The sequence below is a fragment of the Dietzia lutea genome (assembly GCF_003096075.1).
GTDB lineage: Bacteria > Actinomycetota > Actinomycetes > Mycobacteriales > Mycobacteriaceae > Dietzia > Dietzia lutea.
In genome coordinates this window covers 1,662,672-1,717,527 of the sequence record NZ_CP015449.1, presented here as the reverse complement: position 1 = coordinate 1,717,527, position 54,856 = coordinate 1,662,672, and the positions used below count along the sequence as shown (strand labels likewise).

Below are 54,856 nucleotides of genomic sequence, written 5' to 3'. Positions count from 1 at the left end.
GGCGTCTCGCCCCCGTGAATGCACGCTAGAACCGCAGCCGCCCCTCAACATGGCGTCTCGCCCCCGTCGCTGCCCTCGCAGCCGCTCCCGGACCTGGCGTCTCGCTCCCGTGAATGCACGCGAGAACCGCAGCCGCCCCTCAACATGGCGTCTCGCCCACCTCGCGGTGCGCGCGAGACGCCATGTTCGCGTGCGGCTGCGCTCGGAGGCCGCCTGCCGCCGCCCAGCATTGCCGCCCGCCCAGCATTGCCGCCCACCCAGCGCCCGCCCGGCGCACGACTGCCCGAGCGACCGCGCCCAAGCGACCGCGCCCAAGCGACCACGCCCGAGCGACCGAGGTCAGGCGCCGGTGAACATCTGCGCCGAACCCAGAACCCGGTCGACCTCGATGGCCACGACCACCCGCTCGGGATTCGGCTTCGGTTCGCGGTAGCGCAGGGCGTACCGGCGCTCTCCCTCACGCACGGCCTCGGGGTCATCGAGCAGCCGGGCGGTGCCTTCGAAGGTCAGCCACCGACCGCGGTCGACGTGTGAGACGGCGGCGCGTCCGCCCCGGGCGGCGTTGCGGGCCTTCTGGGAGCCGCGCCGGGTGATCACGCGAGCCAACCCGCCCTCGACGTCCACGGTGAAACCCACCGCCACGACGTGCGGGGACCCGTCGCGCCGGAGCGTCGTGAGCGATCCCAGGTGGTACTCGGACAGGAACCGGTGCGCCTCGTCGGAGAGCTCTGCCAGGGTGTGCGCCATGCCGCCGAGCCTGCCACAGCGACTCGGCGCAGGGCGCGGGGACGTGCGTGGGAGACTGGGCGCATGCCCACACCTGAAACCCCGTCGTCCCGGCCCGCGTCCGGCGGAGAGGTCGTGGTGGTCTTCGGTGGCCGCAGCGAGATCGGCCTCGCCGTCGCCCACCGCCTCGCACCCGGCCGGACGGTCGTGTTGGTCAGCCGCCCCGGGGGCGACGTGTCCGCGCTCGAGGCCCCGCTCGTCGAGGCCGGCGCGGCGGCCGTGGAGTTCGTGGACTTCGACGCCGACGACCTCGACGCACACACGACCGTCGTGGACGAGATCGAGTCCCGCGTCGGGCCGATCGACATCGCCGTCCTGGCGTTCGGGATCCTCGGCGACCAGGAGGCGGCCGAGCGCGACTCCCGCGCCGCGGCCCGGATCCTGCACACCGACTTCGTGGCGCAGGCCGCGTTGCTCACGGTGCTGGCCGAGCGGATGAAACCGCGCCGGACCGGTGTGCTGGTGGCGTTCTCGTCGGTGGCCGGGCAGCGGGTCAGACGCGCCAACTACGTCTATGGTTCCGCGAAGGCCGGGCTGGACGGTTTCGCCTCCGGGATGGCCGATGCGCTGCACGGCACGGGAGTCACCCTGGTGATCCCGCGCCCCGGGTTCGTCATCGGCCGGATGACGGAGGGCATGGATCCGGCGCCGTTCTCGTCGACACCGGACCAGGTGGCGGACGCGGTGGTCGAGCGGGTGCTCGAGCGGCGGGCCGGGGTCGTGTGGATCCCGTGGCAGCTGCGGGTCATGTTCGCCGTGGCACGGCTCGTACCGCAGCCCGTGTGGAGGCGGATGCCGCGGTGAGCGCTCCGCCACGGCCGGGTCCCGACCCGGCGGCCGTCCACCTCATCGGCACGGGCCCCGGTCCGGTCGACCTGCTCACGGTCCGCGCGTCCCGGCTGATCGCCCTGAGCGGCACCTGCCTGTGCGACTCCGACGTGGGCGCGGCGTTGTCGTTGTGCCCGCCGACGGCCCGGGTCGTCGACGCCACCGATCTCTCGCCGGAGGACGCCGCGGCGCGGATCCACGAGGCAGTCGAACGCGGAGACCGGGTCGTGCGGCTCTACCCCGGGGACCCGGCGCAGCACCCCGGGCTGGCCGCGCACACGCGCGCCCTCGACGCCGCGGAGATCGAGTGGGAGCTCGTGCCCGGGATCCCGGCGGCCGGCCGCGCGGTCCCCGCAGCGACAGCGCCGACGCCAGCAGCGCCCGCCGCCTCAGCAGCCGGCCACGCAGCACCCGCGGACCGGACGCCATCGGCCCCGACAGCGCCCTCGGCAGCACCCGCCCCAGCTGCACCCGCCGCCCACCCCACACCGACCGCCCCCACGACCGTCGACAGCCCGGTCACCGCGCAGGCGGCGCCCCCGTCCGGCGGGCCGAGCGGCGACCCGGGCCTCATCCTCGTCCTCGGCGGCACCGGCGAGGCGCGGCGGCTGGCCGATCTCATGGTGACCGCCGGGCTGGACGTGGTGACCGCGCTGGCCGGTAAGGTCACGCGCCCGCGGCTGCCCCGCGGTGAGGTCCGTATCGGCGGGTTCGGCGGTGCCGAGGGCCTGGCGCACTGGCTGCGGGAGAACGCGGTGAGCGCGGTGATCGACGCGACCGATCCGTTTGCCGACGAGATCTCGACCGACGCGGTCCACGCCGCCACGGAGACGAGCACTCCGCTGCTGCGGCTGCACCGCCCGCCATGGACCGAGCGCCCCGGCGACGAGTGGATCCGCGTCCCCGACACGCGGACCGCCGCGCAGGTGGTGGCCGAGCGGTTCCGCCGCCCGATGCTCACCGTCGGCAAGCAGGGCGCGTCCGCGTTCGCCGGCGACACCCGCGGCTCGTACCTCATCCGCTGCTCGGAGCCGCCACCCGGACCGTTGCCGCACCGCTACCTGCTCGTGCTCGACCGCGGGCCGTTCGGGGAGGACTCCGAGCGGACGTTGATGTCGCGGCACCGGATCGACGTCCTCGTCACGCGCAACAGTGGCGGCGAGAGTTCGGCGGCGAAGCTGGCGACCGCCCGCGACCTCCGTATCCCGGTGGTGATGGTCGACCGGCCGGAGGCGCCGCCCGCCCCCGAGACCGTGCACTCGGTCGACGAGGCCGCCCGCTGGCTGGTCGGGCGGTTCGGCTCACGCTGATCCGGTCACCCACGGCGAGGTCGCGTCGAAGATCATCCCCATCGGCGCCAGCACCCGCACGACCTGCTCGGCCATCCCCTCGGTGAGCCCGTGCAGTCCGATCACCCCGTCCGCCGAGACCGTGCCGGGCCGCTCCACGGCGCCGAGGAACTCTGCGAGCCGCGCGGGGATGGCGCCCTCCGCGACAACGGCGAGGAGGCTGACGAGCCCGTCGGAGGTGTCGACCCACCCGACCGTCGGGGGAGCGGCCGCGAGCCGCCGCTCTACCGGGGTAGAGGGGGACGTGACCCGCGCGCCGGCGTCCCGCGTGACCGTGGTGGTGAGGGGGTGGGAGTCCAGGGCGACGACGACGAGGTCGTGCAGCTCCCCGGACGCGGGCACGTCGGCCGGGCCCGCGGAGCGCGCGAGGTGGGCTGCCACGTCCGCGAGGACGACCGCCGCGTGGTCGACGGGGACCCGGACGGCGATCGCCCGGCCGGCGACGTGGATCCGCGCGGTGCCGCCTGGGCCGTCGACGACGGCGGCCAGGTCGGGGGTGTGCGCCAGGACGTCCCCCGAGCCGTCGTCGAGCCCCAGCAGGAGGCGGCCCGCGAGGGCGTCGATCCCGGTGTGGCCGGCCAGCGCCGCGGAGAGCCGATCGGGCAGGTCGGCGAGGTCGTGGTGGCCGTCGAGCAGGCCGGCCAGCGGCGAGGCGAGGACGACGGGCAGGCGGCGCGGACCGCCCGGGGGCAGGAGGCCGGTATCCGTGGCGCGCTCCCAGAGCCGGCGCGCGGTGGGATCATCGCCGTCCTGCTGGACGCCACCGGCCGGTTCGGGTTCGATCCCGCGGAGCTCGAGCCCGCCGCCGGCGACCGTGTGGACGGCGCCGCCGTGGTCGGCCGCGAGGGCCGCCAGTGCGGTCCAGTCGGAGGGGCGCAGGCGGCCGCCGGGGAAGTGCAGGCGGGCCCTGTCTCCGTCGGTGGTCGCGGAGACGTTCCGGGGGCCGGGGTGGTGGTCAGCGGCGGAGTCGTCCATGGCGGACCACAGTATCGGCCGGCCCGACCACAGGGGGGTGGGCGGGCCGGGCGCCCGGGCGTGCTCGGGGATAATCTGACGCATGACCGCATTCCTGGCCACCGGGGGCCGCGTCCTCACGCCCGCCTCCCGAGACGCCACCGCACTGGCGCACGAGAACGGACTCATCGTGTGGGCTGGCTCCGACGCCCCGGGGCCCGCCCTCTTCCCGGACGCCGAGCGGGTCGACCTGGCGGGGGACTGGGTCGCCCCGGCGTTCGTCGAGTGCCTCGCCGACGGGCTCGACCTCGCGGCCGCCGCCGCACGCGGGGTGGTCCCGGCCGCACTGACGGAGGGCCCCGTGCCCGACACCCTCGATGACCCCGCCGCGGTCGAGGAGAAGGTGCGCGCGGGGGAGCGGGTCGTCCTCGGCGCCGGGGCGGACCCGACGCGCGTCGCCGCGGGACTCACCCGCCTGGCCGACGAACTCGGCGGGCCCGCGGTCGCCCGGTGCGCCCCGGTCCTCATCGGTGCGGTGTCCGGCGGGACGGCGGCCCCGGATGACGAGACCCTCGCCGCCCTCGCCGCCGTCGGCGCGATCGTGCTGCTGCGTCCGCTCGTCGACGACCTGGCGGGCACCGACCTCGTGCGCATCGCCGCCTCCGGCGTCGCGCTGGCGGCGTCGACCCGGGTCGGCGACGAGGTCCGCCCGTGGGATGCCCTGCGCGCCCTGACCACCGTCGAGGGCGGCCGCGGGCTGTCCCCGCGGGCCGCGTTCACCGCCACCACCCGGGGCGCGCGCCGCGCCTCCGGGGCCCGCGACGGTGCGGCCGGCACCCTCACCCCGGGCGCGCCCGCCACCTTCGCGCGATGGGAGACGGGCGAGCTGGCCGTGGTCGCGGCCGACGACGCCGTGCAGCGCTGGTCGACCGATCCGCGGTCGGGGGTGCCGCCCATGCCCGACCTCACCGGCCCGGACCCCGTTCTCCGGGCGCTCGTCGTGGACGGCCTGCCCGCCGGCCCCGCGGTCTGATGCCCCTGATGACGAGGCTCGCCTTCGCGGCCGCCTCCGGCGCGCTGCTGGCCGCCTCGTTCCCCCCGGTCGGTCTGTGGTGGACCGCGGTTCTCGCGATCGCGCTCCTCGTCGTCGTCATGGCTCCCTCCGGCGACCACCCGCCCCGGGCGCGCACCGGCGCCCTCCTCGGCCTCGTCTCCGGACTGGTCTTCTTCCTCCTGCTGGTTCCGTGGGTCGGCATGTACGTCGGCGCCTACGCCTCCTGGGGCCTGTCGCTGGTCGAGGCCCTCTACCTGGCCGCGTTCGGCGCGGGAACCGTGGTCATCCTGCGCGCCGGACTCGACCCCGGCCCGCGGCCCGTCGCACGCGCGCTCGGCGCAGTGCTCGGCGTGGCCGGTTGGTGGTCGGTGTGGGAGTGGGTCCGGTCGTCGTGGCCGTGGGGAGGCTTCCCGTGGGGCCGGCTGGCGTTCGGGCAGGCCGACGGCCCCCTGCTGCCGCTGGCCTCGCTCGGCGGGACGCCGCTGCTCGGGTTCGTCGTCTCCGCGCTCGGCGCCGCCCTCGGCGTGGCCGTCGTCCTCCTGGTACGCCGCGACGCCGACAGCGGGCGACGGCCCGTCCGCGCGGCCGCCGGCCTCCTGGCGGTCCCGCTCGTCGCGGTGGGCCTGGTCGCCGGCGCCGCCCTCACCCCGACCGGCGAACACACCGAGACCGTGGAGGTCGCGGTGATCCAGGGCAATGTCCCGCGCCTCGGCCTGGACTTCAACGCGCAGCGCCGCGCGGTCCTCGACAACCACCTCGACGTCACGGCCGACTACGCCGACGACGTGGAGGCCGGCACCGTCGCGCGCCCCGACCTCGTGCTGTGGCCGGAGAACGCCTCCGACATCTCGCCGCTCGACGACCGCCTCGCCGGCGCGCAGATCAGCGCCCTGTCCCGGCGCCTCGACGCGCCGATCCTCGTGGGCACCGTCCTGCCCACGGGGCAGGGCCGCGAGGCCACCAACTCCACCCTCGTCTGGGACGCCCGTGCCGGCGAGGGCGCCGACGACTCCGAGGGTGCCGGTGCCGGTGCCGGCTCCGACCCGGTCGCCGACCGACACGACAAGAAGTACATCCAACCCTTCGGCGAGTGGCTGCCGATGCGCGGCCTGTTCGAGGCGCTCTTCCCGATCGCGCAGTCCGCCGGGCACTTCGTCCCCGGGGACGGCGACGGGCTCGTCACCGCGAACGGGGTCGAGCTGGGCGTGGCGATCTGCTTCGAGATCGCGTTCGACGCCGCCGCCCGCGAACCCCTCTCGCGCGGCGCCCAGATCCTCACCGTCCCCACCAACAACGCCACCTTCGGCCACTCGGCCATGACGTACCAGCAACTGGCCATGTCCCGGGTGCGCGCGGTCGAGCACGACGTGCCCGTCCTCATCGCCGCGACCAGCGGTGTGAGCGCCGTCATCGGCCCCGACGGGCACGTGCGGCAGGAGACCGGCATCTTCGAGCCCGCGGTGCTGGCGGCTCAGGTCGAGGTCGGCGGGGTCGGTACAGTGGCAACCCGACTGGGCGGTGTCCCGCAGGCGGTGAGCTGCCTCGTCGGGTTCGTCGCACTGGCCTGGGCGCTGGTCCACACCCGCCGACGGCCCGTGACCCGACACGAGGAGACGTAAGTGACCGAACCGACGACGCCGGGCGGCCGCGCGCCCTCCGCGCGCACGCTGGTGATCATCCCCACCTACGACGAGCGGGACAACCTGCCCGGCGTCGTGGAGCGACTGCTCGCCTCGGCCCCCGACGTGTCGGTCCTCATCGCCGACGACAACAGCCCCGACGGCACCGGGGAGGTCGCCGATCGGCTCGCCGCCGACGACCCGCGCGGCCGGATCTCGGTCCTGCACCGCGCCGGGAAGCAGGGCCTCGGCGCGGCCTACATCGCAGGGTTCCGCTGGGGACTCGAGCGCGGGTACACGGTGCTGGTGGAGATGGACGCCGACGGCAGCCACCCGCCCGAGCGCCTGCCCGCCATGCTCGAGGCCGTGGACGGCGGCGCCGACCTGGCGATCGGGTCCCGTTACGTCCCCGGCGGCTCCGTGGTCAACTGGCCGTGGCAGCGCCACGTCATCTCCCGCGGCGGCAACATCTACTCCCGCGTCATGCTGGGCGTCGGCATCAAGGACATCACCGCCGGCTACCGCGCCTACCGCGCCGACGCGCTGGCCGAACTCGACTTGGACTCCATCGAGTCCAAGGGCTACTGCTTCCAGATCGACATGAGCTGGCGGCTGCTGGACAACGGGCGGCGTGTGGTGGAAGTGCCCATCACCTTCACCGAGCGCACCGTGGGGCACTCCAAGATGAGCGAGTCGATCTTCCGCGAGGCCGCGGTCAACGTCGCCCGCTGGGGCTGGGAGAAGCGCCGCGCGCAGCTGCGAGCACTCATCGGGCGCTGAGTCCTCCGTCAGCCGGGCGGTGAGCCCCGCCGACGCAGAACGCCCCGGCCCCCTCGGAAGGGGACCGGGGCGTCATGCCGTCCGGTGGCTCAGCGCGCGCCGGCGCGGCGCCGCTTCTTGAGCAGGTCCATCCGCTCCTTGAGGAGCTCCTCGAGCTCCTCCAGGGAACGCCGCTCGAGCAGCATGTCCCAGTGGGTGCGCGGCGGCTTGCCCTTCTTCACCTCGGCCGCGGGGCCGTCGATGAGCTGGCCCTCCTGGCCGTTCTTGCACATCCAGGTGCCGGGGATCTCGGCGTCATCGGCGAACGGCACCTCGTAGACCTCGCCGTTCGGGGTCTGGTACCGGGCCATGCGGCGGGGCGCGAGGTCGTGGTCCCGGTCGGTCTCGTAGCTCACCGCTCCGAGGCGGCTGCCCCTGAGGACTCGATCTGCCATGCGAACTCCTTCTGCCGTGTTCGTCTGCGTCAAAGCACTGCGGTCACGTCACCGCGCTGCGGTCAATTCTGCGGATCGACACGACGCTGCGTGGTTCCTGCTCGTATCAACGCCAGAGGAACCCCCAAATGTTCCCACGTCCCGACGCCGCGGGCCACCTCGGGGGCGACCTGGGTACCCTTTCATCCGTGGATTCCGACGTCCGGGCAGAGCCCCCCGCCCCGCGGCGGGGCGAGGCGTCCTGCGCGTGGTGCGGTCGGCCCGTCGACGAGGGCGGCACCGGACGGCGGCGCCGATACTGCCGTCGCTCGTGCCGCCAGCGTGCGTACGAGCAGCGCCGATCGCTGCGGATGCAGGATCTGCCCGAGGGGACGGTCGTGCTGTCCGAGGCCGAGTCCACCGATCTCATGGATCGTATGTTCCAGCTGCGCTGCGCGTGCGAGGACCTGCGGACCGCGATCGCCGAGGGCGAGGACCCGGCCGAGCTGGCGCGCATGTCGGAGGACCTCGTGGCGGCCGCGCGCCGGGCCGAGCGGCTGCGGTGACCCGAGTAGCTACGGTGAACGCTGTCGGCGAGGTCCTGCGGACGTGGTGGGACCGGTGGCGCCCCTCCGTCACGGGTCTCATCGTCGCCGCGCTCGCGGCGTGGGTCTCGCTCATGCCGTCGCTGCTGCCGCGGGCGTGGCACTACCAGGGCATCGTCACGGGCGTGTCGATGCTGGTCGGCTACGGTGTCGGCGTGGCGCTCCGGACGCTGTGGCGGCGCGTCGTCGCGCCCCGCATCAGCCTGCATCCCGACGTCATCGCGCTGGGGGACCGTCTCCTGGCGTTCGCGCGACTGTCCGCGCCGTACGTGCTGGTCGTCTACCTCATCACGGCCACCGCCACGGCGATCCGCTGGCAGGACCAGGTCTCCGATCTCGTCGAGTCGCCGCGCCCGCCGTGGGCGGACTACATGCGCATCCCGTGGGTCGCGCTGGGACTCTTCGTCGCGCTGCTGATCGCCGCCCGGGGTCTACGGGTGGCGTACCGGGCGTTCGTCCGCGCAGTGCGCCGCCGGTTCGGGATCGGGGAGTACACCGCCCGGCTCGCGGGGGTCGTGGTGGCGGCCGCGCTGCTGCTGGGCATGGTCCAGGGCCTGGTGCCGCGCCTGTTCTTCGACGCCGCCAACCAGATCTTCAGCGCCCAGAACAACGAGGACCTGCCCGACGCCCGCCCGCCGCGCGAGCCCGAGAAGTCAGGCGGCCCGGGTTCACTCGTGGATTTCGAGGACCTGGGCCTGCAGGGCCGGCGATTCGTCAGCGGCGGCGTCGACCGGGAGACGCTGAGCGACCTGCTCGGCGAGGAGGCGAAGGAGCCGATCCGGGCCTACGCGGGCCTGGAGTCCGCGCCCACGGACGACGAGCGCTCCGACCTCGTGGTGGCCGAGCTCGACCGGACGCGGGCCTGGGAGCGGGAGTCCGTCGTGATCGTGCCGACCACCGGCACCGGGTGGATCAACTCGCACGCGGCCCAGGCGATCGAGCTGCTCTCCGGCGGCGACGTCGCGACGGTGGGCACGCAGTACTCGTTCCTGCCCAGCTGGATCTCGTTCCTCGCCGACCGCGAGAAAGCGGAGGCCGCCGGGCGCTCGCTCGTCGAGTCGGTGGTGGAGTGGCGCGACTCGCTGCCCCCTGGCCTGCCGCGGCCGGAGCTCTATGTCTATGGCGAGAGCCTCGGCACCCAGGCCGGGGAGGCGGCGTTCTCGGGGATCCGGGACATCCGCGCCACCGTGGACGGCGTGCTGTGGATGGGCCCGCCCAACTCCAACCGCATCTGGCACTCGCTGGTCGAGCGCCGCGACCCGGGCACCCCGGTCACCGAGCCCGTGTACGCCGACGGCCTGCTGGTGCGCTTCTCCGAGGACCCGGCCGAGTCGCGCGGCGACGACAGTCCGTGGATCCCGCCGCACGTGCTGTACGTTCAGCACGCGACGGACCCGGTGGTGTGGTGGACTCCGGATCTGCTGTTCGACCGCCCCGCGTGGCTGGCCGAACCCCCGGGTAAAGGCCGCCACCCCGGCATGTTCTACATGCCGGTGCTCACGTTCTTCCAGGTCACTGCCGACCTCGGCAACGCGGTCGGCGGGTCGCAGGGCTACGGCCACCTCTACGATCACCAGATCCTCGACGGGTGGGCGGCCGCGACGGGCCGCGAGGAGTGGGACGACGACGAGTTCCAGCGGTTCGCCGAACTGCACGCCGTCGCCATGCTGAATCAGGACCGCGGCTGACTTCTTTCTCGCCACGGGCCCGCGGTCTAACGTTGCCCCTGGAGAGCACCGGCCGAGGAGAACCGCGATGAGCACCCACACCGCAGACACGCACGACATCATCCGCGTCCTCGGCGCGCGGGAGAACAACCTCCGCTCGGTCGACGTGGAGCTGCCGAAGCGGCGGTTGACCGTCTTCACCGGGGTCTCCGGGTCAGGGAAGAGTTCGCTGGTCTTCGCGACGATCGCCGCGGAGTCGCAGCGGATGATCAACGAGACGTACAGCGCGTTCGTCCAGGGGTTCATGCCGACGCTGGCCCGGCCGGACGTCGACGTGCTGGAGGGGCTGACCACCGCGATCGTCGTGGACCAGGAGCGGATGGGCTCGGACCCGCGGTCGACGGTGGGGACGGCGACCGACACCGGGGCGATGCTGCGGATCCTGTTCAGCCGGCTCGCCCGGCCCGCCATCGGCGGACCCAAGGCGTACTCGTTCAATGTCGCGTCGGCCTCCGGGGTGGGCACACTGAAGAAGGCCGACGGCACCCGGCAGAAGGCCGAGTTCACCATCACCGGCGGTATGTGCGTGCGGTGCGAGGGCCGCGGGGCGGTCTCTGACTTCGACATCGACGCGCTCGTGGACCGCTCGAAATCCTTGGCCGAGGGAGCCATCACGGTGCCCGGCTACTCGATGGACGGGTGGTACGGCCGCATCTACTCCGGGTCCGGGTTCTTCGACATGGACAAGCCGGTGGGGGAGTTCACCGAGCGCGAGATGGACGACCTCCTGCGCAAGGAACCGGTGAAGATCAAGGCCGACGGCATTAACGTGACCTTCGAGGGACTGATCCCCCGGATCCAGAAGTCGATGTTGTCCAAGGACGTCGAGGCCATGCAGCCGCACATCCGGGCGTTCGTCGAGCGGGCCGTGGTCTTCACGACGTGTCCGGAGTGCGACGGCACGCGACTCAACGAAGGCGCCCGGTCCTCGCGGATCGGCGAGCACAACATCGCCGACGTCTCGGCCATGCAGATCACCGACCTCGCCGAGTGGCTGCGCGGGCTCGACGAGCCGTCCGTGGCCCCGCTGCTGGGGTCGTTGCAGCACACGCTCGACTCGTTCGTGGAGATCGGGCTCGGGTACCTCTCGCTCGACCGGCCGGCGGGCACGCTGTCGGGTGGCGAATCCCAGCGGGTCAAGATGATCCGCCACCTCGGGTCCGCGCTGACGGACGTGACCTACGTGTTCGACGAGCCGTCGATCGGCCTGCACCCGCACGACATCGACCGGATGAACGGGCTGCTGCTGCGCCTGCGGGACAAGGGCAACACCGTCCTCGTGGTCGAGCACAAACCCGAGACCATCGCGATCGCCGACCACGTCGTGGACCTCGGCCCCGGCGCCGGGTCCGAGGGCGGCGAGATCTGCTTCGAGGGCACGGTGGACGGGCTGCGGGCGAGCGGCACCGTCACCGGCCGCCACCTGGACGACCGCGCCTCTCTCAAGGACTCGGTTCGCGCGCCGGCGGGGTGGATCGAGGTACGCGGGGCGAGCGCGCACAACGTGCGTGACGTGGACGTGAACATCCCTCTCGGGGTGCTGTGCGTGGTGACGGGTGTGGCGGGCTCGGGCAAGAGCTCGCTCATCCACGGCTCCGTGTCCCCGCGGGAGGGCGTCGTCGCGATCGACCAGTCGGCGATCCGGGGGTCGCGTCGCAGCAATCCCGCTACCTACACCGGCCTGCTCGAGCCCATCCGCAAGGCGTTCGCGAAGGCGAACGGCGTCAAGCCTGCGCTGTTCAGCCCGAACTCGGAGGGCGCGTGCCCCACGTGCAAGGGCGCGGGAGTCGTCTACACCGACCTCGGCATGATGGCGGGTGTCGCCACGACGTGTGACGACTGTGAGGGCCGTCGTTTCCAGGCCGAGGTGCTCGAGTACCGCCTGGGGGAGCGCAACATCGGCGAGGTGCTGGCGATGTCCGTGACCGAGGCGGAGGACTTCTTCTCGGCGGGCGAGGCGCGCATCCCTGCGGCCCACAAGATCCTGGTACGCCTGCGCGACGTCGGGCTGGGATACGTGCGGCTCGGCCAGCCGCTCACCACGTTGTCCGGGGGCGAGCGCCAACGCCTCAAGCTGGCGGCCCAGATGGCGGACAAGGCCGATATCTACGTGCTCGACGAGCCGACGACCGGCCTGCACCTCGCGGACGTGCAGAACCTGCTGGGCATGCTCGACCGGCTCGTCGACGCGGGCAAGTCGGTCATCGTGATCGAGCACCACCAGGCGGTGATGGCCCGCGCGGACTGGATCATCGATCTGGGCCCCGGCGCGGGCCACGACGGCGGCCGCGTCGTGTTCGAGGGCACCCCGGCCGACCTCGTCGCCGATGCATCGACGCTGACCGGGGAGTACCTGGCCCGCTACGTCGGCGGGTGACGGCCGCCCCGGGGCCGGGGGCCGGGCGCCGCCCACCGCGCCGCCCGGGGGTAGAAAGACATCATGTCCGACTCCCGCGCTGTCCCTGATTCCTCGTCCGCCGCCGCGAGCACGTTCGTCCGCGTCTCCGGCCTCGTCGTGGACGAGGTGAGCGCCACGTCACTGCGCGGACACGCGGACCTCGGCGCAGACCACCTCACCGACTGGGGAACCGTGCACGGTGGCGTGTACGCGAGCATCGTCGAGTCCGCGGGCGGCGCGGGTGCCGGGTTCGCCGTCGCCGACCGCGGTCAGGTCGCGGTCGGCGTCCACAACGGGACCGACTTCCTGCGCGCCTCCACCGGCGGGCGGGTCGAGGTGACCGCCGAGGCGCTGTTCCAGGGGCGTAGCCAGCAACTCTGGGACGTGGTCATCACACAGTCCGAGACCGGGAAGGTGCTGGCCCGCGGTCAGCTGCGGCTCCAGAACGTCGACCGCCCGGACGATGCCCGGGGTGCCGCCGCCACCGACTCCGCCGCGGGCTGAGGCACGCCGGCCGGGGAGCGGCGTGCCGTAGGGGGTGGCGGGCCGGCTCAGTCGAGTCCGGCGCCCACCCGTCGGCACTGCTCGCGGATCCGCGCGTCGGCGGAGTCGTCCGACGCGGCGGGCCGCCACCCGGAGGGCAGCTCCAGGTCGGCGAGGTCCGACCACTCCTCGGCCGTGCCCGTAACGGCGTCGCGGTCGCGTGCGCCCAGCATGAGGTACCCGGCGTAGGTGACCGCTTCCGCGGTCCGCGACTCCGGGGAGTCACCGTGCCCGTCCGCGATCAGCAGCGAGTTGCTGCTGTTGAGGTCGCGCAGCGCTGACGCCAGCGTCGGTTCGTCCTGGGTCTGCTCGTCGCCACGCGTGTACTCGGCGATCTCGCGGAGTACACGTCGGGTGTCGGCACGGACTGCTCCGTGGTGCGCCCGGCGACCCAGCCCCCACAGGACGACCAGGGCGACGAGCACGCCCACGACCGTGTCGAGCAGTCTCTCGCCGACCAGGGGCAGCGGCTGGTCCGGGACGTCGCCGCCGGAGGCGATGAGCAGGGCGAGCGGGGTGATGAGCGTGACCGCCAGTCCGTAGTTCCGGGTGACCAGCAGTTCGATCGTGAACTGCAGAGCCACGATCAGCCCGATGAGCCACCACCCCGACGGTTGCAGCAGGGCGACCAGCAGGAACACGCCGAGCCCCGCGACGGTGCCGGTCAGCCGGTGCAGTGCGCGGTAGGTCCGTGCCGCGCGGGGCCCGCCCTGGTGCAGGACGAGGGCGGAGAAGGCGATCACCCAGTACAGGTGCGGCTGATCGGATCCGGCCAACAGGGTGAGCAGGACGATCGACACCGCGGTGGCGATCCCCACCGACGCCGCCACCGCCCACGGCTCCCCGGGCCACCGAAGCCCGCTCCGCAGCCGCCGTCGCAGCGACCCGATGTGTCTGCGCTCGTCGCGGACGAACTCCCGCTCGGCCCGCTCGGCCGCGGCGGCGGACGGCATCTCCACATCTGCGGACTCGGGGTCCCCCTCGAGCCACCGGCCGGCGTCGGGGTTGCGCGGATCCCAGGCGGGGTCGTCGCCGGGCACGATGTGTCGGCTCGCCCGCGCCGCGCGGGCGTCGTACTCGCGGTGGGCGGCGGCGAGCTCGGCGCTGATCGACTCGGAGGGAGTCCACATCCCCTCGGCGACGGCCTCCTCGGCGTCGGCGAGCGCGTGGGCCGCGGCGCGGTGCTGCGGTCGGCTGTCGGGCCCCGGTTCGGTGGCCGCGTAGGCCGCGACCGCGTCCCGCGCGCGGCGCACCGCTCGACGTTCCGGCCGGCGGGGATCGGGGAGGAGGTCCACCATGGTCACCAGCCACGCCACGGCGGCACCGACCGCGGTCATGGCCGGGACGAGGAGGGGTTCGGTGCCGTGTTCGCCGACCAGCAGGTACGCGATTCCGGCGGTCAGCACGAGGAAGTAGGACCCGGGCGGCCCGACGCGGAACGCCAGGCACACCCCGGCGGTGACGGTCGCCAGCAGCACCGCGGTCACGGCGAAGGCGAGGTGGGAGCCGGCGGTGAAGGCGCCGAGGGAGGTGGCGACGACCAGGCCCAGTCCGATGCCGGCGACGGTCGCGGCGCGACGACGCAGCGGCGCGGCCGGGGCGTAGAGGACCGCGAAGGTCCCGGTGACGGTGAGTAGCCCCAGGTCGAAGCGCCCCAGCAGCATGGAGACCGCCAGGCAGAGCAGGACGGTGAGTCCCGCCTTGGTCGCATTGGGCAGTCGCGGGGGACTCGGGGCCAACGTGACGAGTGGTCGCAGTAGTTCTCCGGTTCGCGTCCTCGCCATGCGCTCCTCAGGCCGTCCTTCCGAATCGCTTGTGCAGTGCCTGTCTGCTCACCCCCAGAACCGTGCCGATCTCCGCCCAACTCAGACCGTGTACCCGGGCGAACCGCACCGCGGCGGCCTCCTCGCGGGCGATCTCGGCTTTGGCCCGCGCGATGGCGGCCAATCTGTCGACGGGGGAGTCCTCCGCGCTGAAGTCGAACGTCGTCTCCACTGTCACCACCTCACCCGTCAACCTACGTTGACACAGCCGCCGATGTCAACCGGGGTTGACGCCGAGGGGTGCGTCGCGGGGCGGGCCCGGATACACTTCCGGGCATGTATCCCGGTGCCATCACCATGAAGCCCTGGTCCCGCCGCTGACGGCGGCGGAGACCACCTTCGACACACTCTCTGCACGCCGTCCACGGGCACACGCCGGGCGGCCATCTCGTGCTTCCCGGCTCCACGACGAGCCGAAGAGGGCACCGTGCACCAGCACCAGCACCACACTCACCGACTCCCCGCGGGCGACCGCGCACACATCCGCCTGACCGATGTGGCGGCGACGCTCGGCGACCGCACCGTCCTGACCGGCGTCGACCTCACCGTCTCCGCGACATCGCGGCTCGCCGTGGTGGGGGAGAACGGTCGGGGCAAGACGACGCTCCTGCGCGTCCTGGCCGGGCGCCACCGCCCGGACTCCGGCAGCATCTCGCGGGTCGGGCGGATAGGGACCGTGGACCAACACCTGGACGCCCCGGCGGCTCGCACGGTCGGCGACCTCGTCGCCGAGGAGATCGCCGACAGCCTCGCCGCACTGCGCGCGTTGGACGCCGCCGCCGACGCGCTGGGGGCCGGGGAGCCCGGCGCCGAGGACGAGTACGCGGCCGCGCTCGAGCTGGCCACCGCACTGGACGCGTGGGACGCCGACCGCCGGGTCGACGTCGCGCTCGCCGGGCTCGGCGCGTGCGATGACCGCGCGCGCCCACTGGCGTCGCTGTCCGTGGGGCAGCGCTACCGTGTCCGCCTGGCCTGCGTCCTCGGCGCGCACCACGACCTGTTGCTGCTCGACGAGCCGACCAACCATCTCGACGCGTCCGGGCTGGAGTTCCTCACCGACCGGCTGCGAGCGCACCCCGGCGGGGTCGCCGTCGTCTCGCACGATCGGGCGCTCCTACGCGACGTGGCGACACATTTCTGCGACCTCGACCCGAGCCCGGACGGGAGGCCTCTGGTGTTCGGTGGCGGCTACGAGGGCTGGCTCGAGGGTCGCCGCCGTGTGCGATCCGCGTGGGAGCAGGCCCACACCGAGCAGCTCGACGAGCAGGTCAGACTCGCCCGCGCCGCGGACGAGGCGCGGGACCGGCTCCGCGACGGGTGGCGCCCCGAGAAGGGCCACGGCAAACATCAGAGGTCTACGCGCGCGGCCGGCACCGTCCGGGCGTTCGTCCGCCGCCGCGAGGATCTCGAGCGTCACCGCGTGACCGTTCCGCCACCTCCGCCGCGGTTCCGGTGGCCGGCGTGGGACGTCCCCGCCGGGCAGCGGGTGCTGACCTGCCGGGAGGTCGCCGTCTCGGGACGGCTGCGCGCGCCGGTCTCGATGTCGTTCGACACCGGCGACCGACTGCTGGTCACCGGCCCGAACGGGGCGGGCAAGTCGACGCTGCTCGCCCTGCTCGCGGGGGAGCTCGATCCGGACAGGGGCACTGTTGATCGTCGTCCCGCCGCGCGGGTCGCGTACCTGTCCCAGGAGGTGCCGCAGTGGGATCCTCGACGGACCGCGACGCAGATCTACACCGAGCACGTCGGTCGGCTGGGCCGCGACGACGCGCCGGGACTGACGTCGACCGGGCTGCTGGACCCGCGCGCCGCCGCCACCGCGGTGAGCCGGATGTCGCAGGGCCAGCAGCGCCGCCTCCACCTCGCGCTGTGCCTGGCCGCGCGGCCCGCGATGCTGATCCTGGACGAGCCGACCAACCACCTGGCGTCAACCCTGGTGGACGGGCTCACCGAGGCACTGACAACCGCATCCTGCGCGGTGGTCGTCGCCACCCACGACCGTCAGCTCCTGCGGGACCTGTCGTCGTGGCCGCCCCTCGCCCTGGCGCCGTCGGGAGTAGATTCTGCGCATGTCCGGTAGCGCGAACCCCGGGAGCGTCGACATCAAGACGCTGCGACGCGACCTGTACTCAGGCCGCGTCGGGCGCGTCGACACGGTGGAGGTCCCGCCCATGTGGTTCCTCCGGGTCGACGGCCGCGGCGACCCCAACACCGCGCTGGCCTACCGCACGGCCGTCGAGTCGCTGTACGTCCTGTCGTACGCGATCCGGGCGATCGCGAAGTCGGAGCTCGGGCGGGTCCACACCGTGGGCCCGCTCGAGGGGCTCTGGTACGCCGACGATCCGCGGGTGTTCACCGCCCGGGACAAGGACGCGTGGAACTGGACGATGATGATCTGGCAGCCGGAGTGGATCACGCCGGAGGTCGTAGCCGCCGCAGGGGAGAGGGTGACGACGACGAGGGGTTCGGACGCCGGTGAGCGTGTGCGGTTCGCCCGGTTCGCGGAGGGTACGGCAGTGCAGACGCTGCACGTGGGGCCCTATGACGAGGAGGGTCCGGTGATCGCGCGGATGCACGCGGAGGCCATCGCGGGCCGGGGCGCCGTGCTGTCCGGCCACCATCACGAGATCTATCTCTCGGATCCGCGCAGGGTCGAGCCCGCGAGGTTGAGGACGATCCTCCGCCAGCCCGTCGCGTCCGGCTGAGCCGGCGCCGCCGCGCCGGGTTTGTTACGCGCTGGCCTCGAGAGAGTCGACGAGGCGCTGGGCGAGGGTGCGCAGTTGCAGCAGGTCCTCCTCCGACATGTCCAGCCTTCCGAGCAGGGAGCACTGGATGGCCTCGGCCTCCGCGCGCAGCTTCTCGCCGGACTCGGTGAGGTGGACGTGGACGCTCCGGCCGTCGTCGGCGGACCGCGAGCGGGCGACGAGCCCGGCGTTCTCGAGGCGCGCCAGGAGCGGGGACAGGGTGCCAGAGTCCAGGTGGAGGCGGTCGCCCAGTTGGCGGACCGTGAGGCCGTCCTCCTCCCACAGGGCGAGCAGGGCGAGGTACTGCGGGTAGGTGAGTCCGACCGAGGCGAGGGCGTGCCGGTAGGCCGAGGTCGAGGCGCGCGAGGCCGCGTAGAGGGAGAAGCAGACCTGGTGGTCGAGGCGGAGATCGGCGGGCATGGGTCCCAGTATCCCGAAATCACCGGTTGCACTCAACTCAGTTGTGCGCAACACTTTCGGCATGGACGATCTCCCTCAGTCACACCGGACCGCACCCGCGCAGTCGTCGCCCCGCAAGGGTCGGCGCATCGGGGAGGCGGCGCGCCACGTCGGCCGCTGGGCGCTCGGCGCCGCTCTGCTCGGCGCGGGCACCGGCCACCTCACGACCATGCGGCAGGAGTTCCGGGCCCAGGTCCCGACGTGGGTGCCACTCGACCCGGACTTCGTCGTCGTCGCGTCCGGCGTGGTCGAACTGGGCCTCGGTGCCACGCTCATCCTCGCTCCGACCCGCTTCCGTCCCGCTGTGGGCGGGGTGGCCGCCGCGTTCTTCGTCGCGATCTTCCCGGGCAACATCTCGCAGTACGTGACCGGCACCGACGCCTTCGGCCTCGACACCGACCGCGACCGGTTCATCCGGCTGTTCGTCCAGCCGGTCCTCGTGGCGTGGGCCCTGTGGTCCACCGGTGCGTGGCGCGCATGGCGGGCCCGGGCCCGCCGCTGACGGGTCCCTCCGCCGACCGCATCCGTCGTCGACCGGCCGTCTCCGGTGGCCTCCATGCGTAGACTCGACACCCATGCGCTTCGACGAGTACCGGAATCACGACGCCCTCGGTCTCGCCGCCCTCGTCCGCGGCGGTGAGGTGACACCGGGGGAGCTGCTCGACGCCGCGACGCAGCGGGCCGACCTCGTGGCGCCGCAGCTCAACGCCATCGTCCGACGCATGGACGACCAGGCACGCGCGCGGGCCGCCGAGGAGCTGACGGGACCGTTCGCCGGTGTGCCGTTCCTGCTCAAGGACCTCGGACAGGACCACCGTGGCGTCCCCACCAGCGGCGGGTCCCGGTCCCTCGCCGAGGTACCGGCGACCGAGCACGCGACCGTCGTGCAGCGGTGGCTCGACGCGGGCGTGGTCGTCTTCGGCAAGACCAACACCCCGGAGTTCGGCGCGAAGGCCGTCACCGAACCGGCGCTGTTCGGCCCCTCCCGGAACCCCTGGGATACGCGCCGCAGCCCCGGCGGGTCCTCCGGGGGGTCGGCGGCCGCCGTCGCGGCGGGTATCGTGCCCGTCGCGGGCGCGAGCGACGGTGGCGGATCGATCAGGATCCCGGCCGCCTGCTGCGGACTGGTCGGCCTCAAGCCCGGCCGCGGCCTGGTGCCGATGGGCCCGGTACGCGGGGAGGCGATGCACGGCGCGGCGACCAACGGCGTCGTCTCGCGCACCGTGCGCGACACCGCGGCGATGCTGGACGTCCTCGCCGGGGGAGAGCCGGGCGGCCCCTATGTGCCGTCGGTGCCGCCCGAGACGTTCCACTCCCAGGTCGGCGCGGATCCGGGTCGCCTGCGGATAGGGCTGTGTACAGCGTCCTCCATCAACGCCTCGCCCCACCCGGAGGCCCTCGCGTCGGTCGACTCCGCGGGCCGTGCGCTCGAGGAGCTCGGCCATCACGTCGAGATCCTCGAGGCGCAACCCGTCGACGATCTCGCGCTGGCCCGCGACTTCCTCACCAGCTGGTTCGCGTATCTCGCGTGGACGGTGGAGAGCACGCGGCGGCGAACGGGGTGCCGCGACCGGGACTTCGAGACGGACACCCGGATCGTCGCCGCGCTGGGCAGGTCGCAGAGCAGCGTGGATTACCTCGCCGCGGTGATGCGTCGCGACGACTACGCGCGCGAGCTGACCGCCTTCTTCTCGGACTACGACCTGCTCATGACGCCCGGCCTCGCGGATCTGCCACCGCTCGTCGGCGCCCTCGACACCCCGCCTTGGGCCGCCCGGAGCGCGGAGGCGCTGCTGGCGACCCGGACCGCGCCGCTACTGCGCCATTCCGGGTTCGCGGAGTCGATCATCAACGACAACCTGAGCTGGGTTCCGTACACGCAGCTGGCCAACCTCACCGGGCGGCCGGCGATGTCGCTTCCACTGCACTGGACGCCGGAGGGCCTGCCGATGGGGGTCCAGTTCGTCGCGCCCCTCGGCGGGGAGAGCCGGCTTCTGCGGATCGCCGGGCAGCTCGAGCAGGTCCTGCCGTGGGCCGATCGCCAGCCGGGTGCGATCGACGGGGTCGGCAACGCCGCATCAAGGATGTGACGTCTCGAACCGGAGCGGCGCGACCGGCGCCCGGACGGGGCCGCCGAGCATCGTATCGAGCGCGACCTCGGACCTACCCGCGTTTCGTCACCCGTGACGTTTCGGCGACATCGGCTGGCACGCCCGCGGGTCGTGCACCGGGGCCGAGGATGGCGATGCCGACCCGGACCGGGCACGGCGCCCAGTCGCCGCCGGGCGGGCGACGCGAGACGCCGACGGCGCACAAGCCGGGAGACACGACGACGCGGAGCGCGAGCGCGCCGTGGCGGAGCCCGGAGCCGACGGGCCGGCGGCACAGGCGGCATCGGCAGGTCCGGCGATATCGACAGTGTCGCCGGCGACAGGTTCGCGACCCGAGAGGGCGGACGACATCGCGGTCTAGTCCGCCACTCGAGGACGGCGGGTCATCGCGAGCCCGCAGGGTCCAGACCTGCGGCCACGTCACGTCGCGCGTCGCCGGCCCCTTCTGGCCCGACCGCCGGATCCCTCAAGTGCCGATAATCTACATTATGTAAAGTAGGCGCTGCCCCGGAATTCCCTCTACGTCCCCTTGAGGTTCATCACCTGCCGCAGGGTGTGCACGATCTCGACGAGGTCGTCGGCATCCTCCATCACCCGGTCGATGTCCTTGTAGGCGGCGGGGATCTCGTCGACCCACGCATCGCCGGGCCGGTAGACGATTCCCTGCATCGCCGCGTCGAGGTCGGCTGCGCTGAACCGCCTCTTGGCCTGTGTGCGCGACATCCGACGACCGGCACCGTGCGGCGCGGAGAACAACCCGTCTGCGTTCCCCTTGCCGCGGACGATGTACGAGCGGGTGCCCATCGATCCCGGGATGCACCCCATGCGGCCCTCGCTCGCGTCGATGGCGCCCTTGCGGGTGAGCCACACTTCCCTGCCGTCGAGTGCGATCTTCTCGGTGTAGTTGTGGTGGCAGTTGACGCGTTGCGATTCGCCGGCGTCGTCGTCGCGGAAGATGCGGGCCAACTCCGCGAGGAAGCGATCCATCATCTCGTCTCGGTTGAGTCGCGCGAAACGCTGCGCCCATCTCAGTTCGGCGAGGTACTCGGTGAACTCGGTGGTGCTCTGCTCCAGGTACGCATGATCGCGATCCTCGAGCTGGATGCCTCGCTCCGCGCAGTGCGCCTGGGCGATCCTGATGTGCTTCTGGGCGATCTTGTTGCCCACCCCGCGGCTCCCGGAGTGCAGGAAGCACCAGACCGCTCCGGACTCGTCGAGACACAGCTCGATGAAGTGGTTCCCCCCGCCGAGGCTCCCGAGCTGCTCGCGCCACTTCGGCGAGTGGGACAGGTCGACGCCGCCGGAGTCGGCGAGCATCTCGAGCTCGCGGACCCGCTCCCGTGTGTGGTCGTGCCGGACGGCCTTGTTGTAGTTGCCCGGCGACAGCGGGATCGCGCGCTCGAGCCGGTCGCGCAACGTGCTCAGGTCGATGCGGTCCAGGTCGGACTCCGTGTACCGGGTACGCGCGGCCACCATCCCGCATCCGATGTCGACCCCGACCGCGGCCGGGATGACCGCCTCGACTGTCGGGATGACCGTGCCCACCGCGGACCCCTTGCCGGCGTGCGCGTCCGGCATGAGTGCGATGTGTGGGTGGATGATCGGCAGCCGCGCGAGGGCCACCGCCTGGTCTACTGTCGTCTCGTCGATCGCCGACGCCCAGGACAGCACATTCGGGGCGAGAGTGACTGGCATGCCTCCATTGTCCCGGTTCCGGGCCGCCACGTGGTGGCACTCGGGCGACACCGGGTGGGACCATGGCGCCATGTCCACCCCTCCCCGTTCGGATCGTGACCGCGATGAGGAAGGTCGCGCGCGCAACGCCCGCCCACGCGACGAGCTCGGGCGCCCGCTACCGCCGGGCAGCGTGGGGGTCGAGCGCATTCCCGAGGACCTCGACCTGCCGCCCGCCGAGTCCCTGGCGTGGGCGCAGGACCTGCTGGACCGGGGCCGCGCGTTCCACGCCCACGAGGTCCTGGAGGGCGCGTGGAAGAGCGGTCCCGCCGACGAGAGACTCCTGTGGCAGGGTCTCGCCCAGTTGGCGGTCGGCATCACCCACATCCAGCGCGGCAACCCCAAGGGAGCCATGGCGTTGCTCGAGCGCGCGGCCGAGCGCCTCGCGCACGGTGACGGCCCGGCACCGCACGGGGTAGATGCAACGGGGCTGGTCGCCTACGCCCACGACCTCATCGCCGGCCTCCGAGAGGGCGTCTCCCCTGCTCCAGAACGGTTGAGGCCGCGACTCGTCGTACGTCGCGATCCCGACGGCGGGACATCGGCGCAGGGGTGAGCGTCACTCCCCTCCCAGGAGGTCCGGGGCACTGGGCGGAGAGAGTGGTCGCGGAGCCGGCTCTACAGCTCGACGGTGCCGCTGTCGCCCATATCGGGAGTCCGGTCGTCGCGGGACACCACCGCGCGGACGAACGAGGCGATGTGGGCGATGCTCGAGCCGCTCGAGTCCCAGTACTCGGCCGAGTCGGCGTGGACGAGGATCGAGGTGGCCTGCTCGGGACCGTCGGGGAACCAGGCGTCGACCGCAGGGCTCCAGTTCTCGGCCACCGCGTTCCGGTCGTCGTCGACGACCGCTCGTCCCGCCACCGAGACGAAACCGTCCGAGGACTGCACCGAGACGTTGACGTGCGAGTTACTCGCGATCTCCGACACGAGGTCGCCGTCCCTGGGAGCGAGCAACCGCAGCGTGCCGTCGAAGTCGGAGTTCTGGCGCGTCATCGGGCGGCTCAGCAGGCGACCGTCGGGACCGATGGTGGTGATCATGCAGATCGGCGACTTCTCGATCAGGTCCGCGACGATCTGCTCGGGCGATCTTGTGTCATCTGACATGAAACGTGCCTTTCCACGGTGGAACATCGGTCCCCATCCAACGTACGCGCCGGCGATCCTCTCGGGTCGTCACAGAGAGCCGTCTTCCAGTGCCCGCCTGTGGATGTCACCAACCGTCCGACCGAACTCGGCGCACCGGACGTGGCGGTCCGAGCGAGGTGCGGACCACCTGCGCGGCATGCACCACCGCCGGTTCCGCCGGTTCGGGTAGGCCCGACCACCGCAGCGGTGGGGTGAGGTCGCCGTCGGCGGTCGCGGAGCGCAGCGGCCACGGTTCGTGCGCGATCGGCGTCCGCAGAAGGATGCCGCCGCGCCGGTGGAAGCCTGACCACCTGCCGGTGATGCTATCCACCAACGGCGTGCGCCCGTGCTCGGAGAGCTCGTCCCCCACGTCCACCACCGCCGCAAAGGGGTCGCCGCCGAGCCGCCGCATCCGGCGCGGCGGTTCGAAGCGGTAGGACCACCGCGAGTCGACGATCGAGACCTCTGAGCGCGATCGCTCGTACGGCAGTCCCGCAGCGCGCATAGGCGCGAGGAACGACACGCGCGGCACCGCCATGCCCAGGAACCAGATCCCGTCCCGCCCATCCGGACCCCGCACATAGGCGCGGACGTTCAGCTCGGGGAACTCACGCCATGGTGGCGGGGGCGGGAGGCTCGGCAACCGTACGTCGACCATGCGGAACGGCGTGATCCCCACCCAGGTCGAGCCGTCCCAACACTGCACCCGCAGACTCGGCGGAATCAACGCCTGCACCGTCTCCGGGTCGTAACGCCAGTGGAGGAAGGTGAGGTGCTCCCAGCGCTGGAGGTTCGCCGGCACGCGAATCGGCTGGTCGGGGAGTCTGCCACTCACCAGCCTCAGCGTAATGAGTGGCAGCGCGGGGCGGCCACCATTGGCGCAGCCGATGTCCACTCCGATCGCAGCCCGGATCACCGCGCCGGCGGTCGTCTGATCGCTGGCGGGCGCCCGTGACAGGACGTTCTCGGCGAGGCGGTTCAGATGACGCGAGCCTCCCCGGTCGGCGTGTGGTGGACGTCCTGTTCGCCCCGGTTTACGGTGGCGCCACCACCCCACCGAACCAACGGGAGGCACCGCATGCAGTCAGAGACCAGGACCCGCGCCCTCCTGCGCGCCGCCGGTACGGGCGCCCTCGCCGGACTCGCCGGAGCCGGCGTGATGACGGCCGGAGAAAAGGCAGAGCAGGCGGTCACCGGCCGCCCGAACTCGTTCGTGCCCGCGCGGACGCTCCTGACCCTCCTGGGTCGCTCGCCGGGGGACGATGCCAAGCCCACCACCTGGAACCACGCGATGCACTACGGTACGGCGGCCTCGCTCGGCGCACTCCGCGGCGTCTGGGCGGTCACCGGCATCCGCGGCGCCCACGCCACCGCGTGGCACACCATCATCCGCCTCGGCGTCGACCAGACCCTCGAGAACGCCACCGGGGTCGGTGCTCCCCCGGCCACCTGGCCGCGCCGGGAGTTGGCGGTCGACGTGCTGCACAAGGCGGTGTTCTCCGCCGCCACCGGGCTCATCGCCGAGCGGGCGCTCCGCCCGACGCTGGTGTCACGACGGGGGCGCCACAGCCACTAGCGGCGGCGCCCCTCAGTCCTTCAGCGCGCGGAGCGCGGCGATCCCGCCCGCCGCCGCGCCCGCCGCGAGCACCCACGGTCCGCCGACCAGGATCGGGTCGATCCAGTGGTGCCGCACGTCGTAGCGCTTCTTCCCCACCCGTGAGGAGAGCCCGCCCGCAGTGAACTCGGTGACCACGCCGGTCTCGGTGACGGGGTTGTCGGGCCGCAGCGTGACGAGCGACCGGACGTGGCTCCCCACCGCGTCCACCCGGTCGGCGCCGAGCAGCATCAGCCACCGGTACGTCTTGTCCTCCCCGTACTGGTAGGCCCTGCGCCGGATCATCCCGGACACCCCGTGCAGCGGCTGGGCCGTCCCGAACACCGGGGTCAGGTGGCGATGCTCGATCGAGCGCTCCCGGGGAGTGCGCTCGGGCTGACGCTCGGGGAAGTCCCAGTGCGCGCCGGTCTCCAGGTCCCGGCGCAGTTTGGGGTACGAGGGGCGGTCGGCGGGGTCCAGGTCCGCCCCCCAGCCGGGGATCCGGGCGCGCAGCTCCTCGCTCGACCTGTGCGGGGGTCGATCGTCGGCGGTGTACGGCATGTCGGCCTCCTGTGGTCTCTGCGGCGTTCGGTTCAGCCGGCGTTCGATCTACCTGGCATTCGATTCAGCTGGCACCGGGCAGCACGATCGGCTTGATGCAGCCGTCGAGCTTGCCGGAGAAGGTGTGGTACCCCTCCGCGATGTGCTCGAGCGGGATGCGATGGGTGATGATCTCGCTGGGCGTGAGGTACCCGTTTCGGACGTGCTCGAAGAGCCTGGGCCACTGCCGCTTCACCGGGCACTGGTTGCCCCGGATCGTCAGGCCCTTGTTCAGCGCGTCGCCGAACTTGATCGAGGTCTGCACCGGGCCGTAGGCGCCCATCACCGAGATGGTCCCGCCCTTGCGCACGGAGTCGATCGCCCAGTTGAGCGCGATCGGCGAGCCGCCCTGGAGCTTGAACTTCGCCGAGGTCACGTGCTGGATGAAGTGCCCGTCGGCCTCGGCGCCCACGGCGTCGATCGCCACGTCCGCACCGAGGTGGTCGGTGGTGCGCTTCATCTCCACCACGATGTCGCGGTACTCGGTGAAGTTGTACGTCTCCGCGTGGGCGAGGGTCCGCGCCTTCTCCAGGCGGTACTCGAGGTGATCGACCACGATCACCCGGCCCGCGCCCATCAGCCAGGCCGACTGGGCGGCGAACAACCCCACTGCCCCTGCCCCGAACACGATCACCGTGTCGCCCTCGACGATGCTGCCGAGCTGCGCGCCGAAGTACCCGGTGGCCACGGCGTCGGTGAGCAGGAGCGCGTCCTCCTCGTCCATCCACTCGGGAATGATCGAGGGGCCCACGTCCGCGAACGGCACGCGGACGAACTCTGCCTGTCCCCCGTCGTAACCGCCACAGGTGTGGGAGTAGCCGTAGATCGCCCCGGCCGCGGTCGCGCCGGCGTTGACGTTGTGACAGTTGGAGTACAGCCCGCGGGCGCAGTAATAGCAGGAGCCGCAGAAGATGTTGAACGGCACCATCACCCGGTCCCCGGGCCGGAGGTTCTGCACGGACGGCCCGACCTCGTGGACCGTGCCCACGAACTCGTGACCGAAGGTGTGACCGACGCGGGTGTCGGGCATCATCCCGTGGTAGAGGTGCAGGTCGGAGCCGCAGATGGCGGCGAGCGAGACCTTGATGATCGCGTCGTTGGGGTGCTCGATCGCGGGGATCGGCTTGTTCTCCACGCGGACCTTGTACGGACCGCGGTACGTGGTGGCTCGCATGTGCGTCCTCTCGGTCTGCGTGCGGTGGTCAGTGCTCCCCGACTCTGCGGGCATGCGCCACCGCGGAGTCGGCCCCGTCGGTCCAGGGCTCGCCGTGACCGGTCAGGACGGTCGAGGCGCCGGTGTCGGCGACGGGCTGCAGCGACTCCATCGCCCGCGCGGTGTCGGCCGTGGCCGCGGACGCCACGATCTGCGGGCCCGTGGCGCCGGTGTAGGGATCGAGCGTGACGAGGGCGTCGCCGCTGATCACGGTGTCCCGCTCCGGCAGGTGCAGGATGCAGTGACCGCCGGTGTGTCCCGGCGCGTACATCGGCACCGGCCGGCCGGGGACGTCCAGCGCGCCACCCACCACCAGTTCGGCGGTGTCCTCGATCCCCCGCACGCTGAGCGCGCCAGCGGCGGCCATCCGCCCGAGCACCGGGAGCGACCGGGGGTGCCGCAACGGGTACAGCAGGCGGTTGCGCTGTGGCTTGTAGCTGTAGGGGTGCGCGGCCAGCTGGCCGTCCTCCGGATGCACCAGCACCGGGATGTCCAGTTCGACGCGCGCGCGGCGGGCGAAGCCGACGTGATCGAAGTGACCGTGGGTGAGCACCAGCGCGCGGACGTCGCCGGGCCCGCGTCCCAGGCGGCGGAGGGTGTCGGTCATCAGGTCCCACATGCTCGGTAGGCCGGCGTCGACGAGAGTCACCCCGTCGTCGTCGTCGATGAGATAGCAGTTGACGTGGGCGTGGGCCAGGCGGTGGACGCGGTCGGCGACCTCGGTGGCGTGCATTCATGTTCCTTTCGACGTACTGGGATCCTCGCCGCGCCGCATGATCGGCAGGTGCTCGATCGCACCGGCGGCTCGCGCCAGCACCCCACTGGCCGCGGTCAGCGCGGGGCCGAGCGCGTCCGGTCCGCGGAGGGCCGCCGACTCGAGCGCGTCGCGCAGGCGGTCGGTCACGGTCAGCGGGAGCGCCGCGGCCACGTTGCCCGGGGGCCGGCGGGCGACCACCGGATGGGGCCGGGTGGGCGCGGTGCGCCGGACGGTCTCCCACGCCGCACCGAGGGCCCGGAGCCGCGCGGGGCTCAGCTTCTCCTGTAGCCGCGGGAGCAACTCGTCCTCCTCGTCCCGCACGTCGTCGCGCAGCACGGTGATGAGGCGACGCAGCACCTCGTCGCGTTCCGGATGCGCCTCGCCGAGGTTCTCCAACAGGGTGACCAGCTCGTTGACCTCCTGGTGTTCCTGCTCCACGCGCAGCGTCAGCTCGTGGCCGTCGGACAGTTCCGCCCGCAGGACGGGCCACAGCACGGATTCCTCGGCGAAGGCGTGGGGGAATACGAGTCGATAGGTCTTGATCAGCGCCAGCTTCTGCTCCGCGCCGCCCGTCCGCTCCACCTCCCCGAGGAGCCGGTCCAGCTCGATGTGGTCGAGCTTCTGCCGGGCGAGAACGCTCCACCGGCCGCCCAGCTCATCGAGGTTCTGCTCTGACAGAGATCGCATGTGGTGTCCTCCCTACCGCGTAGGGTGCGCGCGGGCGGATCGGCCCGCAACCGGTCCACCGCGGGGCCCGGCGACCCCGGCCACGCGCGCGGGTAGGTTGAGAGCGATGAGCGAGCTCGTGTCGACCGGCGTCGCCGTCGCCCCGGTCGTCGTGGTCCTGGCCCTGTTGGCTCTCCGGGTCCCCTCGCTGGTGGCGGGAACCGCGGGGCTGGTCGCCGCCCTGGTGGGGGCGGTCACCGTCTTCCGGCCCGACGACGACGAGGTCGCCACCGCGGCAGCGCAGCTGGGGCCGACGGTGCTCGAGGTCGCACTGATCCTCCTCGGCGGCGTCCTGTTGGCCACGGCCCTGTCGGCCACCGGGAGCAGGGACCACATCGCCAGGTGGCTGGAGCGGATCGGCTCGGGCGACGACCGGGTGCCCGCGATCCTGCTGCTGGTGTTCGGCCTCACGCCGTTCATGGAGTCGGTCACCGGCTTCGGACTGGGTGTCGTCATCACCGCGCCGCTGCTCGTGCGGATGGGCCTGCCGCCGGTGAAGGCGGTCGTCGTGGGGCTGCTCGGGCTGGTCCTGGTCCCGTGGGGCTCACTCGGGCCCGGGACCCTCGTCGCCGCCGAGCTCGGGGGCCGGGACGTCGACGCGCTCGGATACTGGTCCGCCCTGCTCAGCCTTCCGGTGCTCGTCGTGAGCATGGTGACCGTCCTCGTCGTCGTCACCCCCCGGTCCCCCGCGACCGCCGGGTCGCCGGACGCCCGACGGCGTCCCGCCCTCACCCGACCCGCCGTGCGCCACATCGCGCTGGGCGCGGCGGTCGTGGCCACCCAGTGGGCCGTCCTCGTCGCGTCCAACGCGTTGGTCGGCGTGGCACCGTCGGGCATCATCGCCTCGGCGGCCGTGATCGCCTTCCTGCTGGCGGTGGCGCGCGTGCGTCACGGCGCGCTGCCCGCGGTGACCGGCGGACTCGTGCGCGCGCTCGTGCCGTTCGCCGTCCTGCTCGCGGGCATCCTCGGCACCACCGCCGCCCTGGCGCTCGCCGGCGCCCCGGCCGGGACGGGCTGGCTCACCTCCCCCGCCCTGTGGGTCCTCGTCGCCGCCCTCGTCGCGGTGCGCGTGTACACCACACCCGGTTCGGGCATCGCCGGCCTGCTCCGGACAGCGCTGGCGACGTGGGTTCCCGTGGCCGGCAACGCCATCGTGTTCATGGCCATCGGCATCGTCATGGCCACCGCCGGCACGGCCGCCCACCTCGCCGAGCCCGCCACCGGCCTCGGCGCGGCCGCCGTGGCGCTGACCCCCGCGGTCGGCGCGCTCGGCGGTTACCTCACCGGCACCAACACCGGCGCCGCCGCCATGTTCTCCGCGGCCACCACCGCGACAGCCACCGGCCTCGGCGCCGACGGGCTCGTGGCGCTCGCCGGCCAGAACGTCGGCGGCTCCTTCGCGATCATCGTCTCTCCCCCGCGCGTCGCCCTGGCCGTGGGCGTGGTCCTGGCCGGCCGGACCCGGCTGCCCGGCCGCGCCACCCGGGCGCCGGCGACCGCCGTGGTCTCGGCGACGATCATGCTGTGCGCGGTGGTCGCCGTCCTGACGTAATGTTCGTGTGACCCGGAAGGCAGCGACCAGAGAGGCAGTGAGTTCCCCCATGAACCATGTGACCGAGACCGCCGACCGCATCCTCGGCGAGGCGAAGGAGTCCGCGCACGGACGCCACGCCGAGCTCCTCGTCCACGAGGGCCCGCTGCGTCAGGCGCTCCTCGCCCTCACCGAGGGCACCGAGCTCGAGGAGCACAACTCTCCGCCGGCCGCGAGCCTGTACCTCCTGCAGGGCGCCGTCCGCGTCACCGGCGACGGCACCACCGACATCGCCGCCGGCGAGTTGCACACGCTCACCCACCACCGGCACTCCGTCACCGCGCTCGCCGACTCGGTGTTCCTGCTGACGACGGTCACCAGCATCCCCGGCCAGGGAAGTTACGACACCGAACCCGTCGACTGACGGGCGCGCGCGGCGGATACTCGTGGCATGCGTTCCCGGCACGTGTCCACGGTCATCCGCCGCCCGCCCGAGCAGGTGTACGACTACGCCCGCGACCCCGCCAACCTGGGCGCCTGGGCCGCCGGGCTGGCGTCGGGCCGTATCGAGCCCGGCGACGGGAACGGCGGGGGCGGCGGCGGCGGGAACGGCGGCGGCGACACGTTCGTGGTGGACTCCCCCATGGGACGCGTGAGCGTGCGCTTCCTGCCCCGCAACGAGCTGGGCGTACTGGACCACGAGGTCGCCCTCCCCGACGGGAACGTCACGTACAACCCGCTGCGGGTCGTCCCGCACCCCGAGGGTGCGGAGGTGATCTTCACGCTGCGCGGGGTCGACGACGACGAGTTCGAGCGGGACGCCGCGATGGTGGCCGAGGATCTGGCGCGCCTCCGGGCCGTCTTCGAGGGCCCGCTCCCCGCCGGGGCGCCGCCCTCGAGTGCCTCGGCCATCGCCGACCCGGGTATACGCCTGGCCTCGCCGGCGGACGCCGGGACGCTCGGGCGGATGCTGTACGAGTTCAACACCGAGTTCGAGTCCGCGACGCCCACCGCCGACTACGCCGCCCGGCGATTCGGGGACCTCCTCGCGCGCGACGATGTCCTCGCCGTCGTCGCCGCCGCCGGGATCCCGGGCGGCCCGGACGTTCCCACCGACGCTGGTTTCGCGCTGCTCACACTGCGCCCCACCCCCTACTCCGACCACCCTCTCGCGCAGCTCGAGGAGCTCTACGTCCGCCCGGACCTCCGTGGGCGCGGCCTCGGGACGGCGATCCTCACCCGTGCGCTATCCGAGGTGGCCGCCCGGCGATGCGAGGAGATGCTGATCAACGTCGACTCCGACGACCTGGGCGCGCGGCGCTTCTACGAACGTCACGGGTTCACCGACCGCGATCCGGACAGCGGATCGGGGATGCGCTGCTACCTGCGGCAGTTGTAGAGGGCCGTCCGCGTGCAGGGCTCGTCCCGCGCCGGCCCTCTACGGCCGTACGGTCAGCGACTGGGACACGGTGCCGACGGGGCCGCTCTCGTCGTGGATCACGCTCGCGGTCAGCCCCAGGCCGCCGGGCCCGAAGGTCACGCGGGTGTCGAAGCCCAGCCACTCTCCCGCGGGCGAGCGCACGAGGTGGGCGGTGAGGTCGATGTTGGGGAAGGTCACGACGGCCGGGTCCGCGCGGATCGCCATCCCGTTGGCGATGTCGACGAGGGCCGTCATCCGCGCGAGCGGGCTGACCTCCTCCGCCGCGAGCAGAGGGACGTCGGTGCGCACCCAGTACCGGGCCCGGCCCGGCCCTCTCGAGTCCCGCCGGACACGGGCGGAGGCGAGGTACCCGCCGCCCCACACAGAGGTGGGATCCCACGGCTCCATCTCCTCCGGCGGCGGCAGGGGGTCGAAGGCGTCGCCGGCGATCGCCCCGGTGTCGCGCGGCTGCTGCAGCCACGCGCGCAGCCGGATGCCCGTCCGGTCGCCGTGGGAATAGGTCGCCTCCACCAGTTCGATCGTGCGCCCGGGTCGGATCACCTCCACCTCGACCTCCACCGCGTCCATGGGCACCACGCCCAGCAGCTCGTACGTCAGGCGGGAGATCACCATCGGATCGTCGCGCCGTCCGGCCAGTTCGAGCTCCACGGCGTGGACGAGCAGACCCAGCGCGGGACCGATGTGCTGAGTGGACTCGTCCCAGGCGCCGCTCACGTGATCGGTGGGCCGGAAGCTCCCCGGACCGAGCCTCTCGAAGTACGCCATCCCCGTCCTCCAGTCGGTGAGTGGTGATTAACTGGGGAGCGTACACACAGCAGCGGGAGGCAGCATGACGGACGAGAACTTCGACGAGTTCACCACGCCGATCGACGACCGGTACCTCGAGGACTACACCGAAGGCCACCGATACCGCTTCGGTGAGGAGTCGGTCGACGCCGGGGAGATCATGGAGTTCGCCCGGCGCTACGACCCGCAGAGCATCCACACCGACCCGGACGCCGCGGCCTCCGGCCCGTTCGGTGGCCTCATCGCGAGCGGCTGGCAGACCGCCGCGCTCATGATGCGCCTGTTCGCGGACAACTACCTCACCAGCGTGGCGAGCCTCGCCTCCCCGGGGATCGACGAGCTGCGGTGGGTGCGGCCCCTGCGCCCCGGCGACCGGCTGACCCTGCTGTGCGAGACGACGGGTGTCCGCCCGTCACGCACCAAGCCGGACCGCGGGGTGCTGACGACCGACGTGACCCTGATCAACCAGGACGGCGACCCGGTCCTCACCGCGACCGCGATGAACATGGTGGCCCGCCGGCCCTGACCCGCCCGGCCCGCCGGCGCCGACCCACGCGGCCCGCCGGCGTCGCCCCGAGCGCCGACGCGCCGCCCCGGTCGCCGCCGGCGGGACCCGCTAGAGCCTCGGGGTGAGGTGAAAGATCGGCAGCGTCCGCGTGGTGCGGCGGGCGTAGATCTCGTAGTTCGGCCACACCCGCACCGCCGCGGCCCACGCCGACGCCCGCTCGTCGTCGGGCAACTCGCGCACGTCCACGACGAGCCGCGCGCCGTAGACCGAGATCTCGACCTCCCCCTCGCCGGCCGCGCGCAGATTGTGGACCCAGGCCGGGGTCGTCTGACCGCCCCAGTTGGAGCCGACCACCACGAGGCCGTTGTTCCAGGAGGCACACAGCAGGGGCGTGCTGCGCGGCTCCCCGCTCCTGCGCCCGGGCACGTGGAGGGTGAGGGTGGGCAGCGCGGCCAGCCGGAGCAGCGGGACGCGACCGTGCGAGACCCGGCTCATCCACCGGTCCAGCGTGACGACGAGGTGGGAGTTCTCGCGCGTCGCGTCCTGCCGACCGAACCAGATCGCGAGCGGGGTGAGGAGGTTTCCCATGGGATGACCTTAGGTCGTGACCCGTCCGTCGCGGTGCGACACCGCGCCCTCCGCGGTCGCCAGCACCTGCACCGACTCGGCCCATCCCGCGCGCAGCCCCGCCTCCAGCACCGCGAGGTGGAACGCCCACATCCGTCGGTAGACGGCGTCGAAGCCGAGGGCGGCGGCGTCGCGGCCGCGCTGGGCGAAGGTCTCGGACCAGAGCCGGACCGTCTCCGCGTGGTGGGCGGTCGTCTCGACCCGCCCCCGCAGTGTCAGCCTCGGCGCGCGCCCGATCGCGTCGACCAGCTCCGACCAGGCGACCGGGGGCCCCGCCTCGGAGACGTACCTCGACTCCCACGCCGCGAGCTCCACCACCGCGGGGGTGGGACGGCCCGGCGCGACGGTCGTGTGGACCACGAGCCGCCCGCCCGGACCGAGGAGCCGGTCGGCCGCGCCGATCACCTCGTCGTGCCCGGCGCGGCCGGCGGTCGTGCCCGGCTCCGCGGCGACGACGGCGTCGACCACCCCAGCGGCATCGGACGGAGCGCCGAGGAACAGGGAGATCTCCTCGTCGAGACCCGCCGCGGCGAACCTCGACCCCAGCGCCGACAACCTCTCGGTGGACGCCGTCATGGTGCGCACGTGTGCCCCGCGCTCCGCGGCGCGCATGGGCAACTCACCCCACCCGGGCGTCGCCACGAGCACCTGGGAGCCGTCCTCCACCCCCGCCAGCGTCAGCATCGTGTCGGCCGAACGCCGCTGGGCGTCCCCCAGATCGCCCCGCCGGGGGGCCGGCGACGGCGCCTCCAGGTGGACCACGTCGGTCCCGTCCTCCAGGCGGGTCCGGGTCCGGCCACCGGACGCGAAGACGGCGCCCGAGGTCGACATCGTCTCGTCCGTGTACAGCGAGGTCAGCGCGCCGGGTACGGAGTCCTCCAGTTCCACCGTGACGGGGCCACCCCGCCGCCGCCCACCGCCGACGGGGCCGCGGCCGTCACGCCCGTACGCCCGCTCCCCCGGGTGGGCGCAGTCGGCGTTCGCGGCGATCCACGGGGCCAGCGTCGAGATGGCGGTACACAGGTCGGGAGTGGTCCAGTCCCCAGCCATGAACGACTCGCCGAGCCCGACCACCCCGCCCTCCGCCAGGCGCGCCCAGAAGTGCTCCGGCTCGCGCAGCACCACCCGGACCGGGGCGTCGTACTCCCCCGCCGCCGACGCGTCGGGGTAGTCGATCCGCAGGCCGAGCTCGCGCGCCGACCGACGCAGCGCCTGGGCGATGAGGACCGGCGGCTGGCCCGGCGCCCCGGACGGCGGGGCGAGCGCGGGCCAGCGCTCGAGGTCGACGGCCTGGGGTTCGACTCTGACCACCGGTGTCCCTCCTTGTGGGGCTCGCGTCACAGGGACGCTACCGCCGCCCGGCCGCCCTCCGGCTCAGGCGCGGCGGGGACCCTCCGGCTCAGCCGCGGCGGGGGCCCGCGCACCCGCGCGCCGCGGCTCTACGTGTGCACGGTGTCGGACGGAGCACTATCCTGGGGACTCGTGCCCGGCGGTAGTTGCGCGGGCCCCAGACCGACGAGGCCAACGAGCCCCTCACCCCAGACCAGCCTCATCAGGAGCCGCCATGACCGAGCCCGCAACCGACCAGGTCACCGCCACCGCACCGGCCGGCCGCCGGCACCGCGTCGTCATCGTCGGCTCCGGCTTCGGCGGTCTGTTCGCCGCCCAGCAGCTCGAGAAGGCCGACGTCGACGTGACGTTGGTCGCCAGGACCGGCCATCACCTGTTCCAGCCGCTGCTCTACCAGGTGGCCACCGGCATCCTCTCGGTGGGCGAGATCGCCCCGCCGACCCGCCTCATCCTCCGGGACCAGAAGAACGCCACGGTCGTCCTCGGTGACGTCGACACGATCGACGTGGCGGCCAAGAAGCTCCACGCCTCGGCCGGCCACATCGACTTCGATCTCGAGTACGACAGCCTCATCGTCGCCGCGGGCGCCAATCAGTCCTACTTCGGTAACGACCACTTCGAGCGGTGGGCGCCCGGCATGAAGACGGTCGACGACGCGCTCGAACTGCGCAGCCGCATCCTCGGCTGCTTCGAGCAGGCTGAGGTGATCGACGACGAGGAGGAACGCCGTCGCCTGCTCACCTTCGTCATCGTCGGCGCCGGTCCCACCGGTGTCGAGATGGCCGGCCAGGTCGCCGAGCTCGCCCAGCACACCCTCCGCAACAGCTTCCGCCGTATCGACCCGGCCTCCGCCCGCGTCATCCTCCTCGACGCCGCGCCCGCGGTGCTGCCGCCGTTCGGCAACAACCTCGGCAACGCCGCGCGCGCCCGCCTGGAGGAGATGGGCGTCGAGATCCAGCTCAACGCGATGGTCACCAACGTCGACTACCAGGGCATCGAGGTCAAGGACCCGGACGGCTCCGTCCGTCGCATCGACGCCTCGTGCAAGATCTGGTCCGCCGGCGTCAAGGCCAGCCCCCTGGGCAAGCAGCTCGCCGACCAGACGGACGCCGAGATCGATCGCGCCGGACGCGTGCTGGTCAACAAGGACCTCTCCCTGCCGGGCCACCCGGAGATCTTCGTGGTGGGCGACATGATGAGTCTCGACAACCTGCCCGGTGTCGCGCAGGTCGCCATCCAGGGCGGGAAGTACGCGGCCAAGCAGATCATCGCCGAGGTCGAGAAGGGTCGGACCCCGGCCGAGCGGAAGCCGTTCAAGTACTTCGACAAGGGCTCCATGGCCACGGTGTCGCGCTACAGCGCGGTGGTGAAGATGGGCCCGATCGAGATCTCGGGGTTCATCGCCTGGGTCATGTGGCTGATCGTGCACCTCGCCTACCTGATCGGTTTCAAGAACCGGATCACGACGATGTTCTCGTGGGGCATGCACATGGGCGGCGACCACCGCTCGCAGTTGACCTCCACCAAGCAGTGGGTCTACGCGCGCCAGGCGCTCGAGCGGGTGGCCGCCGACGACGCCGCCCAGCGGTCGGCGGATCGGTCGCGGGAGGAGCAGTCCGCCTCCGCCTCGGTCGACTGAGGGCCGGTCGGCCGGGGGTCGACGACGAGGAACGCGCCCGGCGGGCAGGTCTCCGCCGGGCGCGTCGCCGTCTCGGGGCCGGTTCCGACCCGGCCGGTTACTGCAGGTTCGCCAGCCGCACCTGACCCACCGCGGCCGTGCGCCCCCGGTCGTCGGTGATCTCGACCCGCCAGAGCTGCTGGGAACGGCCCCGGTGCACGGGCGTCCCGGTCGCCGTGAGGGTGCCCTCGGTGACGGCGCGGAGGAAGTCGGTCGAGTTGTTGACCCCGACGACCTTGCCCTCTCCGCCGAGCCACACCGCGCCCGCCACGCTGGCGACCTCTTCGACGATCGCGCAGTAGACGCCGCCGTGGACGATGCCGTACGGCTGGTGCAGGTGCGGCTTCACGGCCACCGTCACGACCACCTTGTCGGGAGTGACCTCGGCGTATTCGATCCCGATGTTGCTGCCGAAGCCGATGCCGGAATGGGCGCGGATCCGGTCCATCACATCACTGTCAGCCGTGTCGGACATCTGACCTCTTTCCCCGGCCCGGCCGGTCCGGACCACCGGGATCGAACGTTACCCGGCGGTGCACGGACCCGACCTCGGGTCGCGACGACCCGCGGTCACCCGCCTGCCGGATCAGTCACGCGCCTGCGGATCAGTCACGCGCCTGCCGGATCAGCGGACTGAGCGCCACCCGCGGTCCCGCACGGGGATCGGCCCCGCACCCGGGGTGCGAGGGAGTCGGCTGCGCCGGCGGACGGCCAGCCCGGAGTCGTGGAGGGCCTGGAGCACCATCTGCCCGCGGCGGTACCCGGTCTCCGGGCTGGTGTCGGCGAACGTCGGCACGATGGTCGCGGCACCCAGGACACATTCACCGGCCATCGACCACAGCGTGTCGACACTGCAGTTGCTCACCTCGGCGAGGCCCTCGAACACCGCCGTCAGCGTCGAGCGGGACCGGCAGGCGAGCCACTGCGCGAGCGCCTGCTCGCACGGCAGGACGACGGTGCCGGGCGATCCCGCGGCAGAGTCGTCGGGCAGCACCCGAAGGGTGGTGTCGCGGACGCCGGCCCAGTCGAGGCCACCCTCGATGTCTGTGCGTACGGCCATGTTCTCGGCGCCGGTGTCCCAGACGCGGCCGATGGTGACGAAGCTGGCGACCGCGCGACCGAGGACGCCGTGGGTGAAGGCCTCCGCGACGAGGTACGTCGAGAAGCGGATATCACCGGACTCGGTGAAGTGGTCGCGGAACATCTGCTCCACGCGGCCGCTGTCGACCGCCCGCTCGAGCGGCACCCACCGGCGCCGCGACTGTGTGCCCAGGTCCGCGATCGAGTAGAACTTCGGATAGCCGGCACGGAAGCCGCCGAGCACCTCGACCGTGTCGTCGAACACCGTGCGTGTCCCCGTCAACTGCGTGGGCAGCAATGAGCCGGTCATGTCTGGTCTTTCCCCCTTGTAGATTCCCCGAAGCGGGTCCGGCCCGCCTCCGCGGAGACGTCTCGACCACGGCGATCCATCCCCCGGATCGCTGTGGCCCAGGTCATCCGGCCCGGTCTTAAGTGTTACAACACATCCTCGGTTGTTACCAAGGGTTTTTTAGCCGTTCGACGAATCGGTGCACTCAGTGCACGACTGACCTGTCAACCACTTCGTTCCCGCCGACCCTGCCGCCGACCCTGCCGCCGTCCCGACCCCGGCTCGGCCGATAACACCCATTGATGCAGGTCCTTTCGCTCCGCGGGCGTCGACTACGCTGAGTCGCATGAGTACTGAACGCGAGGACGCGCAGCCCGCCGCCGGCACTGTCGGCACCGCCGACATCGGAGTGACCGGCCTCGCCGTCATGGGCTCGAACATCGCCCGCAACTTCGCCCGGCACGGCTACACGGTGGCGGTCCACAACCGCTCTGCGGGCAAGACCGACACCCTGCTCTCGGAGCACGGCGCGGACGGTGACTTCGTCCGCACCGAGACGATCGCCCAGTTCGCCGCCGCGCTGCGCTCGCCGCGGCGCGCACTCGTGATGGTGCAGGCCGGCGCGCCCACCGACGCGGTGATCGACGCGCTCGCCGACGCCTTCGACGAGGGCGACATCATCATCGACGGCGGCAACTCCCTTTACACGGACACCATCCGTCGCGAAAAGGCCATGGCCGAGCGCGGTATCCGGTTCATCGGTGCGGGCATCTCGGGCGGCGAGGAGGGCGCCCTGGAGGGGCCGTCCATCATGCCGGGCGGACCCGCGTCCAGCTACGAGGTCGTCGGCCCCATGCTCGAGGACATCTCCGCCAAGGTCGACGGCACGCCGTGCTGCACCCACGTCGGCGAGGACGGCTCGGGCCACTTCGTGAAGATGGTGCACAACGGCATCGAGTACTCGGACATGCAGCTGATCGGCGAGGCCTACCACCTCCTCCGCGGCGTGGCGGGGATCGAGCCGGCGGCCATGGCGGACGTCTTCCGCGAGTGGAACACCGGTGAGCTCGACTCGTACCTCATCGAGATCACGGCAGAAGTGCTCGCGCAGGTCGACGCCGAAACCGGCGGCCCGCTCGTCGACGTCATCGTCGACCGCGCCGGCCAGAAGGGCACCGGTCGGTGGACGGTGAAGTCCGCCCTCGATCTGGGCGTCCCGGTCACCGGTATCGCCGAGGCCGTCTTCGCCCGCGCGTTGTCGAGCTCCGTCCCCCAGCGGGAGGCCGGGCGCGCCCTGCCCGCCGGCTCGGTGTCGACCCCGACGCAGACCGGTCCCGAGTTCGTCGAGGACGTCCGTCGGGCACTCTACGCGTCCAAGGTCATCGCCTACGCGCAGGGATTCGACCAGATCACGGCGGCGAGCGCGGAGTACGGGTGGGACGTCGCCCGCGGCGATCTCGCCACCATCTGGCGCGGCGGCTGCATCATCCGCGCCACGTTCCTCGACCGCATCCGTGAGGCGTACGCCGCCGACCCGTCGCTGCCCTCCCTGCTCGCGGCGCCGTACTTCGCCGAGGCACTGGCGGACTGCGTGGACAGCTGGCGCCGCGTCGTCGCGACCGCCGTCACCGCGGGCATCCCCGCGCCGGGCTTCTCGGCCGCGCTCGCGTACTACGACGGCCTGCGCACCGAGCGTCTGCCCGCCGCGTTGATCCAGGGTCAGCGCGACTTCTTCGGCGCGCACACCTATCAGCGCACCGACCGTGAGGGCAGCTTCCACACCCTGTGGAGCGGCGATCGTTCGGAGGTCCGGGCCTGAGCGGTTCGCGGCCCGGTGGTCTGGGCCGGCTCCTCGAGGATCTCGGGGTGTCGGTCCCGATCAGGCATGCCGTGTCCGCGCTCGTCGCGGGTGAGCCGACGCCGGTACAGGCTGCCGCGCTCGCCGACGCCGTCGGCGGCGAGAGCCTGCTCGCGGTGGCGCCGACCGGCTCAGGCAAGACGCTGGTGTTCGCGATCGGGGTGGTCCACCGCCTCGCGGGGGCGCCGAGCCTGCCGGGCCGGCCCCGGGCGGTCGTCGTGGCACCCACCCGCGAACTCGCCGAGCAGAGTGCCGAGGTCCTCGCGGAGGTGGGGGCGGGCGCCGGGCTGAGGGTGGCCACGTTCGTCGGTGGCCAGCCGATCAAGCGGGATCGTCGCGCTTTCATCGCGCCGGTCGACGTGGCCGTGGGCACGCCGGGTCGCCTCGCCGACCTGGTCCGGTCCCGGGCCGTGTCACTCGCGGACGCGCGGGTGATGGTGCTGGACGAGGCCGACCAGCTCCTGGGGCCCTCGTTCGTCGATCAGACCGAGTCGCTCCTCGCTTCCTGCGCCGGCGCGGGCCTCGTGGCGACCACGGCCACCGCCGACGCCGACGTGGAGGCGCGCCTGCGCGAGGCGCGCCCCGGCCTCCGGGTCCACCGCGTCGAGCGCGCGCCGGCGTCAGTGCAACCGGAACCGGGCATCGGGGAGTCGACGACGGTGGAGACGGCGCCGGGCGCAACGACGGGCGGGGCGACGACGACAACGGGCGCACCACGTCGACTGGTCATCCTCTCCTCCCCTGATCCTGATGGCGTGGCGGTCGCCCTGGCGTCCCGCTGTACGCGGGGGCTCTTCTTCGTCCCACGCCGGGATGCCGTCGACGCGCTGCGTTCCGCCATCGCGGACACCGGCGTGCGAGTGGCCGGCGTGAAGGGTTCGGACTCCCCCACCCGGCGCTCGTCCGCGTTCTCCGAGCTGACCTCAGGCGCCGTCCGTGTCCTGGTCACGACGGATCTCGCGGGCCGGGGGCTCGACATCGTCGACGTCGGCCACGTGGTCCACGTGGGCCCGCCCCACTCGATGGACGACCTCGTACATCGTTCGGGGCGCACCGGTCGCGGCGTGGCGAAGGCCGGCGTGGTCGCCGCCGTCCTCCGGCCCTCCCAGGTGGACCGCGTCGCCGATCAGGCGCGGGCGTCGGGGATGACGGTTGAGACCGTCGACGTCTCCCGGCCGGGCGCCGACGAGGCGATCACCCGCGTGTTCGGCCCCGAGCTCGCGACGCCGGCCGTCCGGAAAGCTCCGTCCCCGCCGGCCCGGTCGCGTCGGCCGTCCGAGCCCCGGCGACCCGCGCGGTCGCGTGTCCACCGTCCCAAGCGGAAGAAGCGGTCATGACGTCCGACATGCGGCCACCCGACCCGGTGGTGCTCCCGGAGGAGCTCTGGCGGCACCGCGAGGAACGCCACCACACGTGGGTCGACCATCTGACCGCCGAGCACCTGGAACGCCGGCGGCGGGGGGAACCGCACCCCGTCGTCGACTTCCTCTTCACCTACTACCGCACGAGCGTCGCCACGGTACGTCGCTGGCACCCCGGTCCCGGCGTGTTGTTGGAGAAGGCGCACCGGTCGGAGCGCCGGGAGTGGCGGCACTACCGCCGGGCGACGGTCGCCGGCCGTGACGGGCTCGTCGTGGACGCCGACTCGGTGTGGCGTCGCTGCGGCGACCGGGTCTCCCGTGCCCGTGCGGTGGTCACGGCGACCGCGGGACGCCGCGGGGCCACGGGCTGCTTCGGCCTGCACGAGTGGGCGATGCTCTATCGTTCCGGCCGCGACGGCGTCCGCCACGGGCAGGTGCCCCTGCGTCTGACCCACGAGCGGATCGACGAGGTGGTCCGCGGCTCGCGTCTGCAGTGCACCCACTTCGACGCGTTCCGCTTCTTCACCGACGACGCCGTGCCTCTCAACCGCGAGCCGCTCACGCGGTTCGGGCAGGTCCTCGACGAGCAGCCGGCGTGCCTCCACGCCGGGATGGACGTCTACGCCCACGCCGCGGCCCTCGAGGCCGGCGCGCCGGGCGAACTCCTCCTCGACGCGCTGCGAGCCGCGTTCGACGCCCGCGAGGTGGACATGCGCTCCTCGCCCTACGACCTCTCGGCCTGGGGCCTGACGCCGATCCCGGTGGAGACCGCCGAGGGCCGCGCCGAGTTCGTCGCCTTCCAGAAGCAGTGGATCGCGCGCACCCAGGTGCTCCGTGCACGGTTTCTGGCCGCGGTCGACCGCGTCGAGCGGCTGGGCGGGCGTGTCCCCGCCGACGCACGGTGACCGGTTGTCACACGGGGGTCGCGCCGAACTCCTGCGCGGCCACCTCGGCGACGACACGGCCGAACTCGGCGTAGGCGTCCGCCCCGGCGGTCGCGGTGCGCAGCACGAGGCCGATCGTCCGACCGGGCACCGGGTCCGCAAACCGCGCCACGGCGATACCGGGGTCGCGTGTCTCCGGCCCCACCGCGGATTCGGGCACGATCGTCACTCCCAGCCCTCCGGCGACGCACCGCACCGCGGTGGTCAGGGACGCGGCGCGGGACTCGCCCCGCCCGAGCACCGGTGCGGAGACCCGGCGGCACAGCTCGACCGTCTGCTCACGGAGGCAGTGGCCCTCATCGAGCATCAGCAAAGGCTGGTCGACGAGGATCTCCAGCGGCAGGCCCTCGCGCCCGGCGAGTTCGTGAGACGCCGGCACGAGCAGGGCGAACGGTTCGGAGTAGAGCGGGGTGGCGGCGACGCCCATCGCGTCGGTCGGGACCGCCATGATCGCGAGGTCGATGACGCCGCTGCGCAGCCCGTCCACCAGTCGGGACGTCTGGTCCTCCACCACCCGCGGCGTCAGGTCCGGAAACCGCTCCCCCAGCGCCGGGAGCAAGCCGGGCAACAGGTACGGGGCGACCGTGGGGATCACGCCGATGCGCAACGACCCGAACAGCGGCCCGTCACTGCCCGCGGCGGCGTCGGCCACCGCGTCCATCGCGGTCACCGCCGCGCGGGCGTACGGCAGCAGGCGGTGCCCCGCGGGCGTGACGAGGACGGACCGCGTACTGCGCTCGACCAGGTGCAGACCCAGTCCGTCCTCGAGCGTCGCCAGAGCCTGGGACAGAGAGGGTTGACTCATGCCGAGCTCCTCGGCGGCGCTGCGGAAGTGCAGGCGCTCCGCCACGGCGAGGAAGACCCGGAGCTGCATGAGGCTCGGGACGAACCGCTGATCAGCCATGCCGATCAGTGTACGACCGGCGATAACCGGAAGTCGATGATTATTCGCGCGTTCCTATGAGTGATCTATGTCTCATCGGCTTTACCTCTCACAGGGAGTGGGGCATAGTCGGGTCTGGCCGTCCGACTAACGCCAAACCCTCAGGAGGATCACATGGCTCTTCTCACCATCGGCGATCAGTTCCCCGACTTCGAACTCACCGCGCTGAAGGGTGGTGACCTCAAGGAGGTCAACGCGCAGCAGCCCGAGGATTACTTCGAGACGATCACCAACCAGTCCTACGAGGGCAAGTGGCGCGTGATCTTCTTCTACCCGAAGGACTTCACCTTCGTGTGCCCCACCGAGATCGCCGCCTTCGGCAAGCTCGACGAGGACTTCCAGGACCGCGACACCCAGATCCTGGGCGGCTCCATCGACAACGAGTTCGCGCACTTCAACTGGCGCGCGACCAACGATGAGCTGAAGACCGTGCCGTTCCCGCTCCTGTCGGACATCAAGCACGAGCTGATCCGCGCCCTCGGTGTGGAGAACGCCGACGGTGTCGCCGATCGCGCGACCTTCATCGTCGACCCGGACAACGTCATCCAGTTCGTCTCGGTCACCCCGGACGCCGTCGGCCGCAACGTGGACGAGGTCCTGCGTGTGCTCGACGCCCTGCAGTCGTCCGAGGTCTGCGCCTGCAACTGGCAGAAGAACGATCCCACCAAGAACATCAACAAGATGGACATGCTGCAGGAGGGCATCAAGTGAGCATCGAGAACCTGAAGTCCGGACTCCCCGAGTTCGCCAAGGATCTCAAGCTGAACCTGGGCTCGCTGGCGCGGTCCACCGAGCTGAACGAGCAGCAGCTCTGGGGCACCTTCCTCGCGACCGCCGCCGCGACCCGCTCGGCGACCGTCCTGTCGGAGATCGCCGACGAGGCCCGCCAGCACCTGTCGGACGAGGCGTTCAACGCCGCGCTCGGCGCCGCCTCGATCATGGCCATGAACAACGTGGCCTACCGCGCCAAGGAGTTCCTCGGCGACGACTACACCCAGGTCCGCATGGGCCTGCGGATGAACATCATCGCCAACCCCGGTGTGGAGAAGGCCGACTTCGAGCTGTGGTCGATGGCCGTGTCCACCATCAACGGCTGCGAGAACTGCACCGCCGCCCACGATGACGTCATCCGCAAGGAGGGCGTCACCAAGGAGCAGGCGTGGGAGGCCGTGAAAATCGCCGGCACCATCGCCGGTGTCGCGCAGGCCGTCGAGATCGACGCCAACATCTGACGTCCACCCCTCCGGTGACCGTGGGGCCCCGCTGACGCTCGTCAGCGGGGCCCGGCGCATTTCCGCCGAATGCCCCACGATTCGGGAGTTGCACCTCGTGCTCACGCCGTGGCGCCGCTAGGTTCGGCAGGAGAGCCGCGGAAGAGACCCGCGGCACCGAGCGATGGAGACGGCATGACTACCGGAGGCACCCCACCCGGGGACGGGTACCCGAACGATCCCTACGGTTCCGGACCGGACCAGAACCGGGGCCCCTACGGCGACCAGGGTCACGGCCAGCAGCCCTACCCGGGCCAGGGTGGTTACGAGCCCTACCCCGGCCAGGGCGGTGGCCACGAGTCCTACCCCGGCCAGGGCTACGGCCAGCCGGGTTATGAGCAGCCGGGCTACGGCCAGCAGGGATACGGCCAACCGGATTACGGTCAACCGGCCTACGGGCAGCAGCCGTACGGCGATCCCGCGTACGGCGGCTACGGCCAGCCGGGGCCGGGCGGGGCCCCGGCCACGGTCGGCCGGGTGTCCCCGACCGGCGCCGTCAGCGCCGGATGGCAGATGTTCAGGAACAACCCGGTCCCCTGGCTGCTCATCACTCTGGCCAGCGGTGTGGTCAGCGGGATCCTCAGTGCGTTCTCCACGGACGACTCCGGTGCCGTGATGTTCATCGCCCAGGTCCTCTCGTTCGTGGTGGGCCTGCTGTTCCAGGCGTTCATCGTCCGCGGCGCCCTTCTCGAGGTCGACGGCCACAGGCCGTCGTTCGGCGACTTCTTCAAGCTGCACAACTTCGGGTGGTTCGTGGTCGCCGCGATCCTCGTGGGCATCGCCACCTTCGTGGGCGTCTTCCTCCTCATCATCGGTGCCTTCGTCGTCGCGTTCTTCCTCTACTGGACGCAGTACTTCGTCGTCGACCGCAACATGACGGCCACCGATGCCATCGTCTCGAGCTTCCGCGCGATCAAGTCCGATGCCGGCAACCTGCTCGCCCTGGCGCTGCTCAACGTCCTCATCATCATCGCGGGCACCCTGGCACTGCTGGTCGGCCTGTTCGTGGCCATCCCGCTCACCACGCTCGCGTCGGTGTACGCCTACCGGGTGATCACCGGACCGAGCGAGTTCTCCCGTACCGCGACCGCCGCCGCCTGATCCACGCTGTCCGATACGCTGCCGTCCGATCCGCCGCGGTCCGATCCACGGCGACAGAGGAGGCGACGAACTCCGGACGACGACGCCCCGACGGCCACTCGGCCGTCGGGGCGTCGTCATCTCCGGGGCGGTGTCGCTTCACGCGCGACGTCGAGTCCGGCGCGGCGTCAGTCCCCGCGCGCGGCATCCCCCGGTGACTGCTCGGCGACGGCGCTCTCCGCGTCCTTCTCGTGGGCCATCGCGCGACGGACCGCCCACACGGTCCCGAGGAACGCGACCAGCGCCAACGGCCAGCCCATCCCGATACGCGCGGCGCCCAACCAGTTGACCTCGTCGTTGAGGTACAGGATGTACTGCAGGACTGCCCGGATCGCGAACAGCGCGGCCCAGAAACCCGTCGCCACGGTGTACCACCGACGGGCGGGTGGGATCCGACGCCAGGCCATCCCCTTGCCGTCGAGGAAACCCCAGATCACCCCGACGAGAGGCCACCCGGCTATCGCCGACAGCGCGAACGCCGATCCGTACACGGCCTGGGTGATGATGCCGTAGAGGAAGTACCCCTTGGCGTCTCCCGTCCGCCAGGCGATGAAGACGCAGATCGCCACGCCGATGAACCCGGAGATCGCCGGCTGCGGGTTGTCCCTGCGAGCCAACGACCAGGCGAGCATGGCGACCGCGACGCCGAGTGCTCCCCAGATCGCGGCGGTCAGGCCCCAGAACGCGTTGACGGGGACGAACGTGAGGACGGGGATCGACGAGAACACGAGCCCCCGGACACCGCCCATCTGCTCGAGCACCGATGCGTCGGGATCCCCGAACGCGGTCTTCCGGCTCGCTGCCGACGGCCGTCGGGCGTCATCGCCGGTGCTCGACTCCCCCGCCGCCCGCTCAGGCTCTGTCACGCGATTCCTCCACGGTCCTGCACGGCTGCCCGTCGAGCAGTTCGTAGCGCGGGTTGTACATGATCCGGTGACCGTCGCGGACGCCGACCCGGCCCGTCACACGGATGAACCGACCGGTGTCGATCCCGGGGATCGTGCGCCGTCCGAGCCAGCAGACCTCGATCGCGCCGGTCCCGTCGAACACCTCCGCGGTCAGCCCGAGGAAGTCGGCACCCCCGCAGGAGAGCACGGTCCGGATGCGCCCGGTCAACGTCACGCGGTCCCCTCGCGCGACATCGGCGACGTGGGTGCACCCCGTGCGCTGGACGCGCACGGCGAGATCCGCCGCGTCGAGGGCCTCGACGGGGTCGGTGAGTCGGGCGGTCAGGTCCCTCAGGACCCTGGGGAAGGGCATCGTCAGATCTCCATGGGCTGACCGGATCCGGTCACAGGTCGTCGTCCTCGCCGCGGAGCCGGTCCATCGCGCTCCCGTCCCTGCGGCGCGCGGTGCCGCCGGTCGACGACGCGGCGGTTCCGCCCGTCGACGGGGCGGCCCGGCCGCCGCTCTGCGGAGCCGCGGCGGCGCGGGCGGACGGTGCGGCCGCCTGCGGGTTCGCGGGCGACGCCTGAGCCCCCGCCTGCGCCGCCTGGCGGGCCCCGCCCTGCTGACCGGCCCCGCCCTGCTGATTGGCCCCGCCCTGCTGATTGGCCCCGCCCTGCTGGCCGGCCGCCATCTGCTGCTGGTACGCCTGCGCCTGCTGCTGCGCGGCCTGCTGGGACCGCGCCTGGGTGAGCGCCTGCTGGATCTCGTCCGGGATGGTCAGGGGGAGCTGCTCCCGCACGGGCATCGGCCCGTCACCGCGGTTGATGAGCAGGTGCCGGAACACCTCTCGCCCCTCCTCCGCCGCCTGGTCCGCGAGTTCGGGCGTGGCCATGACCCGGACCTCGGCGGTCCACCGGTTGCCGTCCACCCCGATGGCGCGGAAGACCGCCCCGGGCAGCACCGCGACGAGTTCGCGCCCCCAGGGTCCGTCGACCACCGAGACATCAGCGCCCTGCTGTTCGAGCTGTTCGCGCATCCCGGCCACCATCGTGCGCCACTGCCCTGCCGACTTCGGGGCGGCGAACGCCCGCGGGATGACACGTGAGACCTGGGTGACGACGTGGAACTCGGGCTGGCCGGCCGGGTCGAGGGCCACGTTCAGATCGCGGCCCTGCGGCACCCCGATGACGAGCGACCCCAGGTCGATATGGCCGTAGCCGAGGGCCGTGTAGTACTCGCGCACGTCGGGAACGGACGAGCGGTCGTGCGGCCCCGTCGAGGAGGGCGCCTGCGACTCCGGCCCGGTGGACGCGGCGGCGTCGCGGGCCCCGGTCACCGGCTTCTTTCGTCCGAACATGGTGGAAATCCTCTCGGAGTGCGACCCGGCCCCGGACGGGGCCGTCGCGGACGACGCTACCCAACGGCGTCGCCGCCGGTCAGGTCAGGCGCGGTGGTGGTCGCTCTCCCCGAGGCGTGAGGGCGGTGGTGGTCGGTCTCCCCGGGCGCGAGGGCGGCCGGTCAGCTCAGGCGGTGGTGACCCCCGGTCGAGCCGTGGCCGCCCTCTCCGCGGTCGGTCTCGTCGAGATCGTCGACCTCCACGACGTCCCACAGCTCGACCCGCTGGACGAGGAGCTGTGCGATCCGGTCACCGCGCGCGATCCGGACGGGTTCGGCCGGATCGAGGTTGATGAGGTTCACCTTGATCTCTCCCCGGTACCCCGCGTCGACGGTCCCGGGTGCGTTGACGATGGACAGGCCCGCCCGCGCCGCCAGGCCGGACCGCGGGTGCACGAGGCCCACGTACCCGACGGGCAACGCGATCGCGACTCCCGTCGGCATGAGGACACGGTGGCCGGGTGCCAGTTCGCAGTCCACCGCGGCGTGGAGATCGACCCCCGCGTCCGCCGCGTGCGCCCGGACGGGCAGCGGGAGCCCCGCGTCCAGTCGTCGTATCCGGAGCACCTCACCGGTACCGTTCGCCCCGACCGATCCGCTCACCATGCCGCCGCCCTCCTGCCGGGCGTCGCCCGGTTGCTCGATAGTCTTGAAGTCGTGTCCGACGAAGATCTCCGCCCGCCACCCGATCGCGCGCCGCGCCCCGTCCACTCCGAGACGCTCCGGGCCCCGGTGTGGTGGTGGCTCCTGCTCGCCGTGGTCACCGTCGTGGCGGTCGCCCTGGCCCTCACGGTCGGCGCACGCTGGTGGATGTGGCTACTCGTCATCGCGGTCCCCGCCCTGCTCGCCTGGCTGTTCGTCTCGCTCGGCCGCGAGCGGATCGAGGTCGAATCCGACGGTCAGGGCGGAGGGACGCTGTACGCGGGCCGCGCGCGCCTGCCGTTCGACGCCATCGCGCGCAGCGCGGTCGTCCCGGCGACGGCGAAGCAGGCGGCGATGGGACGGCAGCTGGACCCGGAGGCGTTCGTCGTCCACCGCGGGTACATCCCGACGATGGTGATCGTGGTCCTCGACGACCCGCTGGACCCCACACCGTACTGGCTCATCAGCACGCGCGACCCCGAAGGGCTCGCGGCGGCGCTGCCGGACAACCACTACAGCTGATCGGCGGCGCCGCCGCGCGCGGTACTCAGCCCGCGCAGTCCACGCAGATCGCCATGCCGTCGCGCTCCTCGGCGAAGCGGCTGCGGTGGTGCACCAGGAAGCACTCGCCGCACGTGAACTCGTTGTCCTGCTCCGGCACGACCCGCACCGTGAGCTCCTCGCCGGACAGGTCGGCACCCGGCAGTTCGTAGGACTCGGCGGTGTCCGTCTCGTCGACGTCGACCTCGCCGGTGGCTCCCTCCGCGCGCCGTGCCTTGAGCTCCTCCAGCGAATCGCCGGTGAGCTCGTCTGCCTCGGTGCGGCGGGGAGCGTCGTAGTCGGTTGCCATGAGTCTCTTTTCTGGGTCTGTGTGGGGGTGCCCGATTCGGCGGTGGACCGACCGGCGCACGCATAGTAACGGAATCTCCCGCCATTTTCATCCAGCGGTCACGACCGTGTTCCGGGCGGGATCGTCAGCGCCCGACGTCTACAGTGGGCAGCCGGGGCCCACCGGGGCTCTCACCCCGTTCACCTGCAGGAAAGGCCCTCATGGTCGTCCACCTCAGCACCCAGGCGACACCGAGCCCGACCCCCGCGCGGGGGTTGTTCCGCCTCCGCACCCCCTACGTCCTGTTCGTCATCGTGGCGCTCATTCTCGGGGCGCTCGTCTGGGCCGCGGCACTGCGCGGAGACGACGCCGCCACACAGGCCGTCGCCTGCCCGCTGCCGCCGGCGGCGGAGGAGGAGGGCCTCGAGGAGGAGTCCGTGGACGCCCTCGATCAGGTCGAGCCGGCGCTGCTCACCGACACCCGCATCCGGGTGCTCAACGCGAACGGCCAGAGCGGACAGGCCGGTGCCGTCGCCGCCGAGCTGGCCGAGCGCGGATTCCAACCGGCGGGCTCGGACGCGATCGGCAACGACCCGGTCTACGGGCAGGCCCTCGAGTGCCACGGACAGATCCGCTACGGCGACGCGGGCCGGGCGGCCGCGCGCTCGCTCTCCCTCGCCGCGCCGTGCATGCAGCTGGTGACCGACGGCCGCACCGACGGCACCGTCGACCTGGCGCTCGGCACGACGTTCTCCCGCCTGTCCGACTCCACCGCCGCCGTCGGCGCGCTCGACGAGCTCAAGGTGGGGCGCCAGCCCATCTCCGCCGAGCTCGATGCCGCGCGCGCCGTCAGTTGCTGACCACCGCGAGGAACTCCTCCACCACACCTGGCGCGGCACCGGTGGTGGGCACGGCGTCGTCGTCCGACACCGCCACCACCGCCCCGGCCTCGGCCGCGATCAGCGCGCCCGCCGCGTGGTCCCACGGCTTGAGCCCGCGCTCGTAGTAGGCATCCAGCCGGCCGGCGGCCAGCATGCACAGATCTAACGCCGCGGACCCGCACCTGCGGATGTCGCGTACCCGCGGGAGCAGCTCGGCCACCACTCGGCCCTGCTCCGCCCGCATCCCCGCGTCGTAGGCGAACCCGGTGCCGACCAGGGCGAGCGACAGGTCCGCGCAGTCCGACACGCGCAGCGTCGTCGTGGTGCCGTCCGCCTCCCTCAGAGTCGCGCCCCGGTCGGACCCCGCGCTCCAGGTCTCCCGCGTGACGATGTTGTGGACCGCCCCCGCGACCACGACGTCGTCCACCTCCGCGGCCACCGACACCGCCGTGAACGGGATGCCGTACAGCAGGTTGACCGTCCCGTCGACGGGGTCGACGACCCACCGGACCCGCGGCTCGCGCGCGCCGGCGGCGTCCCCGCCCTCCGGTGTGCCCGCCGGATCATCCGCGGTCTCGCCCGCGGCCTCCCCGCCCTCCTCACCGAGGACCGTGTCCCCCGGGCGGGCGGCCGCGACCTCCCGCCGCAGGTGCTCCTCCACCGAGGTGTCGATGACGGTCACCGGATCGGTCTCCGACGACTTGGACCGCGAGCCCAGCCCCTGCGAGTCGAATTCAGCCAGCATCCGCCGGGCCACGTCACCGCCCGACACCGCCAGACTCTCGGCCAGCTCCCGTAGCCCGTCGACGAGCCCCGGGCCGGTCCGGCCGGCCGCCTCTGTTGCTCCGCTGGACGTCATGTGCCCCTCCTCGTCGTCGTCGTACCCCTCCGGGGCCCGTGCGCGGACCCGCCGGACGGGCGCGGCGGTGAACCCGCCCCGGGGCCCGCCGGACCGATACGCTGGCCCGCGGGCGCCCGACGCCCATCGTGCCCCGACGGCCCGGGCACCTGACAACCCACGCCGTGCCCCGCACGGTCCACCCCACGGGAGCCCCACATGTCCAGCCCCTCGCCCCTCTCCGCCGTCCCACCGACGGAGACGCCGACCGGACTCGGCGTGGACGTCGGCGGCACCGGCGTCAAGGTGGGGCTCGTCGACCTCGCGCGCGGCGAACTCATCGGCGACCGGCTCGTCCGCCCCACGCCCCGCCCTGCCACCCCCGACGCCGTCGCCGCGCTCATCCGCGAGATGGCCGCCGAGTTCGACTGGCGCGGCCCGGTGGGCGTCGCCCTCCCGAGCGTCATCCACGAGGGCGTGGCGCGCATCGCGCACAACATCGACCACTCCTGGATCGGCTGCGACGTCGTCGACCTCTTCGACCGTCATCTTCCGGGCCGCACCGTCCTCATGCTCAACGACGCCGACGCCGCCGGCCTCACCGAGGTCCACTACGGCGCCGGTGAGGGCGTCGACGGACTGGTCATCCTGCTGACCTTCGGCACCGGTATCGGCTCCGCCCTCCTACTGGACGGCCGGCTGCTGCCCAACACCGAGTTCGGCCACCTGATGCTCGAGGACATCGCCGGGCGCGGATTCGACGAGGCCGAGCACCTGGCCTCCGCCTCCGTCCGCGCCCGCGACGGACTGAGCTTCGAGGAATGGGCCCCGCACGTGTCCAACGTCCTGCGCGCCATCGAGGACCTCCTCTGGCCCCGCGCCTTCGTCCTGGGCGGCGGCGTCAGCGAGGCCGCCGACCAGTGGTTCCCCCTGCTGCAGAACCGCACCCCCGTCCGCGCGGCCGTCAGGCTCAACGACGCCGGGATCATCGGCGCCGCCCTCTACGCCGCAGGTCACTCGGGAGTGCTCGACCTCGGGCGGGTGCTGCCCGACGTAAGCGTCTGACCCGGGCTAACCCCGCCGGATGCAACCCCCCGGACAGAATCTCGTTACAATGGCGCAGGCCGGGAACACGTACCGGCCGGGGACGGGCCCGGTACCGCAAGGCGGACGGCTCGCATGTCTGCAGACCAGGCGGCATCGATCCCCGATTCCCATCGAGTAACCGGTTGTGAAGGGGCGTTTGTGGCAGCCACGAAGACCACCAGTTCGGATTCCGCAGCGAGCGGCGATCCGTCGGGCACCGAGGTCACTGGCGAGGCCCCCGCCAAGAAGACCGTCGCGCGCAAGGCGCCCGCGAAGAAGACGGCGGCCAAGAAGACCGCCGCCAAGAAGGCCCCGGCGAAGAAGACCGCCGCCAAGAAGACCGCGGCCAAGAAGACCGCCTCCCCCGCGGGCGCCGACGTGGTCGAGGACGGCCAGTTGGAGGAGACCGGGGACGCTCTCGAAGTCGAGCCCGACACGTCCGAGCTCGAAGACGTCGAGGTGGACGTCGAGGACGTGGAGGACGAGCAGGCCGACGAGGAGACCAAGGAGGAGCCCAGCGCCAAGGACAAGGCGTCGGGCGACTTCGTCTGGGACGAGGACGAGTCCGAGGCTCTCCGCCAGGCCCGCAAGGACGCCGAGCTCACCGCCTCCGCCGACTCCGTCCGCGCCTACCTCAAGCAGATCGGCAAGGTCGCCCTCCTCAACGCCGAGGAGGAGGTCGAGCTCGCCAAGCGCATCGAGGCCGGGCTGTACGCCACCTGGCACATGGCGCAGGTCACCGAGCGCGGCGAGAAGCTCACCACCGCGCAGCGCCGCGATTTCAAGTGGATCGAGCGCGACGGCGTCCGCGCCAAGAACCACCTCCTCGAGGCCAACCTCCGACTCGTCGTGTCGCTGGCCAAGCGCTACACCGGCCGCGGCATGGCGTTCCTGGACCTCATCCAGGAGGGCAACCTCGGCCTCATCCGCGCCGTCGAGAAGTTCGACTACACAAAGGGCTACAAGTTCTCCACGTACGCCACGTGGTGGATCCGTCAGGCCATCACCCGCGCGATGGCCGACCAGGCCCGCACCATCCGCATCCCGGTGCACATGGTGGAGGTCATCAACAAGCTCGGCCGCATCCAGCGCGAGCTGCTCCAGGATTTGGGCCGCGAGCCCACCCCGGAGGAGCTGGCCAAGGAGATGGACATCACCCCGGAGAAGGTGCTGGAGATCCAGCAGTACGCCCGGGAGCCCATCTCGCTCGACCAGACCATCGGCGACGAGGGCGACTCGCAGCTCGGCGACTTCATCGAGGACTCCGAGGCCGTGGTGGCCGTGGACGCCGTGAGCTTCACGCTGCTGCAGGACCAGCTCCGCTCCGTGCTCGACACCCTCTCCGAGCGTGAGGCCGGCGTCGTCCGACTGCGCTTCGGCCTCACCGACGGCCTGCCGCGCACCCTCGACGAGATCGGCCAGGTCTACGGGGTCACCCGTGAGCGCATCCGGCAGATCGAGTCCAAGACCATGTCCAAGCTGCGGCACCCGTCGCGTTCGCAGGTCCTGCGGGACTACCTGGACTGATAAGACCGCGGCAGCGGGCCCTCGCCGGACGACCGGCGGGGGCCCGTTCTCGTCTGTGCGGACCGGCTGAGGTGTGCCTTCCGCCTACACAGCCGCGGCGGGCCGCCTGCCGTGGGCATTCCGCCAGCGCAACTGCGGCGGGCCGCCTGCCGTGGGCATTCCGCCAGCGCGACTGCCCCCGGTTACGCTGCCCCTTCGGCCTGCGATGGCGGAGTGCCCGTGTATCCGGGAGGCGCGCTGCGCGAAGGGACCGACGAGGCAGCGTGGGCCAGAGCGCCAGCGCAACCGGTGCCGCTCGCGCTGGGAGACTGCACGCCGACGGACGAGCGCCCTCTCCCATCGCGCGCCTCCGGCACGGCACCCGCCCCCGCCACGACACCCGCACCCGCCTCCGGCGGAGAGGCGTTCACCAGCTCCGGAGCAGGCTGATCCGTTCGCGGATCTGCTCGGCGGAGGCCATCGGCACGGGCGGCCCTCCGCACGCGCTGCGCAACTGGGCGTGGATCGCGCCGTGCGACTTGCCCAGGCGGCCGGAGTACACCGACACCAGGGTGTTGAGCTGGCGCCGCAGATCCTTGAGTTCGGCGGCGGAGGCCACCCGGTCCGCGGCCGCTCCGGCGTGGGCGCCGGGGCCGGCCGCGTTGCCCGGGAGCGTCGTGCCGGCCACCGACGGGTCGGCACCCACCACCGCCACCGCCCCGGGTCCGGAGGACGAGTCGGCGGACGCGCGCTTGATCTGCTCCTTCTCCCGCTGCCGCAGGAGCGCCTTGACGTCGTCGGCGCCCAACAGCCCGGGCAGGCCGATGTAGTCGGCCTCCTCCTCGCTGCCGGCGAAGGTGGCGGTCCCGTAGGAGGACCCCTCGTACACGATCTGGTCGAGTTCCGCGTCGGCGCCGAGGGAGATGTAACCCCGGTCCTCCTCGTCCTCGGTGTTCTCGTCCTGCTGCTGATTCGCCTGGGCGAGAAGCTGGTCCTCCAGCCCCTCCTCCCGGTGCGGCTGGCCCAGGACGTGGTCGCGCTGGGCCTCCATCTGCGAGGCCAGCTGCAGGAGCACCGGCACGGACGGCAGGAACACCGAGGCGGTCTCCCCGGGCCGGCGGGAGCGCACGAACCGGCCGATGGCCTGCGCGAAGTAGAGGGGCGTGGAGGCGCTGGTGGCGTAGACGCCCACGCACAGCCGCGGCACGTCGACGCCCTCGGACACCATCCTCACGGCGACCATCCACTCGTCGGTGGAGTCGGAGAAGGTGCCGATCCTGCTGGAGGCCGTGGGGTCGTCGGACAGGACCAGCGTCGGCGGCGTGCCCGTGATCTCGGTGAGCAGGGCCGCGTAGTCGCGCGCCCGTTCCTGGTCGGTGGCGATCACCAGGCCGCCGGCGTCGGGCACCCCACCCGCACGGATCTGCCGCAGGCGCGTGTGGGCGGCCTGCAGGACGGCCGGCATCCAGTCGCCGTGCGGATCCAGAGCGACGCGCCAGGCGCGGGACATCTGGTCGGCACTGAGGGGCTCGCCGAGGCGGGCGGAGAACTCCTCGCCGGCGTTGCTCCGCCAGCGGGCCTCGCCCGAGTAGGCGAGGAAGACGACGGGCCGGACGACGCCGTCGGCCAGGGCGTCGGCGTAGCCGTACGAGTGGTCGGCCTTGGAGCGCTGGTGGCCCTGCCCGTCGGGTTCGTAGGTGACGAACGGGATCGGGCTGTCGTCCGAGCGGAAGGGCGTACCCGTCAGCGACAGGCGCCGCTCGGCGTCCTCGAACGCCTCGCGGATGGCGTCGCCCCAGCTCTTCGCCTCGCCACCGTGGTGGATCTCGTCGAGGATCACCAGGGTCCGTCGCGAGGCGGTGCGTTCGCGGTGCTTGAACGGGTGCGCGGCCACCTGGGCGTAGGTCACGACCACGCCGTGGTACTCGGGAGCCAGGGCGCCGGAGGTGTTGGAGTACTCGGGGTCGAGCGCGATGCCGGATCGCGCGGCCGACGCGGCCCACTGGTACTTGAGGTGCTCGGTGGGGGCGACGACGGTG

The 54,856-nt window shown here is 72.4% G+C and carries 55 protein-coding genes and 1 pseudogene (1 of these 56 running past the window's edge); 30 read left to right on the top strand and 26 right to left on the bottom strand.

Features of this window, described 5'->3' with window-relative positions:
* Window positions 1–339: 339 nt before the first annotated feature.
* Entirely contained in the window at window positions 340–747 is a 408-nt protein-coding gene (locus A6035_RS07800) for a pyridoxamine 5'-phosphate oxidase family protein (RefSeq protein WP_108847317.1), read from the bottom strand.
* A 63-nt stretch (window positions 748–810) separates the two neighbouring features.
* On the opposite strand from A6035_RS07800, the gene A6035_RS07795 reads away from it, so the two are divergent.
* Together A6035_RS07795 and A6035_RS07790 are read left to right on the top strand one after the other, a co-directional pair.
* Complete coding sequence (locus A6035_RS07795) at window positions 811–1,590, top strand: SDR family NAD(P)-dependent oxidoreductase (RefSeq protein ID WP_108847316.1); 780 nt, start codon at window positions 811–813, stop codon at window positions 1,588–1,590.
* Entirely contained in the window at window positions 1,587–2,924 is a 1,338-nt protein-coding gene (locus A6035_RS07790; RefSeq protein ID WP_244192575.1) for a cobalt-precorrin-6A reductase, read from the top strand. Before A6035_RS07795 ends, A6035_RS07790 begins: the two co-directional genes overlap by 4 nt.
* On the opposite strand, the gene A6035_RS07785 is transcribed toward A6035_RS07790, so the two are convergent.
* On the bottom strand, window positions 2,916–3,938 hold the full coding sequence (locus A6035_RS07785; RefSeq protein ID WP_162533990.1) for a hypothetical protein: 1,023 nt from the start codon (window positions 3,936–3,938) through the stop codon (window positions 2,916–2,918). The genes A6035_RS07790 and A6035_RS07785 overlap by 9 nt on opposite strands.
* Before the next feature lie 82 nt (window positions 3,939–4,020).
* Here A6035_RS07785 and A6035_RS07780 point away from each other — a divergent pair, with 82 nt between their 5' ends.
* Genes A6035_RS07780 through A6035_RS07770 form a run of 3 tightly spaced genes read left to right on the top strand, consistent with a single transcriptional unit; the run spans window position 4,021 to window position 7,370 of the window.
* On the top strand, window positions 4,021–4,950 hold the full coding sequence (locus A6035_RS07780; protein ID WP_108847313.1) for an amidohydrolase: 930 nt from the start codon (window positions 4,021–4,023) through the stop codon (window positions 4,948–4,950).
* Window positions 4,951–4,958: 8 nt separating this feature from the next.
* Complete coding sequence (gene lnt / locus A6035_RS07775; RefSeq protein ID WP_244192574.1) at window positions 4,959–6,590, top strand: apolipoprotein N-acyltransferase; 1,632 nt, start codon at window positions 4,959–4,961, stop codon at window positions 6,588–6,590.
* Complete coding sequence (locus A6035_RS07770; protein ID WP_108847311.1) at window positions 6,591–7,370, top strand: polyprenol monophosphomannose synthase; 780 nt, start codon at window positions 6,591–6,593, stop codon at window positions 7,368–7,370.
* Between the two features lie 89 nt (window positions 7,371–7,459).
* Here A6035_RS07770 and A6035_RS07765 read toward each other — a convergent pair whose 3' ends face one another.
* Window positions 7,460–7,804, bottom strand: a complete 345-nt coding sequence (locus A6035_RS07765) for an RNA polymerase-binding protein RbpA (protein WP_108847310.1) — start codon at window positions 7,802–7,804, stop codon at window positions 7,460–7,462.
* Window positions 7,805–7,932: 128 nt separating this feature from the next.
* Between A6035_RS07765 and A6035_RS07760 the strand changes: the two genes are divergently transcribed.
* From A6035_RS07760 to A6035_RS07745, 4 genes are all read left to right on the top strand, one after another.
* Entirely contained in the window at window positions 7,933–8,349 is a 417-nt protein-coding gene (locus tag A6035_RS07760; protein ID WP_327512990.1) for a hypothetical protein, read from the top strand.
* Between the two features lie 14 nt (window positions 8,350–8,363).
* Entirely contained in the window at window positions 8,364–10,076 is a 1,713-nt protein-coding gene (locus A6035_RS07755) for an alpha/beta hydrolase (protein ID WP_108847309.1), read from the top strand.
* A gap of 67 nt (window positions 10,077–10,143) precedes the next feature.
* Complete coding sequence (locus A6035_RS07750) at window positions 10,144–12,492, top strand: ATP-binding cassette domain-containing protein (protein WP_108847308.1); 2,349 nt, start codon at window positions 10,144–10,146, stop codon at window positions 12,490–12,492.
* A gap of 63 nt (window positions 12,493–12,555) precedes the next feature.
* A complete protein-coding gene (locus A6035_RS07745; RefSeq protein ID WP_108847307.1) occupies window positions 12,556–13,017 on the top strand; it encodes a PaaI family thioesterase in 462 nt (153 codons plus the stop codon).
* 47 nt (window positions 13,018–13,064) lie between these two features.
* On the opposite strand, the gene A6035_RS07740 is transcribed toward A6035_RS07745, so the two are convergent.
* A complete protein-coding gene (locus A6035_RS07740; protein WP_108847306.1) occupies window positions 13,065–14,840 on the bottom strand; it encodes an FUSC family protein in 1,776 nt (591 codons plus the stop codon).
* Between the two features lie 7 nt (window positions 14,841–14,847).
* Window positions 14,848–15,051 carry a sigma factor-like helix-turn-helix DNA-binding protein gene (locus A6035_RS07735; RefSeq protein ID WP_007633914.1) on the bottom strand — a complete coding sequence of 68 codons (204 nt, stop codon included), beginning with the start codon at window positions 15,049–15,051 and terminating at the stop codon, window positions 14,848–14,850.
* A gap of 255 nt (window positions 15,052–15,306) precedes the next feature.
* Here A6035_RS07735 and A6035_RS07730 point away from each other — a divergent pair, with 255 nt between their 5' ends.
* Both A6035_RS07730 and A6035_RS07725 read left to right on the top strand, forming a co-directional pair.
* Entirely contained in the window at window positions 15,307–16,959 is a 1,653-nt protein-coding gene (locus A6035_RS07730; protein ID WP_108847305.1) for an ABC-F family ATP-binding cassette domain-containing protein, read from the top strand.
* A complete protein-coding gene (locus tag A6035_RS07725; RefSeq protein ID WP_108847304.1) occupies window positions 16,949–17,584 on the top strand; it encodes a GyrI-like domain-containing protein in 636 nt (211 codons plus the stop codon). Before A6035_RS07730 ends, A6035_RS07725 begins: the two co-directional genes overlap by 11 nt.
* A 24-nt stretch (window positions 17,585–17,608) precedes the next feature.
* On the opposite strand, the gene A6035_RS07720 is transcribed toward A6035_RS07725, so the two are convergent.
* The gene (locus A6035_RS07720) at window positions 17,609–18,043 is read right to left on the bottom strand and encodes a MarR family winged helix-turn-helix transcriptional regulator (RefSeq protein WP_108847303.1); all 435 of its coding nucleotides are present in this window, start codon (window positions 18,041–18,043) and stop codon (window positions 17,609–17,611) included.
* A 61-nt stretch (window positions 18,044–18,104) separates the two neighbouring features.
* On the opposite strand from A6035_RS07720, the gene A6035_RS07715 reads away from it, so the two are divergent.
* Window positions 18,105–18,584 (top strand): DoxX family protein, encoded by a 480-nt coding sequence (locus A6035_RS07715; RefSeq protein ID WP_108847302.1) that lies wholly within the window; start codon window positions 18,105–18,107, stop codon window positions 18,582–18,584.
* A gap of 73 nt (window positions 18,585–18,657) precedes the next feature.
* Window positions 18,658–20,172 carry an amidase gene (locus A6035_RS07710; protein ID WP_108847301.1) on the top strand — a complete coding sequence of 505 codons (1,515 nt, stop codon included), beginning with the start codon at window positions 18,658–18,660 and terminating at the stop codon, window positions 20,170–20,172.
* A gap of 540 nt (window positions 20,173–20,712) precedes the next feature.
* Here the strand turns inward: A6035_RS07710 and A6035_RS07705 are convergent.
* Window positions 20,713–21,888, bottom strand: coding sequence for an RtcB family protein (locus A6035_RS07705; RefSeq protein ID WP_108847300.1), 1,176 nt, complete (start codon window positions 21,886–21,888; stop codon window positions 20,713–20,715).
* Window positions 21,889–21,958: 70 nt separating this feature from the next.
* On the opposite strand from A6035_RS07705, the gene A6035_RS07700 reads away from it, so the two are divergent.
* Complete coding sequence (locus A6035_RS07700; protein WP_108849142.1) at window positions 21,959–22,483, top strand: DUF309 domain-containing protein; 525 nt, start codon at window positions 21,959–21,961, stop codon at window positions 22,481–22,483.
* A gap of 62 nt (window positions 22,484–22,545) precedes the next feature.
* Here A6035_RS07700 and A6035_RS07695 read toward each other — a convergent pair whose 3' ends face one another.
* Both A6035_RS07695 and A6035_RS07690 read right to left on the bottom strand, forming a co-directional pair.
* Entirely contained in the window at window positions 22,546–23,034 is a 489-nt protein-coding gene (locus A6035_RS07695; protein WP_159149770.1) for a pyridoxamine 5'-phosphate oxidase family protein, read from the bottom strand.
* Between the two features lie 106 nt (window positions 23,035–23,140).
* The gene (locus A6035_RS07690; protein ID WP_159149771.1) at window positions 23,141–23,890 is read right to left on the bottom strand and encodes a YqjF family protein; all 750 of its coding nucleotides are present in this window, start codon (window positions 23,888–23,890) and stop codon (window positions 23,141–23,143) included.
* A gap of 243 nt (window positions 23,891–24,133) precedes the next feature.
* Here A6035_RS07690 and A6035_RS07685 point away from each other — a divergent pair, with 243 nt between their 5' ends.
* Complete coding sequence (locus A6035_RS07685; RefSeq protein WP_108847297.1) at window positions 24,134–24,631, top strand: hypothetical protein; 498 nt, start codon at window positions 24,134–24,136, stop codon at window positions 24,629–24,631.
* A 12-nt stretch (window positions 24,632–24,643) separates the two neighbouring features.
* On the opposite strand, the gene A6035_RS07680 is transcribed toward A6035_RS07685, so the two are convergent.
* The 4 genes from A6035_RS07680 to A6035_RS07665 form a co-directional block, all read right to left on the bottom strand.
* Window positions 24,644–25,210 carry a hypothetical protein gene (locus A6035_RS07680; protein WP_108847296.1) on the bottom strand — a complete coding sequence of 189 codons (567 nt, stop codon included), beginning with the start codon at window positions 25,208–25,210 and terminating at the stop codon, window positions 24,644–24,646.
* Between the two features lie 64 nt (window positions 25,211–25,274).
* On the bottom strand, window positions 25,275–26,423 hold the full coding sequence (locus A6035_RS07675) for a zinc-dependent alcohol dehydrogenase (RefSeq protein ID WP_108847295.1): 1,149 nt from the start codon (window positions 26,421–26,423) through the stop codon (window positions 25,275–25,277).
* 28 nt (window positions 26,424–26,451) lie between these two features.
* A complete protein-coding gene (locus tag A6035_RS07670; RefSeq protein ID WP_108847294.1) occupies window positions 26,452–27,195 on the bottom strand; it encodes an MBL fold metallo-hydrolase in 744 nt (247 codons plus the stop codon).
* Window positions 27,196–27,906: a hemerythrin domain-containing protein gene (locus tag A6035_RS07665; RefSeq protein WP_108847293.1), complete on the bottom strand. Its 711-nt coding sequence runs from the start codon at window positions 27,904–27,906 to the stop codon at window positions 27,196–27,198.
* A gap of 106 nt (window positions 27,907–28,012) precedes the next feature.
* Between A6035_RS07665 and A6035_RS07660 the strand changes: the two genes are divergently transcribed.
* The 3 genes from A6035_RS07660 to A6035_RS19325 are packed head-to-tail and all read left to right on the top strand — an operon-like array spanning window position 28,013 to window position 30,875.
* Window positions 28,013–29,497, top strand: coding sequence for an L-lactate permease (locus A6035_RS07660; RefSeq protein WP_108847292.1), 1,485 nt, complete (start codon window positions 28,013–28,015; stop codon window positions 29,495–29,497).
* Between the two features lie 49 nt (window positions 29,498–29,546).
* A complete protein-coding gene (locus A6035_RS07655) occupies window positions 29,547–29,900 on the top strand; it encodes a cupin domain-containing protein (protein ID WP_108847291.1) in 354 nt (117 codons plus the stop codon).
* A 27-nt stretch (window positions 29,901–29,927) separates the two neighbouring features.
* A complete protein-coding gene (locus A6035_RS19325; protein WP_108847290.1) occupies window positions 29,928–30,875 on the top strand; it encodes a GNAT family N-acetyltransferase in 948 nt (315 codons plus the stop codon).
* A 39-nt stretch (window positions 30,876–30,914) separates the two neighbouring features.
* Here A6035_RS19325 and A6035_RS07645 read toward each other — a convergent pair whose 3' ends face one another.
* Window positions 30,915–31,682 (bottom strand): thioesterase family protein, encoded by a 768-nt coding sequence (locus A6035_RS07645; protein ID WP_108847289.1) that lies wholly within the window; start codon window positions 31,680–31,682, stop codon window positions 30,915–30,917.
* A gap of 64 nt (window positions 31,683–31,746) precedes the next feature.
* Between A6035_RS07645 and A6035_RS07640 the strand changes: the two genes are divergently transcribed.
* The gene (locus tag A6035_RS07640; protein WP_108847288.1) at window positions 31,747–32,229 is read left to right on the top strand and encodes a MaoC family dehydratase; all 483 of its coding nucleotides are present in this window, start codon (window positions 31,747–31,749) and stop codon (window positions 32,227–32,229) included.
* Between the two features lie 90 nt (window positions 32,230–32,319).
* On the opposite strand, the gene A6035_RS07635 is transcribed toward A6035_RS07640, so the two are convergent.
* Both A6035_RS07635 and A6035_RS07630 read right to left on the bottom strand, forming a co-directional pair.
* Window positions 32,320–32,799 (bottom strand): nitroreductase family deazaflavin-dependent oxidoreductase, encoded by a 480-nt coding sequence (locus A6035_RS07635; RefSeq protein WP_108847287.1) that lies wholly within the window; start codon window positions 32,797–32,799, stop codon window positions 32,320–32,322.
* A gap of 9 nt (window positions 32,800–32,808) precedes the next feature.
* Window positions 32,809–34,149 carry a class I SAM-dependent methyltransferase gene (locus A6035_RS07630; RefSeq protein WP_108847286.1) on the bottom strand — a complete coding sequence of 447 codons (1,341 nt, stop codon included), beginning with the start codon at window positions 34,147–34,149 and terminating at the stop codon, window positions 32,809–32,811.
* Window positions 34,150–34,402: 253 nt separating this feature from the next.
* Between A6035_RS07630 and A6035_RS07625 the strand changes: the two genes are divergently transcribed.
* The gene (locus tag A6035_RS07625; RefSeq protein ID WP_108847285.1) at window positions 34,403–35,827 is read left to right on the top strand and encodes an NAD(P)/FAD-dependent oxidoreductase; all 1,425 of its coding nucleotides are present in this window, start codon (window positions 34,403–34,405) and stop codon (window positions 35,825–35,827) included.
* Between the two features lie 97 nt (window positions 35,828–35,924).
* Here the strand turns inward: A6035_RS07625 and A6035_RS07620 are convergent, their stop codons facing one another.
* Together A6035_RS07620 and A6035_RS07615 are read right to left on the bottom strand one after the other, a co-directional pair.
* Window positions 35,925–36,341, bottom strand: coding sequence for a PaaI family thioesterase (locus A6035_RS07620; protein ID WP_108847284.1), 417 nt, complete (start codon window positions 36,339–36,341; stop codon window positions 35,925–35,927).
* Window positions 36,342–36,491: 150 nt separating this feature from the next.
* A complete protein-coding gene (locus tag A6035_RS07615) occupies window positions 36,492–37,256 on the bottom strand; it encodes a hypothetical protein (RefSeq protein WP_108847283.1) in 765 nt (254 codons plus the stop codon).
* Window positions 37,257–37,581: 325 nt separating this feature from the next.
* Here A6035_RS07615 and gndA point away from each other — a divergent pair, with 325 nt between their 5' ends.
* From gndA to A6035_RS07600, 3 genes are read left to right on the top strand one after another with little or no spacing between them, the layout of a single operon-like run.
* Window positions 37,582–39,054, top strand: a complete 1,473-nt coding sequence (gndA, locus tag A6035_RS07610) for an NADP-dependent phosphogluconate dehydrogenase (protein WP_108847282.1) — start codon at window positions 37,582–37,584, stop codon at window positions 39,052–39,054.
* 47 nt (window positions 39,055–39,101) lie between these two features.
* Complete coding sequence (locus A6035_RS07605; protein WP_244192573.1) at window positions 39,102–40,430, top strand: DEAD/DEAH box helicase; 1,329 nt, start codon at window positions 39,102–39,104, stop codon at window positions 40,428–40,430.
* Entirely contained in the window at window positions 40,427–41,359 is a 933-nt protein-coding gene (locus A6035_RS07600) for a hypothetical protein (protein ID WP_208635570.1), read from the top strand. The genes A6035_RS07605 and A6035_RS07600 overlap by 4 nt, the downstream gene beginning before the upstream one ends.
* A 7-nt stretch (window positions 41,360–41,366) precedes the next feature.
* On the opposite strand, the gene A6035_RS07595 is transcribed toward A6035_RS07600, so the two are convergent.
* On the bottom strand, window positions 41,367–42,302 hold the full coding sequence (locus A6035_RS07595; RefSeq protein WP_108847280.1) for a hydrogen peroxide-inducible genes activator: 936 nt from the start codon (window positions 42,300–42,302) through the stop codon (window positions 41,367–41,369).
* 153 nt (window positions 42,303–42,455) lie between these two features.
* On the opposite strand from A6035_RS07595, the gene A6035_RS07590 reads away from it, so the two are divergent.
* From A6035_RS07590 to A6035_RS07580, 3 genes are all read left to right on the top strand, one after another.
* Window positions 42,456–43,052, top strand: coding sequence for a peroxiredoxin (locus A6035_RS07590; RefSeq protein WP_063973061.1), 597 nt, complete (start codon window positions 42,456–42,458; stop codon window positions 43,050–43,052).
* A complete protein-coding gene (ahpD, locus tag A6035_RS07585; RefSeq protein ID WP_007628757.1) occupies window positions 43,049–43,573 on the top strand; it encodes an alkylhydroperoxidase, AhpD family in 525 nt (174 codons plus the stop codon). The genes A6035_RS07590 and ahpD overlap by 4 nt, the downstream gene beginning before the upstream one ends.
* 174 nt (window positions 43,574–43,747) lie before the next feature.
* Window positions 43,748–44,713, top strand: a complete 966-nt coding sequence (locus tag A6035_RS07580) for a DUF2189 domain-containing protein (protein ID WP_108847279.1) — start codon at window positions 43,748–43,750, stop codon at window positions 44,711–44,713.
* A gap of 167 nt (window positions 44,714–44,880) precedes the next feature.
* On the opposite strand, the gene A6035_RS07575 is transcribed toward A6035_RS07580, so the two are convergent.
* The 4 genes from A6035_RS07575 to dut form a co-directional block, all read right to left on the bottom strand.
* Complete coding sequence (locus A6035_RS07575) at window positions 44,881–45,618, bottom strand: DUF3159 domain-containing protein (RefSeq protein WP_108847278.1); 738 nt, start codon at window positions 45,616–45,618, stop codon at window positions 44,881–44,883.
* On the bottom strand, window positions 45,605–46,012 hold the full coding sequence (locus A6035_RS07570; protein WP_108847277.1) for an OB-fold nucleic acid binding domain-containing protein: 408 nt from the start codon (window positions 46,010–46,012) through the stop codon (window positions 45,605–45,607). Before A6035_RS07570 ends, A6035_RS07575 begins: the two co-directional genes overlap by 14 nt.
* A 31-nt stretch (window positions 46,013–46,043) precedes the next feature.
* Window positions 46,044–46,997 (bottom strand): DUF3710 domain-containing protein, encoded by a 954-nt coding sequence (locus A6035_RS07565; RefSeq protein ID WP_108847276.1) that lies wholly within the window; start codon window positions 46,995–46,997, stop codon window positions 46,044–46,046.
* Between the two features lie 161 nt (window positions 46,998–47,158).
* Window positions 47,159–47,641: a dUTP diphosphatase gene (dut, locus tag A6035_RS07560; RefSeq protein WP_108847275.1), complete on the bottom strand. Its 483-nt coding sequence runs from the start codon at window positions 47,639–47,641 to the stop codon at window positions 47,159–47,161.
* 51 nt (window positions 47,642–47,692) lie between these two features.
* Between dut and A6035_RS07555 the strand changes: the two genes are divergently transcribed.
* A complete protein-coding gene (locus A6035_RS07555) occupies window positions 47,693–48,199 on the top strand; it encodes a DUF3093 domain-containing protein (protein ID WP_108847274.1) in 507 nt (168 codons plus the stop codon).
* A 25-nt stretch (window positions 48,200–48,224) separates the two neighbouring features.
* Here A6035_RS07555 and A6035_RS07550 read toward each other — a convergent pair whose 3' ends face one another.
* On the bottom strand, window positions 48,225–48,527 hold the full coding sequence (locus tag A6035_RS07550; RefSeq protein ID WP_007628750.1) for a DUF4193 domain-containing protein: 303 nt from the start codon (window positions 48,525–48,527) through the stop codon (window positions 48,225–48,227).
* 200 nt (window positions 48,528–48,727) lie between these two features.
* On the opposite strand from A6035_RS07550, the gene cei reads away from it, so the two are divergent.
* Window positions 48,728–49,366, top strand: coding sequence for an envelope integrity protein Cei (cei, locus tag A6035_RS07545; RefSeq protein WP_108847273.1), 639 nt, complete (start codon window positions 48,728–48,730; stop codon window positions 49,364–49,366).
* Here the strand turns inward: cei and A6035_RS07540 are convergent.
* A complete protein-coding gene (locus A6035_RS07540) occupies window positions 49,356–50,246 on the bottom strand; it encodes an inositol monophosphatase family protein (RefSeq protein WP_108847272.1) in 891 nt (296 codons plus the stop codon). The genes cei and A6035_RS07540 overlap by 11 nt on opposite strands.
* 198 nt (window positions 50,247–50,444) lie before the next feature.
* Between A6035_RS07540 and ppgK the strand changes: the two genes are divergently transcribed.
* Both ppgK and A6035_RS07530 read left to right on the top strand, forming a co-directional pair.
* Complete coding sequence (gene ppgK, locus A6035_RS07535) at window positions 50,445–51,290, top strand: polyphosphate--glucose phosphotransferase (RefSeq protein WP_108847271.1); 846 nt, start codon at window positions 50,445–50,447, stop codon at window positions 51,288–51,290.
* A 93-nt stretch (window positions 51,291–51,383) separates the two neighbouring features.
* Window positions 51,384–52,838 (top strand): annotated as a pseudogene (locus A6035_RS07530) (RNA polymerase sigma factor); the annotation flags it as partial.
* 406 nt (window positions 52,839–53,244) lie between these two features.
* Here the strand turns inward: A6035_RS07530 and A6035_RS07525 are convergent.
* A protein-coding gene (locus A6035_RS07525; RefSeq protein ID WP_235026819.1) for a DEAD/DEAH box helicase crosses the window boundary here: on the bottom strand, window positions 53,245–54,856 show its 3' portion. 110 nt of this gene lie beyond the right edge of the window; the window shows 1,612 of its 1,722 coding nt (coding positions 111–1,722); the start codon falls outside the window, past its right edge; the stop codon is at window positions 53,245–53,247.

Excerpts from the sequence above, each read along its gene's own strand:
- A6035_RS07800 (WP_108847317.1), bottom strand. The coding sequence starts at position 747 with ATGGCGCACACCCTGGCAGAGCTCTCCGACGAGGCGCACCGGTTCCTG.
- A6035_RS07795 (WP_108847316.1), top strand. The coding sequence starts at position 811 with ATGCCCACACCTGAAACCCCGTCGTCCCGGCCCGCGTCCGGCGGAGAG.
- A6035_RS07785 (WP_162533990.1), bottom strand. The coding sequence starts at position 3,938 with ATGGACGACTCCGCCGCTGACCACCACCCCGGCCCCCGGAACGTCTCC.
- A6035_RS07780 (WP_108847313.1), top strand. The coding sequence starts at position 4,021 with ATGACCGCATTCCTGGCCACCGGGGGCCGCGTCCTCACGCCCGCCTCC.
- lnt (WP_244192574.1), top strand. The coding sequence starts at position 4,959 with ATGACGAGGCTCGCCTTCGCGGCCGCCTCCGGCGCGCTGCTGGCCGCC.
- A6035_RS07765 (WP_108847310.1), bottom strand. The coding sequence starts at position 7,804 with ATGGCAGATCGAGTCCTCAGGGGCAGCCGCCTCGGAGCGGTGAGCTAC.
- A6035_RS07760 (WP_327512990.1), top strand. The coding sequence starts at position 7,933 with ATGTTCCCACGTCCCGACGCCGCGGGCCACCTCGGGGGCGACCTGGGT.
- A6035_RS07750 (WP_108847308.1), top strand. The coding sequence starts at position 10,144 with ATGAGCACCCACACCGCAGACACGCACGACATCATCCGCGTCCTCGGC.
- A6035_RS07745 (WP_108847307.1), top strand. The coding sequence starts at position 12,556 with ATGTCCGACTCCCGCGCTGTCCCTGATTCCTCGTCCGCCGCCGCGAGC.
- A6035_RS07740 (WP_108847306.1), bottom strand. The coding sequence starts at position 14,840 with ATGGCGAGGACGCGAACCGGAGAACTACTGCGACCACTCGTCACGTTG.
- A6035_RS07725 (WP_108847304.1), top strand. The coding sequence starts at position 16,949 with ATGTCCGGTAGCGCGAACCCCGGGAGCGTCGACATCAAGACGCTGCGA.
- A6035_RS07720 (WP_108847303.1), bottom strand. The coding sequence starts at position 18,043 with ATGCCCGCCGATCTCCGCCTCGACCACCAGGTCTGCTTCTCCCTCTAC.
- A6035_RS07715 (WP_108847302.1), top strand. The coding sequence starts at position 18,105 with ATGGACGATCTCCCTCAGTCACACCGGACCGCACCCGCGCAGTCGTCG.
- A6035_RS07710 (WP_108847301.1), top strand. The coding sequence starts at position 18,658 with ATGCGCTTCGACGAGTACCGGAATCACGACGCCCTCGGTCTCGCCGCC.
- A6035_RS07705 (WP_108847300.1), bottom strand. The coding sequence starts at position 21,888 with ATGCCAGTCACTCTCGCCCCGAATGTGCTGTCCTGGGCGTCGGCGATC.
- A6035_RS07700 (WP_108849142.1), top strand. The coding sequence starts at position 21,959 with ATGTCCACCCCTCCCCGTTCGGATCGTGACCGCGATGAGGAAGGTCGC.
- A6035_RS07695 (WP_159149770.1), bottom strand. The coding sequence starts at position 23,034 with ATGTCAGATGACACAAGATCGCCCGAGCAGATCGTCGCGGACCTGATC.
- A6035_RS07685 (WP_108847297.1), top strand. The coding sequence starts at position 24,134 with ATGCAGTCAGAGACCAGGACCCGCGCCCTCCTGCGCGCCGCCGGTACG.
- A6035_RS07680 (WP_108847296.1), bottom strand. The coding sequence starts at position 25,210 with ATGCCGTACACCGCCGACGATCGACCCCCGCACAGGTCGAGCGAGGAG.
- A6035_RS07675 (WP_108847295.1), bottom strand. The coding sequence starts at position 26,423 with ATGCGAGCCACCACGTACCGCGGTCCGTACAAGGTCCGCGTGGAGAAC.
- A6035_RS07670 (WP_108847294.1), bottom strand. The coding sequence starts at position 27,195 with ATGCACGCCACCGAGGTCGCCGACCGCGTCCACCGCCTGGCCCACGCC.
- A6035_RS07665 (WP_108847293.1), bottom strand. The coding sequence starts at position 27,906 with ATGCGATCTCTGTCAGAGCAGAACCTCGATGAGCTGGGCGGCCGGTGG.
- A6035_RS07660 (WP_108847292.1), top strand. The coding sequence starts at position 28,013 with ATGAGCGAGCTCGTGTCGACCGGCGTCGCCGTCGCCCCGGTCGTCGTG.
- A6035_RS07655 (WP_108847291.1), top strand. The coding sequence starts at position 29,547 with ATGAACCATGTGACCGAGACCGCCGACCGCATCCTCGGCGAGGCGAAG.
- A6035_RS19325 (WP_108847290.1), top strand. The coding sequence starts at position 29,928 with ATGCGTTCCCGGCACGTGTCCACGGTCATCCGCCGCCCGCCCGAGCAG.
- A6035_RS07645 (WP_108847289.1), bottom strand. The coding sequence starts at position 31,682 with ATGGCGTACTTCGAGAGGCTCGGTCCGGGGAGCTTCCGGCCCACCGAT.
- A6035_RS07640 (WP_108847288.1), top strand. The coding sequence starts at position 31,747 with ATGACGGACGAGAACTTCGACGAGTTCACCACGCCGATCGACGACCGG.
- A6035_RS07635 (WP_108847287.1), bottom strand. The coding sequence starts at position 32,799 with ATGGGAAACCTCCTCACCCCGCTCGCGATCTGGTTCGGTCGGCAGGAC.
- A6035_RS07625 (WP_108847285.1), top strand. The coding sequence starts at position 34,403 with ATGACCGAGCCCGCAACCGACCAGGTCACCGCCACCGCACCGGCCGGC.
- A6035_RS07620 (WP_108847284.1), bottom strand. The coding sequence starts at position 36,341 with ATGTCCGACACGGCTGACAGTGATGTGATGGACCGGATCCGCGCCCAT.
- A6035_RS07615 (WP_108847283.1), bottom strand. The coding sequence starts at position 37,256 with ATGACCGGCTCATTGCTGCCCACGCAGTTGACGGGGACACGCACGGTG.
- gndA (WP_108847282.1), top strand. The coding sequence starts at position 37,582 with ATGAGTACTGAACGCGAGGACGCGCAGCCCGCCGCCGGCACTGTCGGC.
- A6035_RS07600 (WP_208635570.1), top strand. The coding sequence starts at position 40,427 with ATGACGTCCGACATGCGGCCACCCGACCCGGTGGTGCTCCCGGAGGAG.
- A6035_RS07595 (WP_108847280.1), bottom strand. The coding sequence starts at position 42,302 with ATGGCTGATCAGCGGTTCGTCCCGAGCCTCATGCAGCTCCGGGTCTTC.
- A6035_RS07590 (WP_063973061.1), top strand. The coding sequence starts at position 42,456 with ATGGCTCTTCTCACCATCGGCGATCAGTTCCCCGACTTCGAACTCACC.
- A6035_RS07580 (WP_108847279.1), top strand. The coding sequence starts at position 43,748 with ATGACTACCGGAGGCACCCCACCCGGGGACGGGTACCCGAACGATCCC.
- A6035_RS07570 (WP_108847277.1), bottom strand. The coding sequence starts at position 46,012 with ATGCCCTTCCCCAGGGTCCTGAGGGACCTGACCGCCCGACTCACCGAC.
- A6035_RS07565 (WP_108847276.1), bottom strand. The coding sequence starts at position 46,997 with ATGTTCGGACGAAAGAAGCCGGTGACCGGGGCCCGCGACGCCGCCGCG.
- dut (WP_108847275.1), bottom strand. The coding sequence starts at position 47,641 with ATGGTGAGCGGATCGGTCGGGGCGAACGGTACCGGTGAGGTGCTCCGG.
- A6035_RS07550 (WP_007628750.1), bottom strand. The coding sequence starts at position 48,527 with ATGGCAACCGACTACGACGCTCCCCGCCGCACCGAGGCAGACGAGCTC.
- cei (WP_108847273.1), top strand. The coding sequence starts at position 48,728 with ATGGTCGTCCACCTCAGCACCCAGGCGACACCGAGCCCGACCCCCGCG.
- A6035_RS07540 (WP_108847272.1), bottom strand. The coding sequence starts at position 50,246 with ATGACGTCCAGCGGAGCAACAGAGGCGGCCGGCCGGACCGGCCCGGGG.
- ppgK (WP_108847271.1), top strand. The coding sequence starts at position 50,445 with ATGTCCAGCCCCTCGCCCCTCTCCGCCGTCCCACCGACGGAGACGCCG.